Genomic DNA, 56021 nt, shown 5'->3' on the forward strand with positions numbered 1-56021 from the left:
CCCCGCACTCCCGCGCCCCCGGCACCTGACCCCCGGGGGCGCGGGCCCTCACCACCGCACCCCCTCACCACCGCACACGAGAGGACCCGCCATGAGCGGCCACGACCACGAGCCCCGTATCGCGGAACTCCTGGGACGGATGACCGTCGACGAGAAGCTCGGCCAGCTCCAGCAGCTCGCCTGGGCCTGGGACACAGGACCTGGCGGCGGCGACACCGCGGCGGCCGAGGCCGCGGCCCGCAAGGGCCTGCTCGGCTCGGTGCTCAACGTCGTCGGAGCCGAGGCGAGCAACGCCCTGCAGCGCATCGCCGTGGAGGAGTCACGCCTGGGCATCCCGCTGGTCTTCGGCCTCGACGTGATCCACGGCTACCACACCACGTTCCCCATCCCGCTCGCCCAGGCCGCGGCCTTCGACCCGGCCGTCACGGCGGTGGACGCCGAGGTCTCCGCGCGCGAGGCGCGGTCCAACGGCATCCACTGGACGTTCTCGCCGATGATGGACGTCACGCGCGAGCCGCGCTGGGGCCGGATCGCGGAGAGCATCGGCGAGGACCCGTATCTCACCTCCGCCTACGCGGTGGCCAAGGTGCGCGGCTACCAGGGCGAGGACCTGACGGCACCGGACCGTATCGCCGCCTGCGCCAAGCACTTCGTGGCGTACGGGGGAGCGGAGGGCGGCCGCGACTACAACACCGTCGACGTGTCCGAGCAGCGGCTGCGCAATCTGTATCTGCCGCCGTTCAAAGCGGCCGTCGAGGCGGGCGCCGCCACCGTCATGGCCGCGTTCAACACCGTCAGCGGCGTGCCCGCGCACGCCAACACCCATGCGCTCACCGGCATTTTGAAGCAGGAGTGGGACTTCGACGGTGTCGTGGTGAGCGACTGGACCGGTGTCCAGGAGCTGATCGCGCACGGTGTCGCGGCGGACGAGGCCGAAGCGGCGCGGCGTTCGCTGACCGCGGGCGTGGACATGGAGATGGTGTCCACCACCTTCGTCGACCACGGCCGCGATCTGCTCGCGTCGGGGGCGCTGACCGAGGAGCGGCTCGACGACGCGGTGGCCCGCGTCCTGCGCCTGAAGCTGCGCCTCGGGCTGTTCGAGCGCCCGTACGTCGAGGAGTCCGCGGCGCTCACCGCACCGAGCGCCGAGGCGCGGGCGGCGGCGCGCGAGGCGGCCGGGCGCTGCATGGTGCTCCTGAAGAACGACGGCGACACCCTGCCCCTCGACGCGGCCGCGCTCCGCTCGCTCGCCGTGATCGGGCCGTTCGCCGACTCCGGTGATCTGCTGGGTACTTGGACCCTGCCGGGCGCTCCTGAGGCTGTCCCCGTCCTGACCGGTCTGCGCGAAGCGCTGCCGGACACCGTGATCAGCCACGTCGAGGGCGCATCCGCGGAAGGCACCGACACCTCCGGCTTCGCGGCGGCCGTGGCCGCGGCCGAAGCGGCCGACGCGGTCGTCCTCGTGGTGGGCGAGCCGCCCGCGCTCAGCGGAGAAGCGGCCGTACGCGGCGAGCTCGGACTGCCCGGTGTCCAGGAGCAGTTGGCCGAGGCGGTCGCCGCGACCGGCACGCCGTGCGTGGTGGTGCTCGTCGGCGGGCGGCCGCTGACCATCGGAGGCTGGGCCCAGCGGGTGCCCGCGGTCGTGATGGCCTGGCACCCCGGCATCGAGGCGGGTCCCGCCGTCGCGGACGTCCTGACCGGAGCCGTCGTGCCCGGCGGCAAACTGCCCGTGACCTTCCCCCGCTCGGTGGGCCAGATCCCGCTCTACTACAACCACGAGCGCACCGGCCGCCCCTACGATCCGGCCGCGCCCGAAGTGAAGTATGTGTCGCGCTACCTGGACCTCGCCGACGGCCCGGAGTTCTGCTTCGGGCACGGACTGAGCTACACCACCTTCGCCCTCGGTGAACCGCGGCTCAGCCGGGAGCAGCTCGCGGCGGGCGACCTGGAGGCGGGCGCGACGGTCGAGGTGACCGTCGCCGTGCGCAACACCGGCGACCGTACGGCCGACGAAGTGGTCCAGCTCTACGTCCAGGACCCCGCCGCGAGCATCGCCCAACCGGTGCGCCGGCTGCGGGGGTTCACGCGGGTCCGGCTCGCGGCGGGCGAGGAGCGGGAGGTCCGCTTCACCCTCGGAGCCGAGGACCTGGGCTTCTGGACGAACGACACCGCGGGCACCTTCGTCGTCGAACCCGGCGAGATCCACCTGCACACCGGCACCAGCTCCCGCACCCGGTCCAGGCGCACCCTCCTGATCACCTGACCGTCCGGACCGACGAAGGCTCAGCGCACCAGGACGACCCCACCCACCAAGAGGAGCAGCATGAGAGCAAAGCTATGCGCCGCCGTTGCCGTCCCTTCCCTGCTCGGTCTGATGCTCACGGGCGCCGCCACCGGCACCGCGCACGCCGCCACCACCACGTACTACGTGTCGCCGTACGGCAGCGACAGCAACAGCGGTACCTCGCCCGACCAGGCGTGGAAGTCGGCCGCGAAGGTCAACGCCGTCACGTTCCCGCAGGGCAGCACCGTCGCCTTCCAGGGCGGTGAGTGGTTCTCCGGCTGTCTGGTCTTCAACTCCACGAATGTGCCGGCGTCTTCGGCCACCACCCCCTTCAAGGTCACCTCGTACGGCACCGGGAAAGCGACGCTCAGGTCCACCTGTACGGGCGAGTACTCGGCGGCCGTCACGGCGGACCACGTCAGCGGCTTCCAGCTGTCCGGGCTGAAACTCGTCAACGGCGCCACCACCGCGGCCGGGGTGCTGCTGCAGAACCAGAGCTCCACCACGGCCACCAAGTCCCTGCTGGTCTCCGACTCCGACATCTCCGGGTTCGCCACCCCCAGCGGCAGCACCAGCACCTTCGGCGGGCAGATCATGGTGCTCGGCTACGCGGTCAACGGGAACACCGGGCCGCTGGACGACGTGCAGATCCGCAACAACATCCTGCACGGCTCCAGCGCGACCTCGACGGCCGGACCCGGTGTCTACGGCTGGGGCGGCGGCGTGAACATCACCAACGTCCGCGTCGAGGGCAACACCGTGTACAACCTGGGCATGGCCCCGCAGACCACCGGCGCGGCCATCACCGCGAACGGCTGGAACGGCGCGGTGATCCAGCGCAACGTGGTCCATGACATCGGCGCCAACGTCACCTCCTGCGGCGGCACCAGCGGGATCATGACGTACACCTCGAACAACGTGGCCGTACGGCACAACGAGGTGTACAACGTGCGACCGCTGCCGGGTCTGACCGCCGGCTGCGACTGGGACGGCATCGACCTCGACGGCGGCACCACCAACTCGGTCGTCGAGTACAACTACACGCACGACAACGCGGGCAGCGGCTACCTCGCGTACACCTCGACCGCGGCAGGACGGGTCTGGGGCCCCAACACCTTCCGCTACAACATCTCCGAGAACGACGACGCGGCCAAGGCACAGGGCGGGCTCTTCGACGTCGTGCCCGTCGCGCCGAAGAACGCCTTGTCCATCTACGGCAACACCCTCTACACCGGCACCGCGCAGACGACGAAGGACACGTCCAGCGCGTGCTTCCACTTCGGGTACGCCGCGGGCACCTGGGGCGCCGGTTCGCAGATCAAGAACAACGTCTGCCACATGGCCAACAAGGACAAGTACGGCCGCACCGGCCAGCTCTACTACAACCCCAACGGGCATACGGGGATGACGCTGGCGAACAACCTGTACTACGGCGCGGGCACCGCCGGGTTCCGCTGGGGCGGCACGACCTACGCCGACTTCGCGGCCTGGAAGGCGGCGGGACACGCGTCGGGTGAGGTGTGGGGCGACCCGCTGTTCACCGCGCCCGGCGGCGGAGGCACCTGCACCTGGTCACCCGTCACCGGTACGGGACCGCAGCCGTGCCCGTCGGCGTACACGCTGAAGACCGGTTCCCCGGCGATCGGAGCGGGAGCCGCCGTGACCGGCAACGGCGGGCGCGACTACTACGGGACGGCCATCCCGGTCAGCCCGAACATCGGGGCCGACGCGGGATAGGTCCGTCTGCCGTCCGTTCGACGGCATCGGTGCTTCCGGTCCGCGCGCCGGAAGCACCGAGCCGTCCGCGGCTTCTCGGAGCCGTTCCGCAGCTTCTCCGAGCCGTTCCGGCTGGTCCGTCGCGTCCGGGGCCGGCCCCGTGTGGTCCGGTGGCGTTCGGGTACCCGGCGGGCGCCCGACTCCCGTACGGGCGTGGGCCGCCGTAACCCCCCACCGCGATCCAGGAGCACTGCGTCTGCCATGCCCATCACCATCGAGGGTCCCGCGCTGCCCCAGCCGCGCGGCGTCCTGTCCGCCAGCGTCATCGACACCCTCCGCGGCCCCGGCTCCCGCTGCGCCGCCGAGCTCGTCCGCCGCGCCGAACCGTACGGGGACGACCTCCAACTCGCCCTCTACCTCTGCTACGAACTCCACTACCGGGGCTTCGCCGGGGTCGACGAGGCGTACGAGTGGGATCCGCCCCTGCTCGGCTTCCGCCGCGCCCTGGAGCACCGCTTCCTCACCGCCCTGCGCAAGGACGCGACCAGCAACCGGAGTGTGGACGAGGCGCTCGACGCGCTCCTCGTCGAACCCGTCGAAGGGACCGGGGTCTCCCATCGGCTGTGCGAGGAGGGCGAGTTGTGGCAGCTGCGCGAGTACGCCGCGCACCGTTCGCTCTACCACCTCAAGGAGGCGGATCCGCACGCCTGGGTGCTGCCCCGGCTGCGGGGGCGGGCCAAGGCGGGCATGGCGGCGGTGGAGTTCGACGAGTACGGCGGCGGACGGCCCGAGCGCGTGCACGCCGAGCTCTTCGCCGGCCTGATGAGCGACCTCGGCCTCGACGCCACCTACGGCCGCTACCTGGACGCCGCCTGCGCGCAGGCCCTGGCCACCGTGAACGTCATGTCGCTGTTCGGGCTGCACCGCCGGCTGCGCGGCGCCCTGGCCGGGCACTTCGCCGCCGTCGAGATCACGTCCTCGCCGGGCTCGCGCCGCCTCGCCCGCGCCATGTCCCGTACGGGGGCGGGGCCCAAGGCCGAGCACTTCTACACCGAGCACGTCGAGGCGGACGCCGTGCACGAACAAGTGGTGCGCCACGAGGTGATCGGCGGACTCCTGGAGACGGAACCGCAACTCGCGCCCGACATCGTCCTCGGCATCGACGCGACCGGCTTCCTGGAGGACCGCTTCGGCACGTATCTGCTCGACCGATGGGACGCGGGCTCGACCTCGCTGCGTGAGCCGTACGTGCAGAGCGGCACCGGATCCGCCAAGTGAGTGCGCCGCACGGACCTGACGAGCCGACGAACGGACCGGCCGGGCGGCCCGCTCTGCCGGGACGCGCGGGTGAACCCTGCCGTATCGCCGTCCAGCGCGAAGGTCCCTTCCTGGTCGACGGCCCGGTGGAGATCACCCTGGAGGACGGCACCACCGTCCGCTCCGACCGTTTCCGGGTCGCGCTGTGCACCTGCCGACGCAGCCGCCGCTTTCCGTGGTGCGACGCCGGCCACCGGCGGCGGGTAAGGAAAAGGCTGACGTGCCTGGGCTGCCCCCCACTGACGTGCCGGGCAGCCCATTCGCGTACCCCCTCCTGAGGCCAGCGTGCCCTACTCCTTCGGTACGTCCCGAGGCGCGAGCGGCCGCGTGGCCGGCCCCTGGAGCACCGAGCCGTCCGGGGCGAAACGCGAGCCGTGGCACGGGCACTCCCACGCCGTCTCGGCCTGGTTGAAGGCGACCAGACAGCCGAGGTGGGTGCAGCGCGCCGAAACGGCGTGCGCGCTGCCCGACGCGTCGCGGTAGACGGCGCAGCGGCTGCCGTCGAGCCGCACCACCGCGCCCGTGCCCGGTGCGATCTCGGCGACCGAATCGACATGCGCGGTACCGATGCGGTCGCCCACGAAGTGCCGTGCCACATCGGCCTGTTGCTTCAGGAGCGCGGGCGCTTCCCGTACGGCGCTCCACAGCCTGCGCGGGTCGTACAGCGCCGTCCACGGCGGCTCCTCACCGTGCAGCAGCCGGGTCAGGAGCTGTCCGGCGAGGACGCCGCCGCTCATGCCCCAGCCACCGAAGCCGGTGGCGACATAGGTGTGGCGGGCGCCCGGGTGGTACCGGCCGATCATCGGGACGGTGTCGCTGACGTCGTTGTCCTGGGCCGCCCAGCGGTAGGCGGTCGCCCCGACGGAGAAGTGCGCGCCCATCCATGCGTCGAGCCGGGCGAATCCGGCGGCCGGATCGCCCTCGCCCGGGGTGAAGCTCTCGCCCGTCACGATCAGGAGCCGTCCGCCGTCGCCGTACGGGGCGGTCCGCACGGACCGTTTGCCGTAGTCCTCGGTGAGGTACATGCCGGCCGGGTCCTGACCGGCCGGCAAGGGCGCGGCGACGACGAGTTCACGGCGGGGCGAAAGCCGCGCGAACAGCAGCGCGCGGTCGAAGACCGGATAGTGCGTGGCCACGACCACGTCCTGGGCGGTCACGGTGTGGCCGGCCTCGGTGGTCACCCGGCACGGGGAGCCTTCGTGCAGTCCGGTGGCCCGGGTCCGTTCGTGGATCACGCCGCCGCGCGCCCGCACGTCCTCGGCCAGGGCGAGGAGATAGGCGCGCGGATGGAACTGCGCCTGCCCCTCCGCGCGCACCGCCGCCGCCACCTCGAAGGGCAGCCCGGTCTCCTCGACGTAATGCGCGTCGAGCCCCGCCGCCCGGGCGGCGTCCGCCTCCGCCCGCAGCACGGAACGGTTCTCAGGACGCGTGGTGTACGTGTAGGCCGGGCGCCTCTCCCACGCGCAGTCCACCTTCAGCTCGGCGCTGACGGTGGCGATGCGCTCGACGGCGCCCACCTGGGAGCGGGCGTACAGCCGCGCCGCCTGCTCGCCGCGCGTGCTCAGGAGCCGGTCGTAGACAAGACCGTGCAGCGCGGACACCTTGGCGGTGGTGTGGCCGGTGACCCCGGCGGCGATGCGGTCGGCCTCCAGGACGACGACGTGCAGTCCGGTGCGGGCCAGCTCCCAGGCGGTGCTGAGCCCCGCGATGCCGGCGCCGATGACCACGACGTCCGTCTCGGTGTCGGCGGACAGCGGCGGCAGGTCCGTCGTCGGGCTCGTCGCCATCCAGTACGACTCGTCGCGGCCGGGCAGCGGATCGGTGGCGGAGGTGTGGTGTGCGCTCATCCGGACTGAGTGCCTCGATTGCCGCAGAAGATGCCCGCATACGGGGGCGCGCTCGGGTCTCAGCCCCGAGTGGTGCGTCCGTATATACCGTCCGTACATACCTCGCGGGCCCTGGGGTACCCCGTCTCCGTTGATGACCAAGATCTTCAGGGAACGTCTGCACGGGACCGCGCACTGGTGGCGGCGCGCGCTGGCCTGGTCGGGTCACGAGCGGCACACCGCGCTCCTGATCGGCAAGAGCGCGCTCGCCGCGACCTTGGCGTGGTTCGTCGCCCACCATCTGATGCAGGCGCAGTCGCCGGCGTTCGCCCCGTTCTCGGCCGTCCTGGTGATGCAGACGACGGTCTACCAGTCGGTGCTGCATTCGCTCCGCTACACGGGAGCGGTGGTCGTGGGCGTCGCCGTACAGACGGCCCTCGCGCTGACGCTCGGGCCCGGCTGGCCGGCGTTCGCGCTGGTCGCGCTCGTGACGCTCGGGATCGGCCGGTGGGCGAAGCTGGGTTCGCAGGGCGCGCAGGTGCCGACGGCCGCGTTCTTCGCCTTCGCCACCTTCGTCGCCGCCGAGCCCGGTGACCGCCTCGCCCAGCTCGGCCAGATCGTGCTCCTCGTCCTGATCGGATGCGCCACGGCCACGGCGGTCCATCTCGCGCTCGTACCGCCGATGCGCCACCGCAGCGCCGAGTTCGGGATCGGCATCCTCGCCCGGGCCTTCGCCGGGCTGCTCGCGGATGCCACGTCGGCGCTGCGCGAGGAGGAGCGGGGCGAGGAGCGCACCGGGCGACTCGACCACACCGACGCCCTGATCGCGCAGGCGAGGGCGGATCTGCGCACGGCGCAGGAGAGCGTCTCCTTCAACCCCCGCCGCTATCTGCGCGGACACCGGGGCCACACCAGCTTCGACGGGTACGCGACCGTACTGGAGGCGCTGGTGCGCACGCTCTACCAGATGGCCTCGCTGCACCGCAGCCTCGACCAGTGGCACGAGGAGCACGAGCGGCACGGGGACGGAGCCTTCCTGCGGAACTACGCGCGCTTCCTGGACGCCCTGCAGGAGTTCGCCCAGGTCCTCGGCGACCTCGACGAGGACCGGTTGCCCGGCCAGGCGCGCCGGTTGGGCCGGCTGGCCGAGGAGGCCGGCGAGCTGCGCCACGCGCTGGCCGAGGAAGCCGTACGGCAGGGCCTGCCGCTGGCCGATCCGTCGCGCCCGTACGGCGTGCTCGTCGTGGAGGCCACCCGTCTGTGGGAGGAGTGCCGCCGCGCCTCGGACGCCCTGCGGCAGTGGGTGGAGAGCTGACCGGATGCCGACCGGGTGCCCTATCCCTGTCTTCCCTGTCCCTGTCCTTGTCCCTGGCACGCGCCGAAGTCGACATCGTCCGCGGCGACCACCTTGGCGCTCATGTTGCGCTCCATCATGCGCAGGGCCGCGTCGGCCAGGTCCCGGTGGATGTGGGCGACGGCGTCGTAGGGCACGGTGACCCGCAGATGGCGGATGTGCGCGTCCAGGGCGGAGTACAGGACGCACTGCTCGGTGACCTGACCGCACAGGACCACATGATCGATGCCTTGCTGGGCCAGGAGATAGCTGAGCGGGGTCTCGTAGAAGATCGAATGCCGTGCCTTGACGACGAACAGCGAGTTCTCGTCCGGCGCGAGCGGGCGCACGAGATCGGCGTGCGGACCGTCGAGGGCTGTCTGCAGGATCTCCCCGTGGTGGGAGCGCCACTCGCCGAAGTTGTCGTTGGCGTAGATGACGGGGACCCCGTGTTCGCGCGCGCTGTCGATCAGCTTGAGCAGCGCCGGGAGCGCCGCCTCGGCGGAGGGCAGGAGGAGCTGGGCGTCGTCGTGTTCATAGGTGTTGATCATGTCGATGACGATGAGTGCGGCAGCTGCCATACGGGATCACCTCGCCCGGGACGCCAATGTGCGGCCGCGCGTGAGCAGCGCGCCCAGCGCGATCATGCCAAGACCGAGCCCGGCGTGCAGCCGGGAACGTTCGGGATTGACCCCTGCCCGCCGGGGTACGCGGCACACTTCCACCCCGCAGGTACGAAAGAGGCTGCGCAGACATGAGCATGATCGAGGGCTCGGTCGACGTCGACGTGCCGGTCAGGACGGCGTACAACCAGTGGACCCAGTTCGAGAGCTTCCCCCGGTTCATGGACGGCGTGGAGCGGGTCGACAAGCCGCAGGCCACCCTGTCGCACTGGGTGACCCGGATCGCCGGTGTGACCCGCGAGTTCGACGCGAAGGTGGTCGAGCAGCGCCCGGACGAACTGGTGGCCTGGTGCAGCCTGGACGAGCCGCACCACGCGGGGACGGTGCGCTTCGAGCCCCTCGGCGACAGCCGCTGCCGGGTGACGTACCGCCTCGAATTCGCTCCGCAGGGTCTCCTCGAGCGGACCGGTGACGCCCTCGGTCTGGTCGGCAGGCAGGTCCAGGGCAGCCTGCGGGGCTTCAAGGAGTACATCGAGGGCCAGGGCAAGGAGACCGGCGAGTGGCGCGGCACCATCAGCGGCGGCCAGGTGAAACCGCACGCCGAGCACACGCCCCGTCCGGTACCGCACTGGCCGACGGGCTGACCGGGCCGGGCCCTTCGGGAGAGCCGGCGCTCAGGAGGGCCGGTGACCAGGAGGGCAGGCGGCCGCAAGAGCCGGTGACCAGGAGAGCCGGCGGCCAGAAGAGCCGGTGACCAGGAGAGCCGGCGAGACCGAAACGAAAGGCTGACGCGGTGCGAGAGTCATCGACAGCAGACCCCGGTGGCGAGCACGCGAGGGTCACGCCGCCGAAGACATGGGCGGCGGGTGTCCCGGCGGTCGCCGAGGCGGTCCGCTACTCCCTGGCCGAGACATCGCCACGACGTGCGGGCCGCACTCTGCTCGACCTGAACCAGACCAAGGGCTTCGACTGCCCGGGCTGTGCCTGGCCCGACCCGGAGCCGGGCGAGCGGCACGTCAACGAGTACTGCGAGAACGGCGCGAAGCACACCAACGACGAGGCCACATCCCGCCGTATCACCCCCGAGTTCTTCGCGCGCCATTCCGTCTCCGAGCTCGCGCGGGCCTCCGACCGCTGGCTGAACCAGCAGGGTCGGCTGACCCACCCCATGGTCAAGCGGCCCGGCTCCGACCACTACGAGCCCATCAACTGGCATGACGCGCTGGGCCTGTTGGCCGAGGAGCTGCGGGCCCTCGACACCCCCGACGAGGCGGTCTTCTACACCTCGGGCCGGGCCGGCAACGAGCCCGCGTTCGTGCTTCAGCTCTTCGCCCGCGCGCTCGGCACCAACAATCTGCCGGACTGCTCCAACCTGTGCCACGAGTCCAGCGGCACCGCGCTCCACCAGACCCTGGGCATCGGCAAGGGCGATGTGAGCCTGCCGGACCTCCACCACGCCGACCTCGTCCTCACCTTGGGCCAGAACCCGGGCAGCAACCACCCGCGGATGCTGTCCGCGCTCGAGGTGACCAAGCGCAGGGGCGGGAAGATCGTCGCCGTGAACCCGCTGCCCGAAGCGGGCCTGATGCGCTTCAAGAACCCGCAGAAGCCGAGCGGGGTCATCGGCCGCGGCACCAACATCGCCGACCAGTTCCTCCAGATCCGCCTGGGCGGCGACCTCGCCCTGTTCCAGGCCCTGAATCTGCTGCTGCTCGAAGCCGAGGAGGCGGCGCCGGGCACGGCCTTGGACCGCGCCTTCATCGAGGAACACACCGAGGGTTTCGAGAAGTTCGCCGACCACCTGCGCCGCACCGTCTCCTGGCCGGAGGTCCTGACCGCGACAGGACTGGACCGCGCCCAGATCGAAGAGCTGCGGGACCGGGTCCTCGCCAGTGAACGGACCATCGTCTGCTGGGCGATGGGCCTCACCCAGCAGAAGCACGCGGTGCCCACCATCCGCGAAGTGGTCAACTTCCTTCTTCTACGGGGCAGCATCGGCAAACCCGGCACGGGCGTATGCCCGGTCCGTGGCCACAGCAACGTCCAGGGCGACCGGACCATGGGCATCTGGGAGCAGATGCCGCAGCACTTCCTCGACGCCCTGGAGCGGGAGTTCGCGTTCAAGCCGCCCACCGAGCACGGCCTGGACACGGTGAACGCGATCCGGGCCATGGCCCAGGGGAGGATCAAGGTCTTCCTGGGGCTCGCGGGCAACTTCGTACGCGCCACACCCGACAGCGACTTCACCGCCGACGCCATGCGCCGCTGCCGGCTCACCGCGCACATCTCCACGAAGCTCAACCGCTCCCACACGGTGTGCGGCGACACCGCACTGATCCTGCCGACACTCGGCCGCACCGAGCGGGACTGCCAGAGCGGCGGCGAGCAGTTCCTCACCGTCGAGGACTCCATGAGCCAGGTGCACGCCTCCGCGGGCCACTTGGAGCCGGCGTCGAAGCACCTGCTCAGCGAGGTCGCGATCCTCAGCAGGCTCGCCCGCCGCACCCTGGGCGATCAAGTGGCCGTCCCCTGGGCGGAGTTCGAGGCGGACTACGGTCATATACGGGAGCGGATCGCCCGGGTCGTGCCCGGCTTCCACAACTTCAACTCCCGGGTGACCAAGCCCGGCGGCTTCGGCCTGCCGAACCCGGTCAACGACGGCGTCTTCCCCACGCCCAGCGGCAAGGCGCAGTTCACCCGCAACGACTTCGAGGGGCTCACCGCGCCCGAAGGTCATCTGCTGCTCCAGACCCTGCGCTCGCACGACCAGTGGAACACCGTCCCGTACACCATGAACGACCGCTACCGGGGCATCCACGGCTCGCGCCGCGTCCTCCTGGTCAACCCGGCCGACCTGCGCGCCCTGGGCTTCGATGACGGCGTCCGGGTCGACGTGATCAGCGTCTGGCGCGACGGCACCGAGCGCCGGGCGGAGGACTTCCGGCTCGTCCCGTACTCCACACCCGTCGGCTGCGCCGCCGCGTACTACCCGGAGACCAATGTCCTCGTCCCGCTGGACAGTGTGGCCGACCAGAGCAACACCCCGACGTCCAAAGGCATCGTGATCCGCCTGGAGCAGCGCTCCGAGGCACCGTGAGCGGCCTCGCCGAGCCCGCGGTGCGGGTGGGGACCTGCTCCTGGACCGACCCGGCGCTCGTGTCCTCGGGCTGGTACCCGACCGGCAGCCGGGACGCAGAGGGGCGGCTGCGGTTCTACGCGACACAGTTCACGGTCGTCGAGAGCGACTCGACGTACTACGCGCTGCCGAGCGCACGGAACTCCCGGCTCTGGGTGGAGCGCACACCACCCGGATTCACCTTCGACATCAAGGCGTTCGCGCCCTTCACCGGCCACTCCGTCCCCGTCCGCGCGCTGCCCGCCGACCTGCGTCCCGCGGGCCCGCCCGGGCGCAGACTGCGGGCCGGCGACCTGCCCGCGGACACCATGGCCGAGCTGTGGCGCCGCTTCCACGCGGGTATCGAGCCGCTGCGCGCCGCGGGCCGGCTCGGCTGCGTGCTGTTCCAGTTCCCGCCCTGGTTCGTGCCGGGCGCCGACGCAGTCGAACGCATCCTGCGCTGCGCCGAGTTGTGCCGGGCGCCGATCGCCGTCGAGCTGCGGCATCCGGGCTGGTACGAGCCCGAGGCGTACGCCCTGGTCACCGACGTTCTCGCGCGCCACCGGATCGCCTTCGCCGGCGTCGACGCCCCCGGCCTCCTGCCGGAGGTCCGCGCCACCTCACCGCAGCTGTCGGTCGTCCGCTTCCACGGCCGCAGCGCGCACTGGGGCCGCGGCTCCAAGGAGGACCGCTACCGGCATACGTACGAGCGGCACGAACTGGAGGAGTGGGTGCCGCGCATCCGCATCCTCGCCAAGGAGAGCGCCGCGGTGCATGTCCTGTTCAACAACTGCTGTGCTGACGCGTCGGTGAAGGCCGCCGCGGCCATGGGGGAACTGCTGCACTCCTGAACTCCGGCACCGGCGTTACGGGGCGGGGACGTTCGGTTCCGGGGCGGGACGCCCGACAGTCCGCGTTTCCCGTCACGCCAGGACCGACTCCTCGCCGCCGTCGTCCTGTTCCTCAGGACCTGGCCGCCGCCGCAGCGTCGGCAGGACCGGCAGGATCGCCGCCGCCTGGGACGGCGAGGGGGCGATCCCGCGCCGGCAGACGAGGGCGTCGGGATCCGCGGCCGGTACCTGGAGGCTGTAGCCGTCGGGACAGGACGGACCCGCCTCACCGCGCGGACCCTGCGCACCCTCGGGGCCCGCGGGCCCGGCCGGACCGGTGTCGCCCCGCTCACCCTTCGTACCGCCGTCGCCGGGCGGCCCCGCAGGACCGGCCGGACCCATGGCGCCGTCCGCGCCCGCGGGGCCAGGGGCGCCACCGACTCCCGGCTCACCCGAGGGGCCGGGCTCACCGTCGGCGCCGGGGGAGCCGGGGGTTCCGGAGGGGCCGGCGGGGCCGCGCTCTCCGCGGGCCCCGCTCTGGCCGGCCCTGCCGGGCGCACCCGGAGCTCCGGCCGGCGCCCGGACCCGGGCCAGCAGATCGTCCACCGCCTCCGACGGATCGGGCACGGCCGGGGTCTCACCCGCCGCCGAGACCTGCCGGCGCAGTGTGCGGACATCCTCGGCGAGCGTCGACAGGGCCTCGCCCCTGCGCGTCGCCTCCTGGGCCAGCCCGTCGGCCCGGCGCTCGCCCTCGTCGATGCGCGCCCACAGGATCACGGCGATCCCGCACAGCGCGATCAGCACACAGACGAGAAAGATCTTGCGCCAGCGCAGCGCGAGCAGCCGCTCGATGCGGTTGGTCACGGATGCCTCCGGGGGCGGGCGAGGACCGAAGCGGGGGAGACGCACCTCGCGCCCCCCGGAAACGGGGCACGGCGTCGTACGGGATGGATCACTGCGGTCCTCCGAGGCGGTGCACATCGAGGCGCAGCCGGGCGATCTCCGACTGGTCGGCCGCGTGCAGGGTGGCCAGTTCCGCGATGCGCGAGTCCCGCTCGGCCACCTGGCGCTCGAGGCGGTCGCGTTCGCTCTGTAATCGCTCCGTCAGGCTCGAATACCCGGTCAGCGCGTTCTCGCCGCGTTTGCCGAGGTAGGCCACCAGGGCCGCGCCCAGGACCCCCACGCAGGCCAGCGTCGAGCCGAGCAGGGTGATGCCGGCATCCAAGGAGCGCCTCCTACTTGGCCACCGGATTGTGCCGGTGTGAACTCTCGGCGGAACAACGAGCGTTGGTTCAGGTGGTATGCCGCACTGCGCCCGATACATCCGGAAGTGTGCTGACGGCGCGTCACTTCCGGTGCGCCCGGGAGCCCGGAGCGGGTACACCCGCGCAGGTCAGGACGGCCCGCAGGCCCGTACGGCCGCATCCAGCGCGACGGTCGGTCCGGCGTCGGATGGAGTGATTCCTGCATCTGCAGGGGGGTCACACCGAGGGAGTCCTCCCGTGCGTTTCACCAAGTCGACCGTGGCCCTGACCGCCGCGGCCCTGCTGTCCCTGACCGCCTCGGCCGCCCAGGCCGCAGGGCCGGACCCCACGTATCCGAAGGGCAATCCGCCGGCCACCAACTGCGGGCCGTCCTTCTACAACCCGCCGACCGGGCAGCACGACAAGCCCGAGGGGCACTACTACGACGAGATCCCCGGCACGGGGCTCGCCTGGTGGTTCTTCGCGCAGTCCGGCACCGGGACGCTGCCCATGGGCGAGGAGCTCCTCGCCGAGATGAAGCGCGCCGGGATCAAGATCGAGGCGATCTGCCCGGTGGGCGCCCTGAAGGGCGGCAAGGGCATCTGGACCCCGGTCGGATCCGACGGCTACAGCGGCATCAACGTCTTCAACGGCCGGATCTGGTACCCGGGCGGCTGGAAGTTCACCAACCCCAAGACGGGCCGCTCGCACCGCATCGACGGGTTCTGGCTGCACGACTTCCCGTTCATCAACAAGGCCAGCGGCAACGCGTACATCGACGAGAAGCGCACCCCGCACCAACTGCACCTCTCCAGTTACGACACGGTCGACTTCCTCACCCACCTCCTCGAGCCGCGGATCAACCAGGGAAAGGTCAGCCTCGGCCCCGACAACTGGCGCTTCAATCTGACCGCGGCGTACGTCAAGGAGCTCAACGACGTACTCGGCACCAAGCTCAAGCCGGGTGTCCACTTCGCCACCCTGGAGATCAACGCGAGCGTGCTGCCGGGCCAGAACATGCCGCTCAAGCCGGGATACGCGAAGGACGAACCCGGCACGCGCTAGGGGAGCGGCCCACCCGCACGTGCCCGCCCACCGGACCGGTCCGGTGGGCGGGCCGCGTCGGGGCACCCGTGCGGCATGCACGACAAGAACCCCGATCCCGACCCCTACCCGGCCCCCGGGCCTCGAGCCGGGCGGCGGAGTGCCGCCCGGTGAGACACCGCCCGCCGAGGGCAGCACGTCCCCGTCCCCGTGGAGGGAGGTCAGGACGGCTTGAGGGGGTCGTGCCCCAGGGACATCAGGCGGTGCCTGCCGCGGGTGTCGCCCGCCTCGGGTTCCCGTTCCTCGCCGCGGGCGGCCACGACACGGTCCACCACGTTGCGCATGACGCGCAGATCGGCGTCGGTCAGATCCGTGCGCCGTTTCTGCAGGATCGCGAGGACGTGCTGTCCGGTCTCGGGCCCCGCGTGTTCGGGCAGCTGCTCGGCGTGCTCGCCCGCGTCCCGGGTCCTGAGCCAGGCGCCGAGTTCTTGTGAGGTCATGTTCACCACGCGGTGGAACGCGTCCCAGAGCGCGTCGAGTTCAAGGGTGGAGTACTCGGCCATGATCGGTCTTTCTGTCGTCGGGTGATGGCGGGGACCGGATGGATGCGGATACCCATCAGGCACCGGACGGACACGGATGCCGGCCGGTTTCGCCGGCCGCCCCGCCGCTGATCCGGCCGGGTACCCCGCGGCAGCGCCATCGACCCGTACCGGAGCGAGGCCGGAATGCGTTTCCACCACAGCCGTCCCACCGACCGCGGGTACCCCCGCCTGCGCCACGGGCGCGGCCGTGCTGCGCATGCTCAGGGCCGGGGCTCACTGACGCGGCTGCCCGGGGCGGGGTCAGTCGGCCGGTGTGCCGGGCTGGTCGTGGGTGGCGCAGTGGATTCCGCCGCCTCCGGTGGCGAGGGTGTCGATCCTCAGCTGCACGATGTCCCGCCGGGGGAAGTGCTCCCGCAGGATTCCCCAGGCCCGGTCGTCGGCCTTCCTGTCGCCGAAGCGAGGCACGTACACCGCGTCGTTGCCGATGAAGAAGTTGGCGTACGTCGCGAGGAAGTCGTCGCCGTAGCCCGGGACGCGGTCCGGGTCGGGCCCGGGGAGGTCGATCACCTCGAAGCGGCGGCCCCGTGCGTCGGTGGCCTCGCTCAGCACGGACTTCGCCTGATCCGCTGAGCGCGACCAGGAGTCGGCGGGCAGGCCAGGGAAGGCCCGGTCCAGGAGGATCACCCCGGGGGCCGTGAACCGCACGAGACTGTCGACGTGCGCGTCGGTGATGTCCTCGCCCCGCACGCCCGCCAGCCAGATCACCTTCCGCAGGCCCAGGAGCTTCTTCAGCTCGGCCTCGATCTGATCGCGGCTCATCCCGGGGTTCCGGTTGTCGTTGACGATCGAGCTCTCGGTGATCAGGAGCGTGCCCTCGCCATCCGTCTCGAAGGAGCCGCCCTCGGAAACCAGAGGCGCCTGGACACGGGGAATCCTGTACGCGGGTAGCAGCGCCCGTCCGACCACACCGTCGTTCGTGTGGACCTGCTTGTCGCCCCAGCCGTTGAAGTTGAAGTCGACGCCGAGGACGTCTGCGCCCTCCTCGACGAATACGGGGACGGTGTCCCGGGCCCACAGGTCGTCGACGGCTAGGTCGATGACCTCCACCTGGGACCCGCACGCCTTCTGGGCGGCGGCCCGCTGGTCCGGCCTCGCCATCACCACCACGTACTCGTACTCCGCGACGGCCCGGGCGACGCGCGCGATGTCCCGCCGTACGTAGGGGAGATCCTCCTGCCATACGGACTCCAGCGCGGGCCACGCCATGAACGTGCGCGCATGGCTCTCCCACTCGGCGCCCAGGCGCCGTGCCTCGCTCTTGTCCGCGGCCCCGCCCGTGGCGGTGGAAGCGGCCGGCCTGCCGGGATCGCCGGGTCCGCAGGCCGAGGCGCCGAGACCGAAGGCGCCCATGGAGGCGAGCCCTCGCAGAGCGGAGCGGCGGGAGGGGAGGGGGTCGTGCATGGGGTCTCCGATCATCAGCGGGCACGGCAAGGGTGATCCTCCACGGCCGGCCGCCTCGTCCACCGCATCCGCGGCGCGGCTCGACGATGCCCGTCAACCAGCGGCATCCGACGCCCAGTTCATCAAAACTGAGGAATCCTCATCTTTTTCGGCCGGGACCGTTGACTATGTCACCGCCGCTCGCAATTCTGAAAACTCGTCAGTAACTTGCGTGCGCATGTCAATCAAGGTGAGTGATGACCATGGTTCAACCTCCGCGTCACAGACTCGGACCCCTCACGGTTGTGTCACTGCTCCTCGCCGTGTTCTCCCTGTTCATCGGCCCGATGCCCGCCTCCGCCGCGGACCCGGGCTCCGGAACCGAGGTCGACTCCGCGGCGGAGAGCGGCTGGTGGACGCCGACCGCGCGGCCCGAGCCCGACTCGCAGATCAACGTCACAGGTGAGCCCTTCAAGGGCACCGACGCCCAGGGAAGAGTCAGGGGCTTCGTCGACGCGCACGACCACATCATGTCCAACGAGGGCTTCGGCGGCCGGCTGATCTGCGGCAAGGCGTTCTCGGAGCAGGGCGTCGCCGACGCGCTCAAGGACTGCCCCGAGCACTACCCGGACGGCTCGCTCGCCCTCTTCGACATGATCACCAAGGGCGGTGACGGGAAGCACGATCCGCACGGGTGGCCCACGTTCAAGGACTGGCCGGCCCATGACTCGCTCACCCACCAGCAGAACTACTACGCCTGGATCGAGCGGGCCTGGCGCGGCGGCCAGCGGGTTCTCGTCAACGACCTGGTCACCAACGGCGTGATCTGCTCCGTCTACTTCTTCAAGGACCGCGGCTGCGACGAGATGGACGCCATCCGTCTCGAGGCGAAGAAGACGTACGAGATGCAGGACTTCGTCGACAGGATGTACGGCGGCCCGGGCAAGGGCTGGTTCCGCATCGTCACCAGCAGCGCGCAGGCCCGCGAGGTCATCGAGCAGGGCAAGCTGGCCGTCGTCCTGGGGGTCGAGACCTCCGAACCGTTCGGCTGCAAGCAGATCCTGGACGTCGCGCAGTGCAGCAAGGCCGACATCGACCGCGGCCTGGACGAGCTGAAGAACCTCGGCGTCAGCAGCATGTTCCTGTGCCACAAGTTCGACAACGCCCTGTGCGGCGTGCGCTTCGACTCCGGCACACTCGGAACGGCCATCAACGTGGGCCAGTTCCTGTCGACCGGCACGTTCTGGAAGACGGAGACCTGCCGTGGCCCGCAGCGCGACAACCCCATCGGCAACGCCTCGGCGGCGCAGGCGGAGCAGCAGCTGCCGAAGGGCGTGTCCGTGCCGACGTACGCCTCGGGCGCGCAGTGCAACACCCGCGGTCTGACCGGCCTGGGCGAGTACGCGGTACGCGGCATGATGAAGCGCGGCATGATGCTGGAGCTCGACCACATGAGCGTCAAGGCCGCGGGCCAGGCCTTCGACCTCCTCGAGTCCGCCTCGTATCCGGGCGTGATCTCCTCGCACAGCTGGATGGACATGAGCTGGACCGAGCGGCTCTACAAGCTCGGCGGGTTCATCGGCCGCTACATGAGCGGTTCCGAAGGCTTCAGCGCGGAGGCCAAGGACACAGACGCGCTGCGCGAGAAGTACGACGTCGGCCTCGGCTACGGCACCGACATGAACGGGGTCGGCGGCTGGCCGGGCCCGCGCGGCGCGGACACCCCGAACCCGGTGACGTACCCCTTCCGCAGCGCGGACGGCGGCTCGGTGATCGACAAGCAGACCACCGGCGAGCGCACCTGGGACTTCAACACCGATGGGGCGGCGCACTACGGCATGGTCCCGGACTGGATCGAGGACATCCGGATCGTCGGCGGCCAGGGCGTCGTGGACGACCTCTTCGCGGGCGCCGAGTCCTACCTGCGCACCTGGGGGAACGCCGAGAAGCACGACCCCGGGCGGAACCTCGCCTCGGGCGCGACCGTCACCGCGTCCACGACACAGTGGTGGAACCCGTTCGTCAGCTTCGCACCCGGCAAGTCCGTCGACGGCGACAAGGCCACCCGCTGGGCCAGCGAGTGGAAGGAGAACCAGTGGCTGCGCATCGACCTCGGATCCGCGAAGCCGGTCGGGCGCGTCACGCTCGACTGGGAGGACGCGTACGCGAAGTCGTACCGCGTCGAGCTGTCGCAGGACGGCAGCACCTGGCGGACGGCATGGTCCACGGACTCCGGTGACGGCGGCCTGGACACCGCACGGTTCGACATCACTCAGGCGCGTCACGTACGGATCCAGGGTGTGCAGCGCGGCACCGACTGGGGCTACTCGCTGCGGGAGGTCGGCGTGTACGGCGGCTGACGGCGGTCCATGGGGAGGTCGTTGCTCGGTGGGGGCGCCTGGGGAGGTCCAGGCGCCCTCGGGGAATGTCGGACGGTGCCCGGTCGGCACGTCCCCCGAGCGGTCTTTCACCTGATCCGTCCCGTATCCTCACCGCCCCCGACAAGGGGCCGGTGGGAGATATGAGAGCGTGCAGGGCGTGAGCGAGACACCCGAGAACACCCTGCAATACCGCTTCGACGGCCCGGAGGACGCCCCGGTCCTGATCCTGGGACCCTCCCTGGGCACGACCTGGCACATGTGGGACCGCCAGATACCCGACCTCACCCGGACCTGGCGCGTCCTGCGTTTCGATCTGCCCGGGCACGGCGGAGCGCCCGCCCATCCCACCGACTCCGTCCAGGCGCTCGGTGACCGGCTGCTCGCGACCCTCGACGAGATCGGGGTCCGGCGCTTCGGGTACGCGGGCTGTGCGTTCGGCGGTGCGATCGGTGCCGATCTGGCGCTGCGCCACCCGCAGCGTGTCGCCTCGCTCGCCCTGATCGCCGCGTCACCCCGCTTCGGTACCGCCGACGAATTCCGGCAGCGCGGCGTGATCGTCCGTACGAACGGGCTCGAGCCCGTCTCGCGCACCTCGCCCGAGCGCTGGTTCACGCCCGGCTTCGCCGCCGCGCAGCCCGCGATCACCGAGTGGGCGGTGCAGATGGTGCGCACCACCGACCCCGGCTGCTACATCGCGGCCTGTGAGGCGCTCGCGGCCTTCGACATACGGGCGGACCTCGGCCGGATCGGCGTGCCGACCCTCGTCCTGGTCGGCTCCGAGGACCAGGTGACCGGGCCCGCCGAGGCGCGCACGCTGGTCGCCGGCATCCCGGACGCACGGCTCGCGGTCGTGCCCGGTGCCTCGCATCTCGCTCCGGTGGAACAGCCGGGCGCCGTCACGGACCTGCTCGTGCACCACTTCTCCACGGCGTGGACCGAAGCGCACGCGGCCATCGCCGCGCCGCCCCTGGTCCCCGTGATCGCCCCGTCCAGTGAGGTACGCGGTCCGGTCGCCGAGATCGCGCCCCTGGAGGCGCAGGCGGGTCCGGGCGGGCGACCGGACCCGTACGACGCCGGCCTCAAGGTCCGCCGTGAGGTGCTCGGCGACGCCCATGTCGACCAGGCGCTCGGCAACAGCGACGCGTTCTCCGGCGACTTCCAGGACCTGATCACGCGCTACGCGTGGGGGGAGGTCTGGGCCCGCCCCGGCCTGGAGCGCCGGATGCGCAGCGCCGTGACGCTCACCGCCCTGGTGAGCGGCGGTCATCTCGACGAGCTCGCCTTCCACACCCGCGCCGCCCTGCGCAACGGGCTCACCCCGGACGAGATCAAGGAGATCCTGCTCCAGGCCGCCGTCTACTGCGGCGTCCCCGCGGCGAACTCGGCGTTCAAGGTCGCGCAGACGGTGATACGCGAGGAGACGACGCCCCGCGAGTAGCCGGGCGTCCGCTCGTGGGCCAGGGCCTGATCCACCAGACAGGCCCTACAGCCCCGTCCCGTCCCCGGGTGCCAGCCGCAGATGCTCCGCACCGCTCAGGTTCGTCAGATGCGTGTCGTACACGGGGCGGGCCAGGTCCGTGAGCAGGGCGTCGTGCACGTCGATCGTGCGCTGCGGCTTGACCTCGCGTACGTAGTCGATGACCTCGGAGACCTTGCTCCACGGGGCCATCACGGGCAGCAGCAGGGTGTCGACGGGATGGTCGGGCACGGTCAGCGCGTCGCCGGGGTGGAAGACCGAACCGTCCACGAGGAAGCCGACGTTGGTGATCCGCGGCAGATCCGGGTGGATCACGGCGTGCAGCTCGCCGTACACGCGGACGTCGAAGCCGGCGGCGGTGAAGGCGTCACCGTTGCCGACGGTGTGGACACGGCCGGGGAACGCCGCCGCGATCTGGTCCGCGACCGAGCGCAGCGTCCAGATCTCGGCGCCCGGGTTCGCCTCCAGGGCGGCGCGCAGCCGGTCCTCCGCGAAGTGGTCCGGGTGCTCGTGCGTGACGAGGATCGCGTCGGCCCCGACGGCGTCGTCGGCCTCCCCGAACAGACCGGGGTCGATGACCAGGGTGCTGCCGTCCTTCTCGAGCCGTACACATGCGTGGGTCTTCTTGGTCAGCTCCATAAGCCCCATCTTGCTCCGGTACGGGCAGGGCTTCACCCCCGGGGCGTACCGGGCCGCGCCGGCCGGCGGCGCCTCACCGCGGACGGCGCTGTCAGACCCCGGCGGTAGATTGGCCGCATGCGTATCGCCACCTGGAACGTGAACTCCGTGACCGCCCGACTGCCCCGCCTCCTGGCCTGGCTGGAGAACAGCGGCACGGACGTGCTGTGCATCCAGGAGACCAAGTGCGCGGCCGAGCAGTTCCCCGCCGACGAGCTGCGCGAGCTCGGCTACGAGTCGGCGGTGAACGCCAATGGGCGGTGGAACGGGGTCGCGCTCGTCTCCCGCGTCGGACTCGACGACGTCGTCAAGGGCCTGCCCGGCGACCCGGGCTACGACGGCGCCGAGGAGCCCCGCGCGATCTCCGCGACCTGCGGCGGCGCCCGCGTCTGGTCGGTCTATGTGCCCAACGGGCGCGAGCCCGACCACGCGCACTATGCGTACAAGCTGCTGTGGTTCGAGGCCCTCAAGGCCGCCATCGCGGGCGACGCCCAGGGCTCGCGTCCGTTCGCGGTGCTCGGTGACTACAACGTCGCGCCGGCCGACGAGGACGTCTGGGACATCAGCCTCTTCGAGGGCGCGACCCATGTCACCCCGGCCGAGCGCGCCGCGCTCGCGGCGCTGCGCGAGACGGGCCTCAGCGACATCGTGCCGCGGCCGCTCAAGTACGACGTGCCCTTCACGTACTGGGACTACCGCCAGCTCGGCTTCCCCAAGAACCGCGGCATGCGCATCGACCTGGTCTATGGGAACGCCGCGTTCCAGAAGGCCGTCACCGACGCCTACGTGGACCGCGAGGAGCGCAAGGGCAAGGGCGCGTCCGACCATGCGCCCGTCGTAGTCGACCTGGACATCTGACCGGCCTGGACATCCGACCAGGGCTCCGTCAGGACCTGAGGCCTGCGCACGGGGGCCGGTCGGCTCTGCAGCCGACCGGCCCTCGCGGCATACCGTAGCGGTATGCCCACTTCTGTCCGCATATCGGCCCCGGACGAGATATCGGCCTCGGACGAGATATCAGCCCAGAACGAGACGACGGCAGCCCAGAACGAGACGACGGCAGCCCAGGACGAGACGACGGCAGCCCAGTTCCAGACCCTCGCTCTGGCGGTCGTGATCGGTGTCGGCGCAGGAGCCGGCGCGGTTCTCTTCCGCTGGATGGTCATGGGCGCGACCAGGCTGTTCTCCGGCCACGCCGACTATGCGGCGGCCGGCGGCTCCGCCCATCCGCTGCTCCCGCACCTCGGCCCGTACTTCGTCCTGCTCGCCCCCGCCGTCGCCGGCCTCGTCTACGGCCCGCTCGTCCACCGCTACGCCCGCGAGGCCCGCGGCCACGGTGTCCCCGAGGTCATGCTGGCCGTCGCGCGGGGCGGAGGCCGGATCAAGGGCCGGGTCGCCGTCGTGAAGTCCCTCGCCTCCGCCCTGTGCATCGGTGGCGGCGGCAGCGTCGGCCGCGAGGGCCCCATTGTGCAGATCGGCTCGGCGCTCGGCTCCACCCTCGGCCGGCTGGTCCGCGCCGACGAGCAGCGCACCACCCTGCTGCTCGCCTGCGGCGCCGCAGGGGGTATCGCCGCGACCTTCAACGCACCGCTCGCGGGCGTGGTCTTCGCCATGGAGCTGATCCTGCGCCGCTGGACCGCCCGCACCTTCGGCATCCTGGCGATCGCGTCCGTGACGGCCTGCGTACTGGCCCGCGCGGTCTTCGGCAACGAGGTGTTCCTGCCGCTGCCCGGCCTGAGCGTCCAACACTCCGATCAGTACGTCCTGTTCGCCGTCCTCGGTCTGGTCGCGGGCGCCGTCGGCATCGTCTTCACCCGCTTCCTGTACGCCGTCGAGGACCTCTGCGATCGCATCTGGCGCGGCCCGGAGTGGCTGCGTCCCGCCGTCGGCGGCCTGGCTCTCGGCGTGCTGCTGCTCGTGCTGCCGCAGATGTACGGGGTGGGCTACCCGGTCCTCGAAGACGCCGCGCACGGCAAGTACGCGCTCGGTCTGCTGCTCCTTCTGCTCGTCGGCAAGATGGTCGCGACCAGTCTGACCATGGGTATCGGCGGCTCGGGCGGGGTCTTCGCACCGTCGCTGTTCATCGGCGCCATGCTCGGCGCGGTCTTCGGGATCGTGGCCGCGTCGCTGTTCCCCGGGCACGCGGCGGCCCCCGCCGCGTACGCCATGGTCGGCATGGCGGCCGTGTTCACGGGCAGCGCCCGCGCACCGATCGTCGCGGTGGTCATCATGCTCGAACTGACCGGCGCGTTCGGCCTGTTGCTGCCGCTGCTCCTCGCGGTCGCGCTCTCGGCCGGCGTCAGCCGCGCCCTGAGCCGCGAGACGGTCTACACGCTCAAACTGGCCCGGCGCGGCATCGACCTGTCCCGACCGGCGGGCGCGACAGGCTGAGTCTCACAGCGGCTCGAGGACGAGCTGAGGCTTACAGCAGCCCGAGGGCGACCTGAGGCTCACAGCAACCCGAGATCGATCGACTCCCCGAGCGCCGCGAGCCCCGCGTCCCCAGGATGCAGATGGTCCCCGCTGTCGTACGCGGGCAGCAGCCGCGTCGGATGCTCCGGGTCCCGCAGTACGGCATCGAAGTCGAGCACCGCGTCGTAGATCCCGCTGGTGCGGATCCACTCGTTCACCGCCTGCCGTTCCGCGTCCGCGGCCGCCGTGCACAGCGCCTCGCCCTCGCAGGGCGCGATCGTCGCGGCCACGGTGCGCAGCCCGCGCTCCTCGGCGCGCGCGGCGATCTCCCGCAGTCCGGCGGTCACTTGAGCCGCCTTCGCACCCCACCGCACATCGTTGACACCCTCGAAGACCACGACCGTACGGGCCCGGGTCTGCGCCAGCACATCCCGCTCCAGGCGGTGCAGCGCGCTCACCCCGCCCGTATCGGTCGAGACCCCGTCGCCCGGATACCGGTCGGTGACGACGCGGTTGGCGGAGATCCCGTGGTTGAGCACGCCGTACGCCGGGACCCCGTCCTGGTCGAGCAGCCGCCGCGCCAGCACGTTCGGCCAGCGCCGGTTGGCGTCCGGCGTGGACTTCACGCCGTCCGTGATCGAGTCCCCGAGCAGCACCACGGACTGTTCGTCACCGCCGGCATCGACCCCGGCGAGGAACGGCCACGTACTGATCGTCGAGGTGTACGCCCCCGCGTCCGTGGCCCCGGTGTGATCACCGCCCTCGCTCACGTACGACTTCTGGATCGCCTGACTGTGCACGGGCGCCGCACTCACCGTGCCGGGCAGATGGAAGGAGACAAGGAGATTCGTGTCGGCCGGTACATCGAAGTCCACCGGATCGCTGAACACCTGGGCGCCCGCCGGGATTTCCGCGCCGCGCTCCCCGCGGAACGTGAGGGCCACGGGCTCGGACCGGGCCCCCGCGCCCGCGCCCTGTACGGCGACACTGGCGGCACCGATCCGTACGGGAGCCGAGGCGAAGGTGTTGGCGAGCTGGATCCGCACGCGTGGGCCGCCCGCCGAGGTGTGCACCACGAGCCGCAGCGTCCGGTCCGTCCACGGCCCCACCGCGGTGTATCCGGACGCGGAGGCGGACCAGCTGCCCGTCCAGCCGCGCGCCGGCTCCCGTACGGACACGGCGAACACATGCAGATCCGCGGCGCCCGGATCGCGCGGCAGCTCCACCGAGGCGACCTCGCGCCCGCGGGCCAGCGGCACCGACACCACGTACAGCCGTGCCTTCTCGGCCAGTTGACCGTCCGCGGTGTTCACATGCGGCAGCGCCACCGCCTTCGTCGCGAGCGGACCCGAACGCCAGTCGGGCGCGGTCAGGCGGTACGCGGAGGAGGACCCGTCCCGGTAGCGCACACGGCCCGCTCCGCTCGCGTCCCCGCCCGTCCCGGCCACCAGGAACGACAAGGCCTCGCCGCGCCCCCGCACCTGGACGGACTGCCCGTCGGCGCGCACGTTGTCCCGCTCGCCCGGCCCGGTGCGCGGCAGTCGCAGCCGCGTGCCGTCGACGGAGAGCGAGCGGCCGGGCGTCCAGCCCGCCGCTGCGAGGTCCTGCGCCGACAGCGAGGAACCCGATCCGTCGAAGTCCGCCTCGCCCGGCGCCGCGTCGTCGCTGATCGCCCGATTGTCGAAGAGCCGCTCCAGCGGCGCCGGAGCGCGTTGCTCCTCGGCCACCGCGACAGCACCCGGCGCCAACCCCGCCACCAGCGCAAGAACCGTCGCCCCACCCCACAGACCTCGGCGCACGAAGGACTCCTCCCGTTGACGGTGTGACGAAGGATGCGCCATGAAGCTAAGGAGGTGGCAGGAACGCGTCAATGACCGCCGTCTGAACTCGCCCTGAATTCAAGGCGGAACGAGCGCGTGTGCGAGAGGCAAGATCGATCCGCGCGCCCTGTGGTGCCCCGCGGGAACGGATGCGACTCTTGGCTTATGAACATCCCTTTTGTCGATCGGTGGCGCAGGAGGCAGGCGGCCGGCAGCGATGACGCACCTCTCGCCGCCGCGTTCGAGGAAGACCCCGCAGGCGTGGCCGAGCTGCTCTCCGAATGCGCCTTGCTGCGCTCGCAGGCCGAGAGCGTAGGACTCGAACTCGACGACTCTCCCGCCTCTTTGGAGGCGCTCGACCAACTGCTCCCGCGCTGGCGCGACGACCCCGAGCTGCTGCCCTGGCTCGGCAACGACGCCGGTCTCTACCTCGGCACCGTCGTCGTGCGCACCGTGCCCGGCGCCACCTGGCACGTCTGGCCCGGCGGTCACCCGGTGGTCCGGCTCGTCTCGGGCCGTGAGATCCAGGTCGTGGAAGCGGGCCTGGACTGGGCCGTGGGCGGCGCACCGGAGCTGTCGCAGGTGTACGCGGAGGCCTCCGAGGCCTGACGCGGACCACACCTCCGAGCCTTCAACACCCCATTGGTCAAAATACGGTTAATGCCCCAATCATGCGTGTCGCCTGTTAAGTCCCATATTGCGCTGGATAGTTTGCGCGGACTCAACAGCGATAAGTGGGCAGGTCCGTACATGGCCGTCGATCCGTTGATCGAGCTGCGTGACGTCAACAAGTACTACGGAAAGCTGCATGTCCTCCAGGACATCCAGCTCACCGTCGGACGCGGGGAGGTGGTGGTGGTCATCGGGCCGTCCGGCTCGGGCAAATCGACGCTCTGCCGGACGATCAACCGGCTCGAGACCATCCAGTCGGGCTCGATCACCCTCGACGGGCAGCCACTGCCGGAAGAGGGCAAGGGACTCGCCAAGCTGCGGGCCGAGGTCGGGATGGTCTTCCAGTCCTTCAACCTCTTCGCGCACAAGACGGTCCTGCAGAACGTCTCGCTCGCCCAGGTCAAGGTGCGCGGCCGCAAGAAGGACGAGGCCGACAAGCGCTCGCGGGAACTCCTCACCCGCGTAGGCCTCGAGGCGCACGCCGAGAAATACCCGGCGCAGCTCTCCGGCGGTCAGCAGCAGCGCGTGGCCATCGCCCGCGCCCTCGCGATGGACCCCAAGGTGATGCTCTTCGACGAGCCCACCTCGGCCCTCGACCCCGAGATGATCAACGAAGTGCTCGAGGTCATGCAGTCGCTGGCCCGCGAGGGCATGACGATGGTCGTGGTCACGCACGAGATGGGCTTCGCGCGCTCGGCCGCCAACCGCGTCGTGTTCATGGCCGACGGCAAGATCGTCGAGGACCGCGCTCCGGAGGAGTTCTTCAACAGCCCCGAGAGCGACCGCGCCAAGGACTTCCTGTCCAAGATCCTGAAGCACTGACGGGGGACGGGACTCAAGGAATGCGTACGACACGTGTGCTCGCGGCCCTCCTGTTGGCCGCGCTCGCCGCAGCGGGCTGCGGCAAGGAGGGCAGTCCGCCCACCAAGGGCCCCAAGCCCGAGGACCTGCCCAAATACCAGGTGGCCACCGACTTCCAGCTGCCCGACTCCAGCACCTGGAACAAGGCCAAGCGCCGCGGCCGGCTGGTCGTCGGCGCCAAGGAGGACCAGCCCTATCTCGGCGAGAAGGACCCGGCGACCGGCACCTACTCGGGCTTCGACATCGAGATCGCCAAGATGATCGGCGCCTCCCTCGGCTTCGACCCGAAGAAGATCGAGTTCCGCACGATCGCCTCGGCCAACCGCGAGACCGCCCTGCAGAACGGGCAGATCGACTACTACGTGGGCACCTACACGATCAACGACAACCGCAAGAAGCTCGTCGGCTTCGGCGGCCCGTACTACATGGCAGGTCAGGGTCTGCTCGTCCGCAGCGACGAGGAGGACATCCAGGGGCCCCAGGACCTCGACGGCAAGAAGGTCTGCTCGGCCGCAGGGTCGACCCCGTACCAGCGGATCCAGGCCGACTACCCGAAGGCCGAGCTGGTCGCGTACGACACGTACTCGATCTGCGTGGACAACCTGCTCACCTACCAGGTCGACGCCGTGACCACCGACGACGCGATCCTCCAGGGGTACGCGGCCAAGCTGCCCGAGGAGATGAAGCTGGTCGGCAAGCCCTTCTCCGAGGAGCCGTACGGCATCGGCGTACCGCGCAGCGACAACGCGCTGCGGTTCGCGATCGACGACGCCCTCGAGGCGCGCGAGAAGGACGGCACGTGGAAGAAGGCGTACGACGCGACCCTCGGCCTGTCCGGGGTGCCCGCGCCCACACCCCCGCCCATCGACCGCTACCCGGCGAGCTGAGGGGGCCGGCATGAACGTACTGACGGAGAACTTCTCCACCTACGGCGAGGGCTTCCTCGGGACGGTCGAACTCACCGTCTACGCCTCGATCCTGGCCCTGGTGCTCGGGTTCGTCATGGCGTCCTTCCGGGTCGCACCGGTCGGCTCCTTCCGTGTCTTCGGCACGGTCTGGGTCACCGTCCTGCGCAACACCCCGCTGACCCTGCTCTTCTTCGCGGTCCTGCTGGGTCTGCCGCGCTTCGGACTCGTGCTGCCGTTCAAGGTGTTCGCGGTGCTCGCGCTCGGCTGCTACACCTCGGCGTTCATCTGCGAGGCGCTGCGCTCCGGCATCAACACCGTGCCCAAGGGGCAGGGCGAGGCGGCCCGCAGCCTCGGGATGACCTTCAGCCAGACGCTGTCCCAGGTGATCCTGCCGCAGGCGTTCCGCTCGGTGATCCCGCCGGTGGGCTCCAACCTGATCGCGCTCGCCAAGAACTCGGCGATCGCCGGCGCGTTCAGCGTCGTCGAACTGCTCGGCACGTACCGCACGCTCAACGAGCTGGGCTACAGCATCATCTGGACCTTCGTCTGGATCGCCGTCGGCTACCTGATCATCACTCTCACCATCAGCGCGCTCTTCAACTTCCTTGAAAAGCGCTGGGGGGTCGCCCGATGAAAGCCCTCGACCACAGCTCCAACGCGCTCTACGACATCCCGGGCCCCAAGACGGAACGCCGGCACATGCTGTACGGCGTGCTGTCCACCGTGCTCATCGCGGCGGTCGTCGGCTGGGTGCTCTATCTCCTCTTCGACACGGACCAGTTCACCGCCACCAAGTGGAACCCCTTCACGTACAAGGGAATCCAGGAGCTGCTGCTCAAGGGCCTCGGCAATACGCTCAAGGCCTTCGCGATCGCCGCGGTGCTCTCGCTCGCCCTCGGCGCAGTGCTCGCCGTCGGGCGGCTCTCCGACCACCGGCCGGTGCGCTGGCTGGCCACGCTGATCGTGGAGTTCTTCCGGGCCATGCCGGTCCTGGTGATGATCTTCTTCGTGTTCGTGGCCCTGAAGGTCCAGCCGCTGCCCGCGCTCGTCACCGGACTCACGCTCTACAACGGCTCGGTGCTCGCCGAGGTGTTCCGCTCGGGCGTCAACTCCGTCGAGAAGGGCCAGCGCGAAGCCGCGTACGCCCTCGGTATGCGCAAGACGCAGGTGATGAGTTACGTGCTCGGTCCGCAGGCGCTGCGCGCCATGCTGCCGGCCATCATCAGCCAGCTCGTGGTGGCCCTCAAGGACACCTCGCTCGGCTACCTCATCACCTACGAGGAATTCCTTCACGCGGGCAAGCTGATCGCGTCGAATCTCGACTACGATCTGCCGTTCATCCCCGTGGTGATGGTGATCTCGCCGATCTACATCGGGATGTGCATGCTTCTGTCCTGGTTCGCCACGTGGGTGTCCAAACGACAGCAGCGCAACCCGAAGGTCGAGGCCGTGGATGTCGCACCGGCCGAACCAGGGACGCTGCTGCCGGGGAGGCAGTAGCAACGAGCCAGTGCCGCGCACGGCGCGGCACTACCCACCCGGCAGCAGCCGGAGATCACTTCTCGCGCAGCGGCACCGATACGAACGACGGGTCGGCCGCGGGAGAGGAGAAGGTCAGCTGCGCGCCGGTCGGGTTGTGCTCGATGTAGAGCGGGTCGACCGTGTCGATCACCAACGCGAGCCTGTGCCCCTCGGGGACGTCGTAGGCGGTGGAGAACAACTCCAGATCCACGCCGAACGGCTGCCCCGGGGTGCGGTCGTGGAAGGTGTACGGAGCGTGGGAGACCAGCTTGCCGACGCCGAGCGGCCCCACGTCGTAGAGATACGCGACGAGGGTGCCGCTCGGCTTCGTGCTGCTGACGGTGGTGTGCAGCTTCACGTTGCCGCGGACCTGCTGGCCGCTGGTGTAGCGCGGTGACTGCCAGACGCCCGCGAAAGTGCGCGGGAGCAGCGGGATCGAGGCCGTGGGCGGGGCCTTGAAGAACTGGTCGAGTGCGTTGGAGAGCAGCACGATGCCGCCGTTGGCGCCCGAGTCGACGTTCGCGAGGAGCTTCTCGGTGTCGTTCAGCGGGATCCTCGTCGTGGCCGTGCCGACCGACTTCCAGTCCGCGTAACCCTCGTACGCGCCTGTGGAGCGGGACTTGAGCTGGACGGGCTGCTCGCGGTCGATGCCGTTGTCCGTGCCCTTGAGGTAGTGGTCGAACCAGCGCTGCGTGTTGGTCCATACGTCATTGGGCAGGCCGAGCAGGCCCGTCGCCTCGGCCGTGGCGTGGTCGCCGGGGCGGAACTCCAGGCGCTTGGGGACCTCGAGCTGCTCGTAGAACTTGGCGTACTGGTTGGGCGGGAAGATCGTGTCGCCCCAGGCGTTGGCGAGCAGCACCGCGGGCTTGTTGGCGTTGAGCTTGTCCAGGTACGTGGCGGGGGAGCGCTTGCGGCCCCAGTCGATCATCTCCTGTTCCTTGGCCAGGTTGGAGCCGAGGAAGTCCGCCATGATCTGCTGGAGTTCAGGGCTCGGGCGGCCCGTGAGGAAGCCCGCGCCCGTGAGGAGTCCGGCCGCCTGGGAGTGCTGGGTGCGGCCCGAGTAGATCGACTCGATCAGGTCGGCCCAGCCGCTGATCGCCCCGACCGCCTTGACGCGCTTGTCGTGGGCGGCGGCGAGCAGCGAGATGCCCGCGCCGTACGAGACGCCGGCCATGCCGACCTTGTCCGGGTCGGTCGGGGTGTTGGCGAGGGTCCAGTCGATGACGCGGGAGGCGTCGGCGATGTCCGGGGGGCCGGCGACCTCGATGTTGCCGCCGGACTGCCAGAAGCCGCGGGAGTTGTAACTCACCACGACATAGCCGGAGTCGGCGAGCTTCTGGGCCTGCGCGACGTACTCGATCTGCGGCACGGCCCAGCTGGTGGGCAGCACGATCGCGGGGAACTTCTGGCCCGCCTGGGCGCCGGCCGGGGTGAACACATTGCCCTTGAGGATGGTTCCGCCGTCGCCGGGGATGTCGACGAAGCGCACATCCGCCGCCGCGGCGGCCTGTGTCGCGGGCGCCGCCGTGGCCGTGGCCGGGGCCAGACCGAAGGCGGCGCCCGCGACGAGGGCCGCGGAGAGCGAACTGATCGAGGTGGTACGGAGGGCCTTGGTGCGCAGGGCTCTGCGGGGAAGTCCCACGGGTCACTCCTCACTCGTGTAAGTGCAAAGTGACCGAACGGTAACGTCAGTTGCTTACCTCAGGTAACCCACCGGTAAGTTACGTGCCGGTAAAGATTACTTGCCGCTCTGGCCGTTGAGGGCGCTGAGCTTCTGCCAGTCGGCCCAGCTCATGTTCCACTGCGCGTAGCCGTTGCCCAGCTCGGCCTGGCCCTTGGAGCCCTGGCCCGTGACCTCCACCAGGTCGCCAGGCTGCACCTGGGCGTAGAGCCAGTCGGCGTCGGCGTCGCTCATGCCGACGCAGCCCGAACTGTTGTTGACCCGGCCGTAGTTGCCCTCGTTCCAGGGGGCGGCGTGGATGTACATGCCCGAGTCGGTCAGGCGCATCGAGTCGCGGACCATCTTGTCGTAGGCGTCACCGAGGCCCACCGACTCGGAGGTCATCCGGATGGTGCCCTCCTTGCGCATCAGCACCATCTTCCCGTCCCAGGAAGCCTTCTCGCCGCCGGGCGTGCCCGCTGCGACCGGGATCGACTTGACGACCTGACCGTCCCGGACGAGCTGCAGCTGCTTGCCGCCGAGGTCGACCTTGACCTGCTGGTCCTTGCCGATCGTGAACGTGTTGTCGTAGTCGCGGACGAACCAGCCGCCCCCGCCCGAGTCGATCCCGTCGAGGTCCGCGTCGAGCTTCACCTTCGTGCCGGGCTTCCAGTACGTCTCGGGGCGCCAGTCGACCCGCTGGTGTCCGGCCTGGTCCTGATACCAGCCCCAAGAGCCCACAGTGTTGTTGTCGGTGGTGACCTTCAGCTGCTTCTCCACCGCGGCCTTGTTCTTGACCGGATGGTCGAACCGGATGGAGATCGGCATCGCGGTACCCACGGTGGAGCCGGCCTTGAAGTTGAAGTCCAGCTTGTTGACCTGGTCCGCGGCCTGCGTGCTGAACTGCTGCTTGCCGGTGCGGCCCTTGTCGTCCTTCGCGGTGACCGTGTACGTGGCGCCGGGCGCGGCCACGCGCTGCGAGGTCCAGGTCTTCCCGTCGCCGGATATCTTGCCGGTGAGCGCGGCGCCCTCGGCGTCCTGCACCGCGACGTCCTTGAGCGTGCCCTCCGTGGCCGTCACCTTCACCGGCTCGCCCGGCTTCGCGCTGTCACCGGTGAGGTTCACCGAGATCTTCGCGCTCCGGTCGGCGGCCAGTGCCCCCTTCCCGTCGCCCCCGCTGCCGGAACAGGCGCTGAGCGCGACCGCGAGCACCGCGGTGCCGGCGAGTGCGGCGGTACGGGCCTTGCGGGGCAGGGGGTGGCGGCGGGTGCGGCTCACAGGGTCCTCCTCCAGGGGGTGGTGTCCGTGGGGGAGGAGTCGGAAGAGGGGCTCGGGGTTGCGAAGTGAGCGGAAAGATCTCACCAATTCAGGCAAAGCCTGCCGCATAGGGCCAGAGGGTGACTTTCTGCGGCGTGCAAGGGTCGGAAGGCCCTTGACGCGTCAGGAGGCGATCTCCCAGATGTGCCCCGCGGGGTCCTGGAAGGCGGCGGTGCGGATGCCCCAGGGCCGGTCCATCGGACCGTTCAGCAGACTCACTCCGCGCGCTTCGAGCTCCTCGCACAGCGCGTCCACATCGTCCACGGTCAGCGTGAACTGCAGACGGGAGCCGGCGTCCGGGCCCGCGACCGGCGCGGGGTCGATCAGTTCCGGTGCCCCGCCCACGTCGATGATGTTGATCAGGGTGTCGCCGAACCGGAAGACGGCCGAGGTCTCGTCCTCGTAGTGCACGGGCAGGCCGAAGGCCCGCTGGTAGAACTCCTTGGCCGCGGCGAGATCCTCGGCGAAGAGGGTGATCGCCGTGAGGGGGCCGGGCCAGCTCTTGTTGCGCGACGTATCGGTCATGGGGCCGCATGATCCCGGTACGCGCGGGTGGCGCCAAGCCCCGTGACGCTACTGCTTCGCGCGGTGGGAGTTCTTAGGGGCGGGGGCCTGCTCCTGGGCGGCGCGGGTCACGTCCGCGACCAGTTCGACCACGTCGGGGCCGTACGCCTGGGAGTTGACGACCTTCAGGAGCAGTACGAAGGAGTTGCCGCCGTACTTGCGGGTGAGGCGCTCGTGGTGCTTGGCGAGGTAGCGCGTGGCCGCCTGGTTGGTGATGGCGCGCTGGCCGCAGAAGAGGAAGACCGGGCGGGCCTCGCGTCCCTGGCCTGCGGTGAGGCGGGCGAGGACCACGTACTCGGTGATGCCGGGCTCCATGCGGTAGCGCTCGGAACCGATCTGGAAGGCGCCGCGGTCCGGACCCGGGTCGGGCTCGGTGTTGACGCGGACGCCGGGCAGGAGCGAATGCATGTGCGCGGCCATACGGCGGTTCGACGAAGGGCCGCCGACACAGAACTCGGTGCGTTCGCCGAAGCCCTGCTGGGCCGAGTCGTGTGTGATGAGCTGGGCGTGCGCGCCGCAGTCCTTGATGAGCGCGGACAGTTCGAGCAGCGCGAAGACATCGTTGCGCGAGATCATCAGGTCGGGTCCGCCCGCGTCGCGGTTCACGACGAGCAGGGACTCGGAGTTCTGCGGGAGACCGAAGAAGGCCTGCTTGCGTCTGAGCTTGCGGCGCCACAGATACGTACGGGCATACCAGCCGGCGGCTATGGCGATCGCGACGACGACCACACCGATGACGACATTGCGCAGGACTTCATTCATGGGCGCGCACTCTAGCGGGCCGCCGGACCCCTGTTCGAGGGTCCCCCCGGCGCCTTTCGCGCGGGCCGCGGGGTGTTTCCGGCAAGGTGCGATACGTCGGGAAACGGGGCCGACGGGGCAGTAAAAGGTGCGAGGCGGACGGGGGTCGGTGAGGGTGGGCCGGGTGTGCGCCGACGGCCCCGGCGCCCCGTGTCTCGTCGAGGAGTGGTCCCTTGCGTGGTGTCCTGCCGGTCGTCCTTGCCCCGGTGCTGCTTGCCGCGGCGATCCCTCCGGCGGGTGCCCAGGAGGGACCGGTCCCGGCCGGCGCACTTCTGGCGAAGGTGCGGAGCTGCCATCCCGTGTCGGCCGGCCGCTACCGCACCGACGACGGCGCACGCGCGGACATCCCCGTGTGCGGGGCCAAGGGTGCCGTCTTCTGGAAGGCCGATCTGGACATCGACTGCGACGGCCGCCCGAGCCGCGCGTGCAACAAGAGGACCGACCCGTTCTTCCTGCCCACGACCGCGTTCCAGGACTCGGCAGGGCGGCAGCTGGACTCCGCCGCCCTGCCGTACGTGGTCGTCCCCGGTCCGAGCAAGACGTGGGACCACCGGAAGTGGGGCGTGCACGGCGGGGGAGTCGTCGCCGTGATCTACCGCGGCAAGGTCCAGTACGCCGTCGTCGGTGACACGGGACCCACCGATCTGATCGGCGAGGCCTCCTACGCCACGGCCCGTGCGCTGGGCATCGATCCGCACCCGGTGCACGGGGGCGCCGACGGCGGAGCCACGTACATCTTCTTCCGTGACTCCCGTGTGCGCCCGATCGAGAACCACCGGGAGGCCGTGCGGCTCGGGCAGTCGCTTGCGCGGAAGTTCGTCGCCGGGCGCTGAGATGCCCGAGAGCCGCCGGGCGCTGAGATGCCTACAGGGTCGTCAGGATCCGTGGCCCGTCGTCCGTGATCGCCACCGTGTGCTCGGCGTGCGCGGCGCGGCTGCCGTCCACCGTGCGCAGGGTCCAGCCGTCGCGGTCCTCGTAGTAGCGGTCGGTGCCGCCGCCGATCAGCATCGGCTCGATCGCGAGCACCATGCCGTGCTTGAGCAGCATTCCGCGTCCCGGCCGGCCCTGGTTCGGCACGGACGGGTCCTCGTGCATCTGGCGGCCGATGCCATGGCCGCCGAAGCCCTCCGGGATCCCGTAGCCCGCCTTGCGGCAGACCGTGCCGATCGCGTGGGCGATGTCGCCGATGCGGTTGCCGACGGTGGCCGCCGCGATGCCGGCGTCCAGGGCGGCGAAGGCCGTCTCGACGAGCTTGGTGTCCGCGGGCCGCGGGGTGCCGACCGTGAAGCTGATCGCGGAGTCGCCCGCCCAGCCGTCGAGCTTGGCGCCGAAGTCGATGGAGACCAGGTCGCCGTCGCGCAGCCGGTAGGAGTCGGGGATTCCGTGCACGATCGCGTCGTTGACCGAAGCGCAGATCACGGCCGGGAACGGGGTGGGCGCGAAGGCCGGCTTGTAGTGCAGGAACGGCGAGGACGCGCCCGCCTTGCGCAGCACCTCGTGCGCCACCTCGTCGAGTTCCCGCAGCGTGCTGCCGATGCGCGCCGCCTCGCGCGCCGCCGTGAGCCCCTGGGCGACCACGCGCCCGGCCTCGCGCATGGACTCGAGCGACTGATCCGTTTTGATCTCTACCATGCCAATTACTATACCGGTCGGAGCGGTATAGTAATAACGCCCCGGGCGGTATTAGAATAACGGCATGGTGCGCACCCCTCTCACCCCTGAAGAGCGCGAGCGCGGCGAGCGTCTCGGCCGTCTGCTCCGCGAAGCCCGCGGTCCCCGCAGCATGAACGAGGTGGCCACGGTCGCCGGCCTCTCCGCCGAGACCCTCCGCAAGATCGAGACCGGCCGGGCCCCGACTCCGGCTTTCTTCACGGTCGCCGCGCTGGCCGAGGCCCTCGGACTCTCCCTGGACGAGGTGCTCACCCGCTGCTCCCCGCTGCCCGCGTGACCCGGACCCCGCGCAGCGCCGCCCGCGTCGCGGTCCTCGCACCCGGTGGCGCGCTCTTCCTGCTCCGTTACGACAACGAAGAGGTCGGCGCGCACTGGGCGATGCCCGGCGGCGGCCTGGACGAGGGCGAGTCACCGCGCGAGGGCGCCCTGCGCGAACTGCACGAGGAGACCGGCTGGCACGACCTCGTCCTCGGCGAGCTCCTGTGCACCTGGGAGCACGACTTCACCCGCGCCGGAGTGCCCGTACGGCAGCGCGAGCACATCTACGTGAGCCAGGGCCCCCTGCGTGACCTCGGCCCCGAGGTGGCCCGGGCGCATGCCGCGGACGGGATCCTCGGAGCGCGGTGGTGGACGCCGGCCGAGCTCGAGACCACGCAAGAGGCGCTATGGCCACCGCAGTTGGCGGCCGTGCTCAAGTCGGCCGAGCGCCCGGTGCACCTGGGGTTCGTGCCCAACTGATCAGCGCCGGATGCTGGGGGCCGTGACCGGGTGGTCAGGACGAGACCGCCAACTGCACCTTGTGATGCGCGGGCCGGTCGATCTCGTCGAGCAGCGCCACCGCCAGGTCCGCGTGGGCGATCCGGCCCTCGCCCTCGATCACCGTACCGACGGCGGTGCGATACGTGCCGGTCGCCGGGGCCTCGGAGCTGAGGTCCAGCGGAGGCACCACCATCAACCAGTCGAGCCCGTCCGCCTGTTCACGCAGCAGCTCGAACTCCGCGACATGGCCCTGCGAGAACACCCGGTACTCCTCGGGGAAGTCCGGATCGTCCATGATCCGCACCCCGGGGACGGTCTGCAGCGTCGACGCGATCCCGAGGACGAGCAGCCGCCGCACGCCCGCCTTGCCCAGGCCGGTGGCCAGCGCGCGGGCCGCCGCCGTGAAGTACTCCTCGGACGGGACGTCGAGCCGCGCCGAGGCGTTGACCGCCGCGTCGTGCCCCGCCGCGAGCGCGGCCACCGCGGCGGCGTCGGTGACATCACCGCGTACGACGGCGACCTGATCCGCGCCGAGGTCCGGGTACTTGGCAGGGTCGCGCACCACCGCCGTCACCGTGTGACCGCGGCGCACCGCCTCCGCCACCGTCGCGCTGCCCACCCTGCCGCCGGCGCCGAAGATCACGATCCTGCTCATGGGAACCCCCTGGGTTGCTGGACTGAGGGCAGGACCGTAGAACGCCGAGTGCCGGTTACTTCAAGGGAACCGGCTGTCACCCGCGACCTCGTAGGCTTCCCGTATGAGCCGGATCGAGCCGCTGAGCGCGGACATGTTCGACGCCGACTGCGGGCACCGGATGCCCTTCCGCGTCGGCGACAAATGGAGCGCCATGCTGCTGCGCTGTCTCGAAGCCGGGCCGCGCCGTTTCACCGAACTCAAGGTGCCGCTGCACCGGGTCTCGCCGAAGGTGCTCACCGAGACGCTGCGCGCCATGGAGCGCGACGGCTGGGTGAGCCGTACCGCGTACGACGAGAACCCGCCGCGCGTCGAGTACGCGCTCACGGCCCTCGGCCGTGCGCTGCTCGACCCGATGGATCACCTCTGCGCCTGGACGCGCGCCCACCGTGCGGAGATCCTCGGCGTGCGGGAGGAGTACGCGCAGGGGGAGTAACAGATCCTGCGTCCTGCCTCGGCCGGGCGCAGGCTGCCCGTATGGTCCGTCCCCTGGCTCTCGTGCGTGCCGTGCTCGCCGCCGTCCTGCTGCCGCTCCTGGTCTCGACCGCTCCCGCACCGCGCCCGTTGCAGCATCCCGGTGCCCTGCTGGACCGCGGCCGGCTCGACTTCGTCCGTGCCCGGGTGCGGGCCGGCGAGGAACCGTATGCCTCGGCCTTCGACGCGATGCGGGCCAGCCGCTATGCGTCCCCGTGGTACTTCGTCCAGCCGCAGACCGAGGTCGTCTGCCCGCCTGGCGACCGGCCCGGACACGGCTGTGTGCAGGAGCGCGAGGACGCCATCGCCGCGTACACCCATGCCCTGATGTGGACCGTCACGCGGGAACAGGCCCATGCCCGCAAGGCGCTTGAGATCATGGACCTCTGGTCGGGGACGCTGCGCAGCCACAGCGCGGGCAACTCCGGGCTGCAGGCCGCCTGGGCGGGGTCGGTGTGGGCGCGGGCCGGGGAGATCATGCGGTACGTCCACAAGGGCTGGCCGGACGAGAACGTGGCGCGCTTCGACCGGATGCTGCGCGAGGTCTATCTGCCGCAGGTCGCGGGCGGTTCGCTCGGCCGCAACGGCAACTGGGACCTGGTCATGGCCGACGCGGCCGCGAGCATCGGGGTCTTCCTCGACGACCGCGCCGTGTTCGAACGGGCCGTCGCCCGGGTGCGGCAGCGGGTCCCGGCGTACTTCTATCTCCGCTCCGACGGCCCGCGCCCCAAGAGCCCGCCGGGCGGACTGGTGGACACCCGTGAGGAGTTGACGCGCTACTGGTTCGGACAGGAGAAGTTCGTGGACGGTCTGGCGCAGGAGACCTGCCGCAACTTCGAGCATGTCGGCTACGCGATCGCCGCCACCGCGCATGTCGCCGAGACGGCCCGTGTGCAGGGTGTCGACCTGTACAAGGACGTGGCCGAACGGCTGCGCGCCGCCTTGGAGTTGCATGCCCAATACCAGGTCGGAGAGGTGGAGGCCGGTCCCGAGTGGCTGTGCGGCGGGCGGCTCACGCTCACCATGGGGCCCGATGCCGAGGTCGCCCTGAACCATCTGCAGAACCGCCTGGGTCTGCGCCTGCCGCACGCGCGGCGCCTGGCCGGTGAGATGCGGCCGGCCGGCACGGACAACCTGTTCGTGGCGTGGGAGACGCTGACGCACGGCGGGGAGCCGGCCAAGTGAGGCGCCTGATCGCCCTCATCGCCCTGGTGGCGGGCCTGCTCGCCGCCGCCCCGCCGCCTCCGCCGCCCGACGACATCCGCTCCGGATTCCAGCACCCCGGTGTGCTGCTCGACCTGGACCAACTCGACGCGTTGCGACGGGGTGTCGAGGAGGGCCAAGAGCCGCAGGCTGCCGCGTACCGGCGGATGAAGGAGAGCCGTTACGCGGCCGAGGACTACCGGCCGCACCCGTACAAGACCGTCGCCTGTCCGCCGTACAAGAACCCGCCCGCCTGCACCGCCGAACGTGAGGACGCGATCGCCGCGTACACCCAGGCGTTGCTCTACACCGTCACCCGCGACCGGGCCCACGCCCGCCGCGCCGTGCGCATCATGGACGCCTGGTCGAAGGTGATGACCGACCACATCGAGGGCAACTCCGCGCTCCAGGCCGCCTGGTCGGGCTCGACCTGGGCACGGGCCGCCGAGCTGATGCGGCACACCTACGAGGGCTGGCCCGCGGCGGACGCCTCCCGCTTCGGACGGATGCTGCGCCACGCCTACCTCGGTGAATACGCCGAGGAGGTCGCCGACTACAACGGCAACTGGGACCTGACGATGATCGACGCCACGATGGCCATCGGTGTCTTCCTCGACGAACGCCGGGTCTTCGACGAGGCCGTACGGCGCTTCAGGGCCCGCGTCCCCGCGTACTTCTATCTGCGCGCCGACGGCCCGGTGCCTCTCGCGCCACCCGGCGGGAAGGCGGACACACCCGAGGAGATCCGGGAGTTCTGGTTCGGGCAGCGCACCTTCGTGGACGGGCTCGCGCAGGAGTCCTGCCGCAACTTCCAGCACGTCGGCTACGCGCTGGCCGCGACAGCGCACGCCGCCGAGACCGCCCGCCACCAAGGGGTGGACCTCTATGGAGAGGTACGGGAACGGCTGCGTGCCACCGTCGAGTTGCACGCCCGATATCAGCTCGGCGAGCCCGTGCCGAAGGCGCTGTGCGGAGGCAGGCCGCAGCTCACCATGGGGCCCGACCTGGAGGTGGCGCTGCACCATCTGCGCGGACGGCTCGGGCTTTCGATGCCGTACGGGGAGAAGCTCGCGGCCTCGATGCGGCCCGCCGGGACCGACGACCTCTTCGTCGCCTGGGAGACGCTGACGCACGGCGTCCGCCTCGCCACCTGTACGGACAGGACGGATAGGGTCGACTGTCATGACCAGCGACGCCCTTGAGGCCCTCGGCCGTTCCCGCTACATCTCGCTCACCACGTACCGCAAGAACGGCACCCCCGTCTCCACCCCGGTCTGGGTCGTCGGCGACGGCGCACTCCTGTACGTGTGGACCAAGACCGACACGTGGAAGGTGAAGCGGCTCCGCAACGACAAGCGGGTCGTCGTCACCGCATGCGATGTACGCGGGCGGATCGCCGAGGGAGCGGTGAGCGCCGAAGGGACGGCGACCTTGCTCGAGGAGAGCGAGATGCCGAAGGTGCGGCGGCTGCTTTCGCGCAAGTACAAGTGGCAGTACTGGATGGTCGACTACCCGGCGATGATCGCGCGGCTCGGGAAGCGGCCGCACACGGGGATCGCCGTGCAGGTGACACAGGCCTGACCCGGCGCGGCGCACGCACCCGCGCGCGTTCTCTCATGTGTCCCTACGAAAACCGCGCGTAGCCGCCCCGTAACACGCCGGGTGTGGAATGCTGCCGCACACGCGGACCGGAACGGTCCAGTCAGAGCCTGCCGGGCGTCGGGGCGCAGACGGGGGCTCAGGAGCAGGCTCGCAGGTGGGGGAGACATGGCGGCGGGGCAACACGCGGACCCTGCGCGGGAGTTCGCGGACTATCTGAGGGGCCTGGTCGGACGGATCGACCAGGACGGTGGCTGGTGCGGGGTGTTCCTGCGCCGGGATCCGGACGGCATGCGGGCCTGTCTGCAGGGCCGCGAGGCGCCGCCGTGGGATGTGGTCGAGGCGCTGCTCAACGATCTGGCGGCGGTCTACGGGCGCGATGCGGCCGCTCAGGAGCTGGCCCACGCCCGGGCCCTTCACCAGCGTCTCCTGCGCCACGTCGACACCCGGCCCGGCGCCAGGGAACGGCTCGGCGAGCGTCTCGACCAGATGCTCAAGGAGCAGCACTACGCGGCCGAACGGCAGGCGGAACTGGCGGAGTTGCTCCAGTCCGCCTCCCCCTTCGACGCCGAGCGGCTGCGGCTCGACCTCGCCTGGGCGCAGGACGACCACGAGCGGGCCACGGCGCGGGCGGCGGAGCTGCGGGTGCGGCTCCAGCAGGCGGCGGGGCGGCCGCGGCCTGAACCCCGTCTCGCGCCGCCGGACGCGGACCCCTTCTTCGCGCCGCGGCAAGCGGCGGGGGCGTCCGCCGACGACGTGGCCCGTGACGCCTCCGGCGCCGGCCGGTTCGCCCGCCGAGGCGCCCGGTACGCGCCCGGCGGGGACGACGCCTCCGTGATGCCGCCGACCGCCGCGCCGTCCGCACCGCGGGGTGCGCGGTACGCCCAAGTCCCCGAGCCGACCCAGCCGCCCGGGACCGCGCCGGGACCCGAGGCCCGCTCCACCACGGCCACCGTCGCCCAGCTGATCGCGCTGCGCAGCGCGGGGCGTACGGGCGAGGCGCATGTGCTGCTGTGCGAGGCGGCGCGCCGACCACCGGAGCAACTGCCGTTGCTTGCCGAGGAGTTGTACCGCGCCGGGCTCGCCGCCGACTGGGCGACGCTGCTGTGGGAGGCGGCCTCGCTGCCGCCCGCCGACCTCGTCGCGGTCGCCGACGCGCTGGCCGCGGGGGGCCGGTCCGACGACTCGGGCAAGCTGCTTCGCCAGGGCGTGGGGCGGCCCGCGTCCGAGATCGGCGAGGCCGCGCTCGTCATGGCGGACGCAGGGCGCCGGGTGCAGGCCGAGGTGCTGCTCGAGGCGTTCCTGCGGGTCCGTACGCCCGAAGAGGCCGCCCGGATCGTCGCCGCCGACCCCGACCGGCTGATCCCGCCGCTGCTCAAGGCGGCCGAGACGGTCTCGGGCAACTGCCGGCGCGATCTGTCCCATGCGCTGCGGGTGGCGGGGTACAGGGCGTAGGCCTGGTCCGCGTGCCGGATCCGGCCGTCGGGGGTGCGCCTCACCCGTACGAGTAGGAATTCGCGATCAGTGCCGTGGGCTTGCCGCAGGCGGTCTTGCCCCGCACCTTTGCTGGTCGTACGTTCATGGCTCCACGGCCCTCGTCTACGGGCGTAGAGCTGCCGTGGCCGACAGCGAGCGTCTCGTCGAAGGAGCAGCTCATGGCCACCGTCGTACGCGCCGCACTGGTCCAGGCGACCTGGACAGGCGACACCGAATCCATGATCGCCAAGCATGAGGAGCACGCCCGGGAGGCCGCGCGCCAAGGCGCGCAGGTCATCGGTTTCCAAGAGGTGTTCAACGCCCCGTACTTCTGCCAGGTGCAGGAGGCCGAGCACTACCGCTGGGCGGAGCCGGTGCCGGACGGGCCGACCGTGCGCCGGATGCAGGAGCTCGCGCGCGAGACGGGGATGGTGATCGTCGTCCCCGTCTTCGAGGTCGAGCAGGCCGGCTTCTACTTCAACACCGCGGCCGTGATCGACGCGGACGGCACGTATCTCGGCAAGTACCGCAAGCACCACATCCCGCAGGTGAAGGGCTTCTGGGAGAAGTACTACTTCAAGCCGGGGAACTTGGGCTGGCCCGTCTTCGACACCGCGGTCGGCAAGGTCGGCGTCTACATCTGCTACGACCGGCACTTTCCCGAAGGCTGGCGCCAACTGGGCCTGAACGGCGCCCAGTTGGTCTACAATCCCTCGGCGACCTCGCGCGGCCTCTCCGCGCATCTGTGGCAGCTGGAGCAGCCCGCGGCCGCGGTCGCCAACGAGTACTTCATCGCGGCGATCAACCGGGTCGGCCAGGAGGAGTACGGCGACAACGACTTCTACGGGACCTCGTACTTCGTCGACCCGCGCGGCCAGTTCGTCGGTGAGACCGCGAGCGACAAGAGCGAGGAACTGGTCGTACGGGACCTGGACTTCGGCCTGATCGAGGAAGTCCGCACGCAGTGGGCGTTCTACCGCGACCGCCGTCCCGACGCGTACGAAGGGCTGGTGCAGCCGTGAGCTCTTCTTCCGCCGATTCCTCCGCCGATCTCTACGGCCGCCACCGCCGGGTGCTGCCCGACTGGCTCGCCCTCTACTACGACGAGCCGATCGAGCTGACGCACGGCGAAGGCCGCCATGTGTGGGGCGCGGACGGCACCAAGTACCTGGACTTCTTCGGCGGCATCCTCACCACGATGACCGCCCACGCCCTGCCCGAGGTCACCAAGGCGGTCGCCGAACAGGCGGGCCGCATCATCCACTCCTCCACGCTCTACCTCGACCGCCCGATGGTCGAACTCGCCGAACGGGTCGCGGCGTTGAGCGGAATCCCCGACGCCCGGGTCTTCTTCACCACCTCGGGCACGGAGGCCAACGACACGGCCCTGCTGCTCGCGTCGGTGTACCGCAACTCGAACGCGATCCTCGCGATGCGCAACAGCTACCACGGGCGCTCGTTCTCGGCGGTCGGGATCACAGGCAACCGCGCGTGGTCACCGACCTCGCTCACCCCGTTGCAGACGTTGTACGTGCACGGGGGCGTGCGCACCCGCGGTCCGTACGCGCACCTCGACGACGCGGAGTTCGTGGCCGCCTGCGTGGCGGACCTCGAGGACCTCCTCGGCCACGGCCGCCCCCCGGCCGCGCTGATCGCCGAGCCGGTCCAGGGCGTCGGCGGCTTCACCTCCCCGCCCGACGGCCTGTACGCGGCGTTCCGTGAAGTCCTGTCCGCCCGCGGGGTGTTGTGGATCTCCGACGAGGTCCAGACGGGCTGGGGCCGCACCGGCGACCACTTCTGGGGCTGGCAGGCGCACGCCGCCTCGGGTCCGCCGGACATGCTCACGTTCGCCAAGGGCATCGGCAACGGCATGTCCATCGGCGGTGTCGTCGCCCGCGCCGAGGTCATGAACTGCCTCGACGCCAACTCCATCTCCACCTTCGGCGGCTCCCCGGTGACGATGGCCGCGGGCCTCGCCAACCTCACGTACCTCCTGGAACACGATCTGCAGGGCAACGCCCGCCGCGTCGGCGGTCTGCTCCTGGAGCGGCTGCGGGCGGCGTGCGCCGGGGTCGCGTGTGTACGGGAGGTGCGCGGCCGCGGTCTGATGCTCGGCATCGAACTGTGCGAACCGGGCACCGACCGGCCCTCGCCCGAGCGGGCGACCGCGGTCCTCGAGGCGGCCCGGGCCGGCGGACTCCTGATCGGCAAGGGAGGCGGCCACAGTACGAGCGTGCTGCGGATCGCACCGCCGCTCTCCCTGACGGTCGCGGAGGCGGAGGAGGGCGCCGCCATTTTGGAACGTGCCCTGCAAGCTGTGTAGCCGAGCGGGCGTGGCCGTCGGACGGACAACGGGCATGGCCCGGGCGCGGGTGGGGAGTCGGTCCCCATGACAGAACTGGGTCTGCCCGCGTACATCCGTGCCTGCCTGTTCGATCTCGACGGCGTTGTCACCCGGACCGCCGTGGTGCACAACGCCGCTTGGAAGGAGACCTTCGACGCGTTCCTGCGACGACGCTCGGGCGAGGCGTTCCGCCCCTTCGACCCGGTGGCCGACTACGAGGAATACGTGGACGGTCGACCGCGGGCCGACGGCGTACGCACCTTCCTCGCGTCGCGCGGCATAGAACTCCCGGAAGGGGCGCCGGACGACCCGCCCGACCGGGAGAGCGTGCACGGTCTGGGGAACGCCAAGAACGCCGTCCTGCTGAAGAAGATCGAGCAGGGCGGCGTCGAGACCTACGAAGGAACGGTCCGTTACCTGGACGCGGTCCGCCGGGCCGGTCTGCGCACCGCCATCGTCTCCGCCAGCGCCAACTGCGAGCAGGTCCTGCGATCCGTCGGCCTCGCGGACCGCTTCGACGTACGGATCGACGGGGTGGTGGCGCAGGAGCGTGCCCTGGCCGGAAAGCCGCACCCCGACACCTTCCTGGAGGCAGCGCGCGAACTGGGCGCGCAGCCCGGGTCGGGAGCGGTCTTCGAGGACGCGCTCGCCGGTGTGGAAGCAGGACGGGCCGGGGGCTTCGGCTATGTCGTCGGGGTGGACCGGGGCGGCCGCGCGGCCGGCTTGCGGGCACACGGGGCGGACACCGTGGTCCGGGACCTCGCCGAACTCCGGCCGCCCGGAACGGTCTGAGGGTCAGCACCGTCCGGTGGGCGGTGTGGCGATGCGCAGTGCGTCCTTCAGATCCGCGCACAGCCCCAGGGCGTACGTGGTGCCGGTGATGGCGGTCACCCGGTGCGGGGCCGGCCGGCGGGCCACCACGCTCCAGGCCAGACCGTGCCGTACGGCGAGGTCCCGGGCCGCCAGGAGCAGATCGATGCCCGTGGAGGTGAGCAGCGGTGCGTGCAGGTCGATCACCACACCCCGAGCGGAGCAGTCGCGGATGAGGGGGAAGAGTTCGCTTTCGACGCGCGCCATGGTGCCGATGTCGATCACGTCGTACACCTTGATCACGCGGCGGCCGGCGAGCGGATAGCTGGGCAAGGACACAGCTCGACTCCTGAAGCGGATGCGAAGTACCGAGTACAGCCGCTTCCTGACTGTGCGTTACCTGTCCACCGTAGCGGTGTCGCACGGGCGGAGTGGACGCGTCGCGCGAATCAGCGCTTGGGGCGGGGCGGTTCTCCGGCCCCGGGCGTCAACCCTTTCGAGGGCTCCGGGCCGTGTGCACCACCGTGGCCGGATCAATGGTGCGCTGGATCAGAGCGTGGGCGATGTCGCCGGGGCGCTTGCCGCTGCGTGAGCTGTAGGCGAGCAGCGCCTGGGCCGCTTCGTCCATGCCGATCCCGCCGTAGGCGGCGATCATGCCCTTGGCCGTCTCGATGACGGCCTTGCCGGACACGGCCGCCTGGATACGGGTGAGCACGTCATGAGGGCGCGTCGGATCGCCGTCCCAGTGGACCACGGAGACGCCCGTGACGGCCGCGAGGGCCTGGGCCAGCCGCAGTTCGGCCTCGGGCAGCCGGGGCCGTCCGGTCCGTACGAACAGGCCCACCGCGCCGACGGTCTGGCCGTTGACGCGCATCGGGATGCCGTAAGCACCGTGGAATCCGGCGGCGATCGCGGCCCGGGTGAAGTCCGGCCAGCGCTCGGCCTCGCCCTCCAGGTCGGGCGCCGCCACGGTGCCACCGTCGCGGGCGGCTTCGGTCAGTGTCTGGTCCTGGGCGAAGGCGTGGGCGCGCAGCCGGGCCAGGGCCTGCGGCGGGTCGAGGTCGAGGTACATCATGATCATGCCGGTCGCCTGATTCACCTCGGTGTGATCCGCTTCGGCGACGCGCACCCAGGACGCCACGCCGTTCTCGCTGTCGGAGCCCGACGGGACCTCCAGGAGAGCCATGGCGATCGAGTCCGCCGCGACCAGGGCCAGCCGCAGATCGCGGGCGCTGAGCGCGCCCGGCGCCGCGCGGTAGAGATCGAGGGCGCCGAACACCGAAGCCCCCGAGCCCAACGGCAGGGAGAACACGGCGTGCACACCGAGCGAGACCGCCTGCCCGGCGAAAACGGGCCAGCGGCGGGCGTCGGGCTCCGTGCTGAGATCGCCGGCCAGGACCGGTGCGATCAGCGCCGTGGCCTGCCGGCAGGGGCCGTCACCCAAGCTGTACTGGGCCTCGGCCGGCCTGGCCGCGACCGGATCGCTCGACCACCAGGTCGCCCGGGCGCCTTCCGCCCCGCCGGCCAGCGAGACCGAAGCGCCGCTGACCGCGAGGAGGTCGACGCACGCCTCGCACAACAGCCCCGGGCGGCGCAGCGGATCGCCCCGACGCCGTGCGCGGGCGGTGCGCGTGCACCGTCGGTCGGCGGGCCCTCTTGGCAGAGGCGCATCGGGGAGAGAAGGTCAGGGGATCAGCGATGGGGCGACAGGGCGGTCGGCGGGACACCGGTTGCCGCATCCCGAGAGGCGAGGGCGCGGCACTCGAATCGAAGGGGAGTTCTGACACATGACTCGTACACAGGTCACAGGTGGGCTCGTCATCACGGCCGCCGAGGAGATCCATGCGGATGTCCTGATCGAGGGCGGGCGCATCGCGGCGCTCGCCGTGCCGGGTACGCAGACGTGGACCGCGGAGCGGACGATCGACGCGACCGGCAAGTATGTGATCCCGGGTGGCGTGGACGCCCATACGCACATGGAGTTGCCGTTCGGCGGCACGTTCGCCTCGGACACCTTCGAGACGGGGACGCGGGCGGCCGCGTGGGGCGGTACGACCACGATCATCGACTTCGCGGTCCAGACGGTGGGCCGTTCGCTGCGCGAGGGCCTGGACGCCTGGCACGCGAAGGCGGACGGTCAGTGCGCGATCGACTACGGCTTCCACATGATCATGTCGGACGTCAACGAGCGGTCCCTGAAGGAGATGGACTGGCTGGTCGCCGAAGGCCTGACCAGTTTCAAGCTGTTCACGGCGTACCCCGGAGTCTTCTTCAGCGACGACGGGCAGATTCTGCGGGCGATGCAGCGGGCCGCGTCCAACGGCGGCATGATCATGATGCATGCCGAGAACGGTCTGGCCATCGATGTCCTCGTCGAACAGGCCCTGCAGCGCGGGGAGACGGACCCGCGGTATCACGGCGAGGTCCGCAAGGCGCTTCTCGAGGCCGAGGCGACGCACCGGGTGATCAAGCTGGCGCAGGTGGCCGGGGCACCGGTGTACGTGGTGCATGTGTCGGCGCAGGAGGCGGTCGCGGAACTGGCGCGGGCGCGGGACGAGGGGCTGCCCGTGTTCGGGGAGACCTGTCCGCAGTACCTGTTCCTGTCGACGGACAATCTCGCGGAGCCGGACTTCGAGGGGGCGAAGTACGTCTGCTCAACTCCCTTGCGGCCCGAGGAGCATCAGGCGGCGCTGTGGCGGGGGCTGCGGACGAACGACCTTCAGGTGGTGTCGACGGACCACTGCCCGTTCTGCTTCGTGGGCCAGAAGGAGCTGGGCCGCGGCGACTTCTCGAAGATCCCGAACGGCCTGCCCGGGGTGGAGAACCGGATGGATCTGCTGCACCAGGCGGTCCTCGACGGGCATATCTCGCGGCGTCGCTGGATCGACATCGCCTGTGCCGCGCCGGCGCGGATGTTCGGCCTGTACGGCAAGAAGGGCACGATCGCGCCGGGCGCGGACGCGGACATGGTGATCTACGACCCGGCGGCCGAGCAGGTGATGTCCGCCGAGACGCATCACATGAACGTGGACTATTCGGCGTACGAGGGAAAGCGGGTCACGGGGCGGGTGGAGACGGTCCTGTCGCGGGGTGAACTGGTCATCGACCAGCACGAGTTCGTGGGGCGGGCCGGGCATGGGGCGTATCTGGCGCGGGGGACCAGTCAGTACCTGGGCTGAGGGCTGGGCCGCGGTGCCGTTGCCCTACTGGTCCATCAGCCGGGTGAACGCCGCTCGCGCGTGCATCCGGACGAACGGGCTGAGCGATCCGTCATCGGCAAGGCGCTTCAGCAGCAAGGCCCCCCGGACCCGGTGTCCTTGCACTCTGCTGAGGGCGACGGCGGCACGGGGCCGATAGGTCGCGTCCAGTGTGTCGTCCTGCGCGAGGCGTGCCAGCAGGGCGGCACCCTGTTCCTGGTGACCTGCCAGTGGTGCTGCCCCCCGGTAGCCGTCGACCTGTGCGAGAGCTCCAGCGGCACGCAGCCGGTACGCGGCCTTGACCGTCGGGCTCTCGGCCAGCTGGACCATCAGCGTGGCCGCCTCCTTTGCCCGGCCGTTCTCCCGGGCCAGCGCCGCGGCCGCGTCGAGGCGGACGGCTGCGCCCACCGTGCCGTCGAGTGCGAGATGCCGCAGCAGACTCGCCGTCTCTTCGAACGGACCCGCCACCCCGGCCAGGGACATGACCACCCTGAACCGGTCGCTGTCCCGCACGGTGGTGTCACGCACCAGAGGAACCGCCAGCCCGGCCGCCGCGTCTCTGCCCCATTCCATGGCCGCCAGAACGCGGACCGCGCCAAGCAGCGGGTCCTCGCTCCACGGGCTTCTCTTCTCCAGGGCGAGGCGTGCCGCCAGTTGGAGCGTCTGCTCCCAGCTGCCCTTCTCCGCGGCCAGCAGCGCAGAGGCGGCCAGGCGGTAGGTGGCGCTCAGATTGGCGTCCGGCCGGCACAGACGGATCAGCACGTCGATGGCCTTGTCGTGGTGCTCGGTCATCCCCAGCAGAAGGCCGACGGCCTCCAGCCGCTCTGTGCCACTGCCCCTGTCCTCGGCCACGCTGATCAACTGAGCGGCGATGAGATCGGGCGGGAGGCTGGTTCTGAGCCGTAACTGCTGCCGCAGAAAGCCGAGGCGACGGAGCCCCGTGGGCAGACCGTCCCGGAGAAGTTCCGTGGTCGCTGCCGCGATGCGGTCCTGGGGCATGAGCAGCCCGTCCAGGAGGAACCCGAGGTACGAGGCATCCGTCGAGAGCAGCTGGTTGCTGTCCGACTGGAATCTGCGCAGGACTTGTTCCCGGCTCTCCTTGCTGCGAGTGGCGTGTCGCGCGGCGTGATACTCCATGAGGGTCTGATGGAGAAAGCCGAAGTCGTCGCCGCGCTGGGTGAGCAGACCGGTGGGCCGCAGCAGATCACTGAGGAATTCGTTCCACAGTTGCTCGCTCACCTTGGCGGGGCGCCTGACATGGAAGTGGGTGGCGAGCACATCGGTGGCGGTGCCGTCGTTCCCTTCGATCCACTCGAACGCCAGGTTGTCGATCAGCTCGGGAAGATTGCCGCGCACCAGCTCGGCAGCCTCCTCGGCTGTCCGGTCGTCCCTGGGGACCTGGTGGTGACTGCGCAGTTGGCGGATCGCCTCGTCGTGGGTCCGCTTGATCTGCTTATGAGTGTTCTTCTCGTAGATCAGCTCTGCGAATGACCGGTAGGCACCGGTGCGGCCCTCGGGCAGGGGGCGCGCAGGGTCGGCTTCGTACAGCTGGCAGAGCATCGACGCCATGAGGGGAGTGCAGGCCAGGCCCTCCAGACGCGTACTCGAAAGCCCGGCTACGAAGAGCCGAGCATGCCTGGCGGCATCCTCGAGGTGGCGGAACCATTTCTCGGCGTAAGTGAGCAGATCATGCGCGGAGAAGGGCAGCAGTTCGAAGCGCGGCACGTGGGTGCCGATCCCGTACACCTCGTGCTCGGGCAGCGAACGGGTGGCTACGACGAACCGGTAGGCGTGCGGATTGCCGCGGACGACTCCGTCCAGCATGGTGATGACGCGCTGCCGGGTGCCTGCGTCGGAAATCTCATCGAGGCCGTCCACGAGTACGAGCCAGGGCGTCTGTTCATGGGGAACCTCCCGGAAGAACGCGGACGTCAGCTCATCGAGCAGACCGAACGGCGCCAGATCCGCGTTGGCGGCCCTGGCGAGGGCAACCGGCATGGGATCGCCGGCTGTCAACGAATGCGCGCGAATCATGACCGGGACTCCCCCGCCCCGCCTGAGGTCGAGCCAGGAGGTGGCGGCAGCGGTCAGGTAGGCGCGCAGAAGTGTGGTCTTCCCGCAGCCGGGATCGCCCACCAGAACCGAAATTCCTTTTCCGGTACGGAAGACGGCTTCAGCGGACACGACACGATCGGTGGCGGTCGCCGTCGGACTGTCGGCCGTGTTCCCCGTCGGGCCGTCGGCGCGGGGCTGGTCCTCGTCGTCGGCCGCTGCACGAAATGCTCGCTGGCGGACGTAGACATCGGACAAGGCGGGCAGGCGGCGATCGACCGACGCCCCAGGATACGGATGCTGTCGGCTCGCGACCCGCACGGTGCGGAGGTATCCGTCCAGCGTGGGAGTCAGAGCCGGCCGCGACTTACCCTCCGGCACATTCCTGGCGGCCTTCCTGGCGGACTCCCAACGGCTTTTCCACAGCTCCTTGGCGTGGGTCCACTTGGCTGCGGCTTCTGGTCGCGCTCTCCCGGCGAGAGCGCCCGGCGGCTGTAGCCCGCCCCATTCGAGCAGCACCTGCACAAGCACCCACAGGAGTTCGAAATCCTTCGCCGGGCTGCCCTTCTCGAACCAGCCGCCCACCCTGGTCGGGCCCAGCGGCTCGCCATGCCCGGCTGACCGAAGCCTGCGGTTCGCCTCGGCTATCGCATCCGTACGATCCCGGCCCAGGAGGGCCTGGCTTTCCAGCTCTCTGAGCGCGTCGCGCAGCAACTGCCGCCCAGGGCTCAGGCCTGTCGTCGCGGTCACCGGTTCACGCCTGCCTCCCCCGATCCATCGAATCCGCTAGCGGACGTCGGAAGGACCGTGGTGACCTCGGCTTCTTTCGATCCACCCCGCTGGATCCGGCAAAGCTTCACTGCGCAGGTGTGAGCTCGTGGAATCGCTTCTGAGCCGCCGCAGGGGCGGCCGTGCAGACGAAGGAAGCGGCAACGCCATGGACATCAACGTGTGGGTTCTGATGCTGATCGCCAACATCGTGGTCTCGGCCACGGCTGCGGTCGCGATGGTCTTCCTGGTTGTCAAGGACACCGCCTCATCGGATCGGGCCAAGCTGCTCCGGGCCGTTGCCGAGGTGATCCGTGCGATTCGTGGACGCAGGTGAATGCCACGTGCGTACTGCCGCTACGCGCCGACGGTACAACAACCGGCACAACGGCGTGCGGAGTTCTACTGAGGGACGCGAGCCCGCCCGGTGCCCAAGTCACCCATGGACGGCGTGCAGTTCGTCGGCGAAGTGGTGGTGGCTGTGCCGCCAGGCGTTCTTGGTCCGCCGGGCGCCGGCGAGGTGCGGGTGGCCGGGGCGCAGGGCGAAGTGTTCGTGCTCGTGGACATGGCCGCGGATCGGCGTTTCGGCAGCGGCAGGGGCGGGCCACAGGTGTACGGCGAGCAGCGCCGCACCGAGGGCGATACCGCCCAACACGATCACCGCGCTCCGCAGCCCCGCACTCGCGCCCACCCAGCCGGCCAGCGGATAGGTGAGCAGCCAGGCGCTGTGTGAGAGGGAGAACTGCGCGGCGAACGCGGCGGTACGTTCCTTGTCGGGCGCCGCCCGCCGGATGAGCCGCCCTGCCGGGGTGAGCACCATCGAACCGGCCGCACCGAACAGGGCCCAGGTGGCCAGGAGCGCGGGCCACCGCCAACTCCCGTCCGGTGCCGCGGTGATGACTCCGGCGACGAGGAACGCCACCGGCAGCAGAAGCACACCGCCGAGCATCACGGCACGGTCCGAGCGTCGCTCCAGAACCCGCGGCAGCACCAGCGCGACGCTCATCGACCCGCCCCCGTACGCCCCGAGCGCAAGCGCCAGGGTGTCCGCGGACAGTCCGAGGAAGTCCCGTACGTACACGATCGAGTTGACGGTCACGAGCGCGCCCGCGGCGGCGACCGCGACGTCCATGGCGAGCAGCGAGCGCAGTTCGGGCTTGCGGAAGAAGAGCCGGCTGCCTTCCGTCGCCTTGGCGTACAGCCGCCGGCCGCCGGGGGCTTCGGTGGCAGGGCGTGCGGCGGGCAGTACGGCCGAGACCACCAGCACCGCCGAGGCGGCGAAGCCGAGCATCGTGCCGAGGAACAGCCAGTTGTACGTGATCACGGAGAGCAGGACGGCGGCGAGCGCCGGACTGAACAGACTCTCCAGGTCGTAGGCGAGCCGGGACATCGAAAGGGCCTGGGTGTAGTCGCGCTCCTTCGGCAGTACGTCGGGGATGACGGCCTGGAACGTCGGGGTGAACGCGGCGGACGCGGCCTGCAGCAGGAAGACCAGGACGTACACCTGCCAGACCTGGGTCACGAACGGCAGGAACAGCGCGACGCCCGCCCGGGTCAGATCGGCGCCCGCCATCAGGGCCCGCCGGGGTATCCGGTCGGCCACCGCACCGACGACGGGCGCGATGGCCACGTACGCCACCATCTTGATCGCCAGCGCCGTGCCGAGCACCGAGCCGGCGGCGGGGCCCGCGATGTCGTACGCGAGGAGCGCGAGCGCGACCGTCGCCAGGCCGGTGCCGGCCAGGGCGATGACCTGGGCGGTGAACAACTGCCGGTAGGGGCGGTTGCGCAGGACGGACAGCATGGCGTGGTCTCCCGGGCGTGACGTGCGGCCGACTCCATAAGTGTATGCACACGTGCGCAGGTACGCACATATGCAGGCGAGGCCTTCCATGCTCCGGGCGCACCGCGCTCTACCCTGTCGTCATGCCTGCTCGCGAGCCCCATTCACCTGCGCCCGATACGCATCTGCGGACTCCGGACAGCGCGCGTCTCGCGGAGGCGACCGCGGTCTTCGCGATGCTCGCGGACGCGACCCGGCTGCACCTGCTGTGGCTGCTCGCCCAAGGCGAGTCGGACGTCGGATCGCTCGCCGAGCGCTGCGCCGCGTCCCGTACGGCGGTCAGCCAGCATCTGGCGAAGCTGCGCCTCGCGGGCCTGGTCGACACCCGGCGCGAGGGGCGGCACATCCACTACAGCCTGCGCGACGGTCATCTGCGCCGTCTCGTCCTCGAAGCCCTGAGCCACGCCGACCACCGGGTGAGCGGGGCGGCCCCGCACGACTGAGCCCGGTTCCGGCAGGCCGTACGGAACTCTGGGGGAAACCTCTTGCGCAATGGTCAAGAACCCTTGACCATTGCGCGCATGCCTGCCGACGATCTCCCCGAGACCTTTCACGTCACCACGGACGAACAGCTGCGCGCCGTCTCCAATCTGACGCGTCATCGGATCATGGCCGTGCTCCGCTTCGAGCCGGCGACGATCACACAGATCGCCGAGCGGGTGGGCCTCGCGAAGGGGAGTTCCAGCTATCACGTGCGGCTCCTCGAGCGGGCCGGCCTGGTGAAGGTGGTGCGGACGCGGAAGGTGCGGGGGGTCACCGAGCGGTATTACGCGATGGCCGCGCGCTCGATCGAGCTGCCGGACCCGGGCGAGGGAGGGCCGGATGTGCTGATGCGGCACGCGGTGGCGGATCTGGAGGCGTCGCCGGCCGACGGCGAGCGGCAGGTGCGGATGGCGCATCTGCGGCTCACCGACGAGCAGTTCGCCCAGCTGGGCGCGCGGTTGCAGGCGCTGGCGGACGAGTACCGGGAGCTGTCCGATCCGTCGCTGCCGGACGCGTCACTCGTCTTCGCGCTGTTCCGCCCGGCGCCGCGTCAGCAGGCGGAGGGCGCCAAGTGACTTCGGGCGTACGGAAGTTGCCGGCCGGGTTCGGACGGCTGTGGAGCGCGCAGACGATCTCCTCGCTCGGCGACGGGGTGTCGCATGCCGCGCTGCCGCTGCTCGCGTTGTCGCTGACGCGGGATCCGATGGCGCTCGCGGTGGTCACGGCCGCGGGGACGCTGCCATGGCTGCTCTTCGGGGTGCTGGGCGGCGCGCTGGTGGACCGCTGGGACCGGCGGCGCACGATGTGGGTCTCGGACATGGCGCGTGCGGCACTGCTGGCGATACCCGCGGCGGCGGCCGTGCTCGACATGCTGAGCATTCCGCTGCTCGCGGCCGTCGCCTTCCTGCTCGGCCTCGGCGGGCTCTTCTTCGACACGGCCGCCACGGCGTATCTGCCGGATCTGCTGAGCCGCGACCCCGCACTCCTGGAACGCGCCAACTCCCGCCTGCGCGGCGCCCAGACCGCCATGTCCGGCTTCGCCGGGCCGCCCGCGGGCAGTGCGCTGCTCGCGCTCGGGCGGGCCGTTCCGCTGCTCGCCGACGCCGTGTCGTTCCTGGTCTCGGCCGTGCTCGTACGGTCGCTTCCCGCGATGCCCCGGCCCGTGCCGGAGGTCCGCGCATCGCTGCTCCGGCAGGCGCGGGCCGGCGCCGCGTACGTCTTCCGTGACCGGCTGCTGCTGGGGCTCGCGCTCCGCCCGGCGGTCGGGAACATCGCCTTCCTCGCCGTGGAGACGGTCCTCGCCCTCTTCGCGCACGAACGGCTCGGCATCGACACCTACGGTTTCGGTCTGCTCCTCACGGCGGAGGCCACCGGCGGCCTGCTCGGTGCGGGCATCGCCTCCTTCCTCGGCCGCCGGCTGGGCACCGGCACCGCGATGACCTGCACGGCCGCGGTCGAAGGGCTCGCCATCCTGGGTCTGGCCGCTGCCCCGAACCCGTACGCGGCCGGTTTCGCGCTCGCCGTCTGCGGGGCCGGAATGGGCGCCACGATGGTGCTCGGCCCCTCCCTGCGCCAGGCGATCGTCCCCGCCCACTTGATGGGCCGGGTCACCTCCACCTCCCGCATGCTGGCCATGTGCGCCGCCCCGTTCGGCGCTTTTCTCGGCGGCTGGCTGGCCACCGCCTACGGCGTACGCACTCCGCTGTACGCCGCCGGAGGCCTCCTCCTGGCGATGACGGCCATCACGGCTTCCATGACCGGCAACCGCCGCGTCGAAGCGGCCCTGCGTGCCGCCGCTCCGGCCGACGATCGGGATCACTCGGCGTCCAAGGGGCCCGCCCAGGAGAGCGCACCCGACGTGGTGTGACGCGGGTGCTTCGCTCGCCTGCGGACTCTCCTGCGTTCGCCGCCGCACCCGGCACCTGTCCAAGGAAACTGACACATGCCGGGAAGGCTGGGGGCTCTCGGGGGTGTCTCAGGGTGCCCTGATGCGGTGGTCCCGGTCCGAACCGCTCACCCCGTGGCCGCAAGCACCGTCGTGCGGCCGCCGAGTGCGCGCGAGAACTGGTCGGTGACCTGTTCGAGGGCCTCACGTGGCGCCTGCTCCACGATGACGCCGCCGTCCGGCCGGAGTTCGATGTGCCGGTCGAGGACGAACCAGCCGGGGGTGATGTGCGCGGGACCCATGGAGGCCAGGACCGGGCGCAGGGCGTAGTCGATGGCGAGGACGTGGGAGGTGGTGCCGCCGGTGGCGAGCGG

General features: G+C 70.7%; 53 protein-coding genes and 2 pseudogenes (1 of these 55 running past the window's edge). 35 read left to right on the forward strand and 20 right to left on the reverse strand.

Annotated features, from left to right (window positions below):
* The first annotated feature begins 91 nt into the window (after nt 1-91).
* The 4 genes from G6045_RS07555 to G6045_RS07570 all read left to right on the forward strand — a co-directional run bounded on the left by G6045_RS07555 (nt 92) and on the right by G6045_RS07570 (nt 5595).
* Entirely contained in the window at nt 92-2263 is a 2172-nt protein-coding gene (locus G6045_RS07555) for a glycoside hydrolase family 3 N-terminal domain-containing protein (protein WP_165331051.1), read from the forward strand.
* Between the two features lie 60 nt (nt 2264-2323).
* Nucleotides 2324-4021 carry a right-handed parallel beta-helix repeat-containing protein gene (locus G6045_RS07560; RefSeq protein WP_165331052.1) on the forward strand — a complete coding sequence of 566 codons (1698 nt, stop codon included), beginning with the start codon at nt 2324-2326 and terminating at the stop codon, nt 4019-4021.
* Nucleotides 4022-4261: 240 nt separating this feature from the next.
* Entirely contained in the window at nt 4262-5278 is a 1017-nt protein-coding gene (locus G6045_RS07565; protein ID WP_165331053.1) for an iron-containing redox enzyme family protein, read from the forward strand.
* A gap of 53 nt (nt 5279-5331) precedes the next feature.
* Nucleotides 5332-5595 carry a CDGSH iron-sulfur domain-containing protein gene (locus tag G6045_RS07570; protein WP_206343367.1) on the forward strand — a complete coding sequence of 88 codons (264 nt, stop codon included), beginning with the start codon at nt 5332-5334 and terminating at the stop codon, nt 5593-5595.
* Nucleotides 5596-5607: 12 nt separating this feature from the next.
* Here G6045_RS07570 and G6045_RS07575 read toward each other — a convergent pair whose 3' ends face one another.
* Entirely contained in the window at nt 5608-7164 is a 1557-nt protein-coding gene (locus tag G6045_RS07575; RefSeq protein WP_165331054.1) for an FAD-dependent oxidoreductase, read from the reverse strand.
* 133 nt (nt 7165-7297) lie between these two features.
* Between G6045_RS07575 and G6045_RS07580 the strand changes: the two genes are divergently transcribed.
* Nucleotides 7298-8458, forward strand: a complete 1161-nt coding sequence (locus G6045_RS07580) for an FUSC family protein (RefSeq protein ID WP_165331055.1) — start codon at nt 7298-7300, stop codon at nt 8456-8458.
* Nucleotides 8459-8478: 20 nt separating this feature from the next.
* Here G6045_RS07580 and G6045_RS07585 read toward each other — a convergent pair whose 3' ends face one another.
* Complete coding sequence (locus G6045_RS07585) at nt 8479-9057, reverse strand: isochorismatase family cysteine hydrolase (protein WP_165331056.1); 579 nt, start codon at nt 9055-9057, stop codon at nt 8479-8481.
* A 173-nt stretch (nt 9058-9230) separates the two neighbouring features.
* Here G6045_RS07585 and G6045_RS07590 point away from each other — a divergent pair, with 173 nt between their 5' ends.
* The 3 genes from G6045_RS07590 (at nt 9231) to G6045_RS07600 (ending at nt 13065) form a co-directional block, all read left to right on the forward strand.
* Nucleotides 9231-9743: an SRPBCC family protein gene (locus tag G6045_RS07590; RefSeq protein ID WP_165331057.1), complete on the forward strand. Its 513-nt coding sequence runs from the start codon at nt 9231-9233 to the stop codon at nt 9741-9743.
* 149 nt (nt 9744-9892) lie between these two features.
* Nucleotides 9893-12196, forward strand: coding sequence for an FdhF/YdeP family oxidoreductase (locus G6045_RS07595; RefSeq protein WP_165331058.1), 2304 nt, complete (start codon nt 9893-9895; stop codon nt 12194-12196).
* Nucleotides 12193-13065, forward strand: a complete 873-nt coding sequence (locus G6045_RS07600) for a DUF72 domain-containing protein (protein ID WP_206343363.1) — start codon at nt 12193-12195, stop codon at nt 13063-13065. The genes G6045_RS07595 and G6045_RS07600 overlap by 4 nt, the downstream gene beginning before the upstream one ends.
* A 72-nt stretch (nt 13066-13137) precedes the next feature.
* Here the strand turns inward: G6045_RS07600 and G6045_RS07605 are convergent, their stop codons facing one another.
* Nucleotides 13138-13908 carry a collagen-like domain-containing protein gene (locus tag G6045_RS07605; RefSeq protein WP_328707689.1) on the reverse strand — a complete coding sequence of 257 codons (771 nt, stop codon included), beginning with the start codon at nt 13906-13908 and terminating at the stop codon, nt 13138-13140.
* 88 nt (nt 13909-13996) lie between these two features.
* Nucleotides 13997-14269: a hypothetical protein gene (locus G6045_RS07610; protein ID WP_165331060.1), complete on the reverse strand. Its 273-nt coding sequence runs from the start codon at nt 14267-14269 to the stop codon at nt 13997-13999.
* 277 nt (nt 14270-14546) lie between these two features.
* Between G6045_RS07610 and G6045_RS07615 the strand changes: the two genes are divergently transcribed.
* Complete coding sequence (locus tag G6045_RS07615; RefSeq protein ID WP_165331061.1) at nt 14547-15353, forward strand: hypothetical protein; 807 nt, start codon at nt 14547-14549, stop codon at nt 15351-15353.
* Between the two features lie 94 nt (nt 15354-15447).
* A pseudogene (locus G6045_RS41270) lies at nt 15448-15546 on the forward strand (DUF6480 family protein); the annotation flags it as partial.
* A 7-nt stretch (nt 15547-15553) separates the two neighbouring features.
* Here G6045_RS41270 and G6045_RS07620 read toward each other — a convergent pair.
* Together G6045_RS07620 and G6045_RS07625 are read right to left on the reverse strand one after the other, a co-directional pair.
* Nucleotides 15554-15895 carry a DUF3140 domain-containing protein gene (locus tag G6045_RS07620; protein ID WP_165331062.1) on the reverse strand — a complete coding sequence of 114 codons (342 nt, stop codon included), beginning with the start codon at nt 15893-15895 and terminating at the stop codon, nt 15554-15556.
* A gap of 282 nt (nt 15896-16177) precedes the next feature.
* Nucleotides 16178-17338, reverse strand: a complete 1161-nt coding sequence (locus G6045_RS07625) for an agmatine deiminase family protein (RefSeq protein ID WP_165331063.1) — start codon at nt 17336-17338, stop codon at nt 16178-16180.
* A gap of 236 nt (nt 17339-17574) precedes the next feature.
* Between G6045_RS07625 and G6045_RS07630 the strand changes: the two genes are divergently transcribed.
* Both G6045_RS07630 and pcaDC read left to right on the forward strand, forming a co-directional pair.
* Nucleotides 17575-19677: a discoidin domain-containing protein gene (locus G6045_RS07630; RefSeq protein WP_165331064.1), complete on the forward strand. Its 2103-nt coding sequence runs from the start codon at nt 17575-17577 to the stop codon at nt 19675-19677.
* A 178-nt stretch (nt 19678-19855) separates the two neighbouring features.
* Entirely contained in the window at nt 19856-21136 is a 1281-nt protein-coding gene (gene pcaDC, locus G6045_RS07635) for a bifunctional 3-oxoadipate enol-lactonase/4-carboxymuconolactone decarboxylase PcaDC (RefSeq protein ID WP_165331065.1), read from the forward strand.
* A 45-nt stretch (nt 21137-21181) separates the two neighbouring features.
* On the opposite strand, the gene G6045_RS07640 is transcribed toward pcaDC, so the two are convergent.
* Nucleotides 21182-21814, reverse strand: a complete 633-nt coding sequence (locus G6045_RS07640; RefSeq protein WP_165331066.1) for an MBL fold metallo-hydrolase — start codon at nt 21812-21814, stop codon at nt 21182-21184.
* A 117-nt stretch (nt 21815-21931) separates the two neighbouring features.
* Here G6045_RS07640 and G6045_RS07645 point away from each other — a divergent pair, with 117 nt between their 5' ends.
* Nucleotides 21932-22711: an exodeoxyribonuclease III gene (locus G6045_RS07645; protein WP_165331067.1), complete on the forward strand. Its 780-nt coding sequence runs from the start codon at nt 21932-21934 to the stop codon at nt 22709-22711.
* A 300-nt stretch (nt 22712-23011) separates the two neighbouring features.
* Nucleotides 23012-24229 (forward strand): annotated as a pseudogene (locus tag G6045_RS07650) (chloride channel protein); the annotation flags it as partial.
* Between the two features lie 74 nt (nt 24230-24303).
* Here the strand turns inward: G6045_RS07650 and G6045_RS07655 are convergent.
* A complete protein-coding gene (locus G6045_RS07655; RefSeq protein ID WP_165331069.1) occupies nt 24304-26106 on the reverse strand; it encodes an SGNH/GDSL hydrolase family protein in 1803 nt (600 codons plus the stop codon).
* A 144-nt stretch (nt 26107-26250) separates the two neighbouring features.
* On the opposite strand from G6045_RS07655, the gene G6045_RS07660 reads away from it, so the two are divergent.
* From G6045_RS07660 to G6045_RS07680, 5 genes are all read left to right on the forward strand, one after another.
* Nucleotides 26251-26694: a DUF6278 family protein gene (locus G6045_RS07660; RefSeq protein ID WP_165331070.1), complete on the forward strand. Its 444-nt coding sequence runs from the start codon at nt 26251-26253 to the stop codon at nt 26692-26694.
* A 141-nt stretch (nt 26695-26835) separates the two neighbouring features.
* Complete coding sequence (locus G6045_RS07665; RefSeq protein ID WP_165331071.1) at nt 26836-27579, forward strand: amino acid ABC transporter ATP-binding protein; 744 nt, start codon at nt 26836-26838, stop codon at nt 27577-27579.
* 20 nt (nt 27580-27599) lie between these two features.
* Complete coding sequence (locus G6045_RS07670) at nt 27600-28505, forward strand: glutamate ABC transporter substrate-binding protein (protein ID WP_165331072.1); 906 nt, start codon at nt 27600-27602, stop codon at nt 28503-28505.
* Between the two features lie 10 nt (nt 28506-28515).
* Nucleotides 28516-29160, forward strand: coding sequence for an amino acid ABC transporter permease (locus G6045_RS07675; RefSeq protein ID WP_165331073.1), 645 nt, complete (start codon nt 28516-28518; stop codon nt 29158-29160).
* Nucleotides 29157-30026: an amino acid ABC transporter permease gene (locus tag G6045_RS07680; RefSeq protein WP_165331074.1), complete on the forward strand. Its 870-nt coding sequence runs from the start codon at nt 29157-29159 to the stop codon at nt 30024-30026. The genes G6045_RS07675 and G6045_RS07680 overlap by 4 nt, the downstream gene beginning before the upstream one ends.
* 55 nt (nt 30027-30081) lie before the next feature.
* Here G6045_RS07680 and G6045_RS07685 read toward each other — a convergent pair whose 3' ends face one another.
* The 4 genes from G6045_RS07685 to G6045_RS07700 all read right to left on the reverse strand — a co-directional run bounded on the left by G6045_RS07685 (nt 30082) and on the right by G6045_RS07700 (nt 34350).
* Nucleotides 30082-31689 carry a CocE/NonD family hydrolase gene (locus tag G6045_RS07685; RefSeq protein WP_328707690.1) on the reverse strand — a complete coding sequence of 536 codons (1608 nt, stop codon included), beginning with the start codon at nt 31687-31689 and terminating at the stop codon, nt 30082-30084.
* Nucleotides 31690-31785: 96 nt separating this feature from the next.
* Nucleotides 31786-32985, reverse strand: a complete 1200-nt coding sequence (locus G6045_RS07690; protein WP_408056309.1) for a L,D-transpeptidase — start codon at nt 32983-32985, stop codon at nt 31786-31788.
* A gap of 162 nt (nt 32986-33147) precedes the next feature.
* The gene (locus G6045_RS07695; protein ID WP_165331076.1) at nt 33148-33549 is read right to left on the reverse strand and encodes a VOC family protein; all 402 of its coding nucleotides are present in this window, start codon (nt 33547-33549) and stop codon (nt 33148-33150) included.
* A 48-nt stretch (nt 33550-33597) separates the two neighbouring features.
* The gene (locus G6045_RS07700) at nt 33598-34350 is read right to left on the reverse strand and encodes a hypothetical protein (RefSeq protein WP_206343364.1); all 753 of its coding nucleotides are present in this window, start codon (nt 34348-34350) and stop codon (nt 33598-33600) included.
* A 212-nt stretch (nt 34351-34562) separates the two neighbouring features.
* Between G6045_RS07700 and G6045_RS07705 the strand changes: the two genes are divergently transcribed.
* Complete coding sequence (locus G6045_RS07705) at nt 34563-35222, forward strand: glycoside hydrolase family 75 protein (RefSeq protein ID WP_165331077.1); 660 nt, start codon at nt 34563-34565, stop codon at nt 35220-35222.
* Between the two features lie 31 nt (nt 35223-35253).
* On the opposite strand, the gene map is transcribed toward G6045_RS07705, so the two are convergent.
* Entirely contained in the window at nt 35254-36021 is a 768-nt protein-coding gene (map, locus tag G6045_RS07710; RefSeq protein WP_165331078.1) for a type I methionyl aminopeptidase, read from the reverse strand.
* A 64-nt stretch (nt 36022-36085) separates the two neighbouring features.
* Here map and G6045_RS07715 point away from each other — a divergent pair, with 64 nt between their 5' ends.
* Together G6045_RS07715 and G6045_RS07720 are read left to right on the forward strand one after the other, a co-directional pair.
* On the forward strand, nt 36086-36337 hold the full coding sequence (locus tag G6045_RS07715) for a helix-turn-helix domain-containing protein (protein ID WP_165331079.1): 252 nt from the start codon (nt 36086-36088) through the stop codon (nt 36335-36337).
* Nucleotides 36334-36798 (forward strand): NUDIX hydrolase, encoded by a 465-nt coding sequence (locus G6045_RS07720; RefSeq protein ID WP_328707691.1) that lies wholly within the window; start codon nt 36334-36336, stop codon nt 36796-36798. The genes G6045_RS07715 and G6045_RS07720 overlap by 4 nt, the downstream gene beginning before the upstream one ends.
* Before the next feature lie 34 nt (nt 36799-36832).
* Here the strand turns inward: G6045_RS07720 and G6045_RS07725 are convergent, their stop codons facing one another.
* On the reverse strand, nt 36833-37474 hold the full coding sequence (locus tag G6045_RS07725) for an NAD(P)-dependent oxidoreductase (RefSeq protein WP_206343365.1): 642 nt from the start codon (nt 37472-37474) through the stop codon (nt 36833-36835).
* Nucleotides 37475-37577: 103 nt separating this feature from the next.
* On the opposite strand from G6045_RS07725, the gene G6045_RS07730 reads away from it, so the two are divergent.
* From G6045_RS07730 to G6045_RS07750, 5 genes are all read left to right on the forward strand, one after another.
* Nucleotides 37578-37949, forward strand: a complete 372-nt coding sequence (locus G6045_RS07730; RefSeq protein WP_165331080.1) for a winged helix-turn-helix transcriptional regulator — start codon at nt 37578-37580, stop codon at nt 37947-37949.
* Between the two features lie 41 nt (nt 37950-37990).
* Nucleotides 37991-39172 (forward strand): alginate lyase family protein, encoded by a 1182-nt coding sequence (locus G6045_RS07735; protein ID WP_165331081.1) that lies wholly within the window; start codon nt 37991-37993, stop codon nt 39170-39172.
* Nucleotides 39169-40392 (forward strand): alginate lyase family protein, encoded by a 1224-nt coding sequence (locus G6045_RS07740; RefSeq protein ID WP_165331082.1) that lies wholly within the window; start codon nt 39169-39171, stop codon nt 40390-40392. The genes G6045_RS07735 and G6045_RS07740 overlap by 4 nt, the downstream gene beginning before the upstream one ends.
* Nucleotides 40373-40771, forward strand: coding sequence for a PPOX class F420-dependent oxidoreductase (locus tag G6045_RS07745; protein WP_165331083.1), 399 nt, complete (start codon nt 40373-40375; stop codon nt 40769-40771). Before G6045_RS07740 ends, G6045_RS07745 begins: the two co-directional genes overlap by 20 nt.
* Nucleotides 40772-40957: 186 nt before the next feature.
* Nucleotides 40958-42244 carry a hypothetical protein gene (locus G6045_RS07750; RefSeq protein WP_165331084.1) on the forward strand — a complete coding sequence of 429 codons (1287 nt, stop codon included), beginning with the start codon at nt 40958-40960 and terminating at the stop codon, nt 42242-42244.
* A gap of 40 nt (nt 42245-42284) precedes the next feature.
* On the opposite strand, the gene G6045_RS07755 is transcribed toward G6045_RS07750, so the two are convergent.
* Nucleotides 42285-42446 (reverse strand): hypothetical protein, encoded by a 162-nt coding sequence (locus G6045_RS07755; protein ID WP_165331085.1) that lies wholly within the window; start codon nt 42444-42446, stop codon nt 42285-42287.
* Here G6045_RS07755 and G6045_RS07760 point away from each other — a divergent pair.
* From G6045_RS07760 to G6045_RS07770, 3 genes are all read left to right on the forward strand, one after another.
* Nucleotides 42445-43287 carry a nitrilase-related carbon-nitrogen hydrolase gene (locus tag G6045_RS07760; RefSeq protein ID WP_165331086.1) on the forward strand — a complete coding sequence of 281 codons (843 nt, stop codon included), beginning with the start codon at nt 42445-42447 and terminating at the stop codon, nt 43285-43287. The genes G6045_RS07755 and G6045_RS07760 overlap by 2 nt on opposite strands.
* Nucleotides 43284-44588 carry an aspartate aminotransferase family protein gene (locus tag G6045_RS07765; RefSeq protein ID WP_165331087.1) on the forward strand — a complete coding sequence of 435 codons (1305 nt, stop codon included), beginning with the start codon at nt 43284-43286 and terminating at the stop codon, nt 44586-44588. Before G6045_RS07760 ends, G6045_RS07765 begins: the two co-directional genes overlap by 4 nt.
* 66 nt (nt 44589-44654) lie before the next feature.
* A complete protein-coding gene (locus tag G6045_RS07770) occupies nt 44655-45401 on the forward strand; it encodes an HAD family hydrolase (protein ID WP_165331088.1) in 747 nt (248 codons plus the stop codon).
* Between the two features lie 3 nt (nt 45402-45404).
* Here the strand turns inward: G6045_RS07770 and G6045_RS07775 are convergent, their stop codons facing one another.
* Complete coding sequence (locus G6045_RS07775; RefSeq protein ID WP_165331089.1) at nt 45405-45758, reverse strand: STAS domain-containing protein; 354 nt, start codon at nt 45756-45758, stop codon at nt 45405-45407.
* A gap of 148 nt (nt 45759-45906) precedes the next feature.
* On the reverse strand, nt 45907-46998 hold the full coding sequence (locus tag G6045_RS07780; RefSeq protein WP_165331090.1) for an ANTAR domain-containing protein: 1092 nt from the start codon (nt 46996-46998) through the stop codon (nt 45907-45909).
* A 208-nt stretch (nt 46999-47206) separates the two neighbouring features.
* On the opposite strand from G6045_RS07780, the gene hydA reads away from it, so the two are divergent.
* Nucleotides 47207-48598: a dihydropyrimidinase gene (gene hydA, locus G6045_RS07785; protein WP_165331091.1), complete on the forward strand. Its 1392-nt coding sequence runs from the start codon at nt 47207-47209 to the stop codon at nt 48596-48598.
* A 24-nt stretch (nt 48599-48622) separates the two neighbouring features.
* Here hydA and G6045_RS07790 read toward each other — a convergent pair whose 3' ends face one another.
* Nucleotides 48623-51418, reverse strand: coding sequence for an NACHT domain-containing protein (locus G6045_RS07790; RefSeq protein WP_165331092.1), 2796 nt, complete (start codon nt 51416-51418; stop codon nt 48623-48625).
* A 187-nt stretch (nt 51419-51605) separates the two neighbouring features.
* Between G6045_RS07790 and G6045_RS07795 the strand changes: the two genes are divergently transcribed.
* A complete protein-coding gene (locus G6045_RS07795) occupies nt 51606-51773 on the forward strand; it encodes a hypothetical protein (RefSeq protein WP_165331093.1) in 168 nt (55 codons plus the stop codon).
* A 99-nt stretch (nt 51774-51872) separates the two neighbouring features.
* Here G6045_RS07795 and G6045_RS07800 read toward each other — a convergent pair whose 3' ends face one another.
* Nucleotides 51873-53240: an MFS transporter gene (locus G6045_RS07800; protein ID WP_165331094.1), complete on the reverse strand. Its 1368-nt coding sequence runs from the start codon at nt 53238-53240 to the stop codon at nt 51873-51875.
* A gap of 122 nt (nt 53241-53362) precedes the next feature.
* Here G6045_RS07800 and G6045_RS07805 point away from each other — a divergent pair, with 122 nt between their 5' ends.
* From G6045_RS07805 to G6045_RS07815, 3 genes are all read left to right on the forward strand, one after another.
* Entirely contained in the window at nt 53363-53722 is a 360-nt protein-coding gene (locus G6045_RS07805) for an ArsR/SmtB family transcription factor (protein WP_165331095.1), read from the forward strand.
* A gap of 78 nt (nt 53723-53800) precedes the next feature.
* Nucleotides 53801-54337: an ArsR/SmtB family transcription factor gene (locus G6045_RS07810; RefSeq protein WP_165331096.1), complete on the forward strand. Its 537-nt coding sequence runs from the start codon at nt 53801-53803 to the stop codon at nt 54335-54337.
* Nucleotides 54334-55629 carry an MFS transporter gene (locus G6045_RS07815; protein WP_165331097.1) on the forward strand — a complete coding sequence of 432 codons (1296 nt, stop codon included), beginning with the start codon at nt 54334-54336 and terminating at the stop codon, nt 55627-55629. The genes G6045_RS07810 and G6045_RS07815 overlap by 4 nt, the downstream gene beginning before the upstream one ends.
* Before the next feature lie 146 nt (nt 55630-55775).
* Here the strand turns inward: G6045_RS07815 and ssuE are convergent, their stop codons facing one another.
* A protein-coding gene (gene ssuE / locus G6045_RS07820; protein ID WP_165331098.1) for an NADPH-dependent FMN reductase crosses the window boundary here: on the reverse strand, nt 55776-56021 show its final stretch. Its footprint extends 312 nt past the window's final position; only the last 246 of its 558 coding nucleotides appear in the window; the start codon falls outside the window, past its right edge; its stop codon occupies nt 55776-55778.

The organism is Streptomyces mesophilus (genome assembly GCF_011044995.1).
Lineage (GTDB): Bacteria > Actinomycetota > Actinomycetes > Streptomycetales > Streptomycetaceae > Streptomyces > Streptomyces mesophilus.

Bases quoted from the DNA above. Each gene is read 5' to 3' on its own strand.
- hydA (WP_165331091.1), top strand. From the start codon at position 47,207: ATGACTCGTACACAGGTCACAGGTGGGCTCGTCATCACGGCCGCCGAG.
- G6045_RS07555 (WP_165331051.1), top strand. From the start codon at position 92: ATGAGCGGCCACGACCACGAGCCCCGTATCGCGGAACTCCTGGGACGG.
- G6045_RS07575 (WP_165331054.1), bottom strand. From the start codon at position 7,164: ATGAGCGCACACCACACCTCCGCCACCGATCCGCTGCCCGGCCGCGAC.
- G6045_RS07625 (WP_165331063.1), bottom strand. From the start codon at position 17,338: ATGCACGACCCCCTCCCCTCCCGCCGCTCCGCTCTGCGAGGGCTCGCC.
- G6045_RS07665 (WP_165331071.1), top strand. From the start codon at position 26,836: ATGGCCGTCGATCCGTTGATCGAGCTGCGTGACGTCAACAAGTACTAC.
- G6045_RS07770 (WP_165331088.1), top strand. From the start codon at position 44,655: ATGACAGAACTGGGTCTGCCCGCGTACATCCGTGCCTGCCTGTTCGAT.
- G6045_RS07735 (WP_165331081.1), top strand. From the start codon at position 37,991: ATGGTCCGTCCCCTGGCTCTCGTGCGTGCCGTGCTCGCCGCCGTCCTG.
- G6045_RS07580 (WP_165331055.1), top strand. From the start codon at position 7,298: ATGACCAAGATCTTCAGGGAACGTCTGCACGGGACCGCGCACTGGTGG.
- G6045_RS07715 (WP_165331079.1), top strand. From the start codon at position 36,086: ATGGTGCGCACCCCTCTCACCCCTGAAGAGCGCGAGCGCGGCGAGCGT.
- G6045_RS07565 (WP_165331053.1), top strand. From the start codon at position 4,262: ATGCCCATCACCATCGAGGGTCCCGCGCTGCCCCAGCCGCGCGGCGTC.
- G6045_RS07655 (WP_165331069.1), bottom strand. From the start codon at position 26,106: ATGGCGCATCCTTCGTCACACCGTCAACGGGAGGAGTCCTTCGTGCGC.
- G6045_RS07630 (WP_165331064.1), top strand. From the start codon at position 17,575: ATGACCATGGTTCAACCTCCGCGTCACAGACTCGGACCCCTCACGGTT.
- G6045_RS07645 (WP_165331067.1), top strand. From the start codon at position 21,932: ATGCGTATCGCCACCTGGAACGTGAACTCCGTGACCGCCCGACTGCCC.
- map (WP_165331078.1), bottom strand. From the start codon at position 36,021: ATGGTAGAGATCAAAACGGATCAGTCGCTCGAGTCCATGCGCGAGGCC.
- G6045_RS07760 (WP_165331086.1), top strand. From the start codon at position 42,445: ATGGCCACCGTCGTACGCGCCGCACTGGTCCAGGCGACCTGGACAGGC.
- G6045_RS07585 (WP_165331056.1), bottom strand. From the start codon at position 9,057: ATGGCAGCTGCCGCACTCATCGTCATCGACATGATCAACACCTATGAA.
- G6045_RS07560 (WP_165331052.1), top strand. From the start codon at position 2,324: ATGAGAGCAAAGCTATGCGCCGCCGTTGCCGTCCCTTCCCTGCTCGGT.
- G6045_RS07750 (WP_165331084.1), top strand. From the start codon at position 40,958: ATGGCGGCGGGGCAACACGCGGACCCTGCGCGGGAGTTCGCGGACTAT.
- G6045_RS07640 (WP_165331066.1), bottom strand. From the start codon at position 21,814: ATGGAGCTGACCAAGAAGACCCACGCATGTGTACGGCTCGAGAAGGAC.
- G6045_RS07680 (WP_165331074.1), top strand. From the start codon at position 29,157: ATGAAAGCCCTCGACCACAGCTCCAACGCGCTCTACGACATCCCGGGC.
- G6045_RS07730 (WP_165331080.1), top strand. From the start codon at position 37,578: ATGAGCCGGATCGAGCCGCTGAGCGCGGACATGTTCGACGCCGACTGC.
- G6045_RS07805 (WP_165331095.1), top strand. From the start codon at position 53,363: ATGCCTGCTCGCGAGCCCCATTCACCTGCGCCCGATACGCATCTGCGG.
- G6045_RS07660 (WP_165331070.1), top strand. From the start codon at position 26,251: ATGAACATCCCTTTTGTCGATCGGTGGCGCAGGAGGCAGGCGGCCGGC.
- G6045_RS07590 (WP_165331057.1), top strand. From the start codon at position 9,231: ATGAGCATGATCGAGGGCTCGGTCGACGTCGACGTGCCGGTCAGGACG.
- G6045_RS07620 (WP_165331062.1), bottom strand. From the start codon at position 15,895: ATGGCCGAGTACTCCACCCTTGAACTCGACGCGCTCTGGGACGCGTTC.
- G6045_RS07810 (WP_165331096.1), top strand. From the start codon at position 53,801: ATGCCTGCCGACGATCTCCCCGAGACCTTTCACGTCACCACGGACGAA.
- G6045_RS07800 (WP_165331094.1), bottom strand. From the start codon at position 53,240: ATGCTGTCCGTCCTGCGCAACCGCCCCTACCGGCAGTTGTTCACCGCC.
- G6045_RS07700 (WP_206343364.1), bottom strand. From the start codon at position 34,350: ATGAATGAAGTCCTGCGCAATGTCGTCATCGGTGTGGTCGTCGTCGCG.
- G6045_RS07795 (WP_165331093.1), top strand. From the start codon at position 51,606: ATGGACATCAACGTGTGGGTTCTGATGCTGATCGCCAACATCGTGGTC.
- G6045_RS07670 (WP_165331072.1), top strand. From the start codon at position 27,600: ATGCGTACGACACGTGTGCTCGCGGCCCTCCTGTTGGCCGCGCTCGCC.
- G6045_RS07675 (WP_165331073.1), top strand. From the start codon at position 28,516: ATGAACGTACTGACGGAGAACTTCTCCACCTACGGCGAGGGCTTCCTC.
- G6045_RS07755 (WP_165331085.1), bottom strand. From the start codon at position 42,446: ATGAGCTGCTCCTTCGACGAGACGCTCGCTGTCGGCCACGGCAGCTCT.
- G6045_RS07745 (WP_165331083.1), top strand. From the start codon at position 40,373: ATGACCAGCGACGCCCTTGAGGCCCTCGGCCGTTCCCGCTACATCTCG.
- G6045_RS07725 (WP_206343365.1), bottom strand. From the start codon at position 37,474: ATGAGCAGGATCGTGATCTTCGGCGCCGGCGGCAGGGTGGGCAGCGCG.
- G6045_RS07695 (WP_165331076.1), bottom strand. From the start codon at position 33,549: ATGACCGATACGTCGCGCAACAAGAGCTGGCCCGGCCCCCTCACGGCG.